Below are 41,732 nucleotides of genomic sequence, written 5' to 3' on the forward strand. Positions count from 1 at the left end.
CGTCGGCGAGACCAGCGACAACCTGCCCGGTGTTCCCGGTGTCGGCGACAAGACCGCCGCCAAGTGGATCAAGGAGTACGGCGGGCTCGACGGCATCGTGGCGAACGTCGACAAGATCAAGGGGAAGGTCGGCGACAGCCTGCGCGCCCACCTCGCCGACGTGCTGCGCAACTACGAGATCAACGCCCTGGTCTGCGACCTGGAGCTGCCGCTGGCGCCTGCCGACGTGCGCTGGGAGGGCTGGGACCGTGAGGCGGTGCACCAGGTCTTCGACGCCCTCGAGTTCCGGGTGCTGCGCGAGCGGCTGTATTCGTACCTGGAGGCCGTCGAGCCGGAGGCCGAGGCCGGGTTCGACCTCGACGCCACCGTGCTGCGGTCCGGCGGCGTCGCCGCATGGCTGCGCGAGCACGCCGGCACCGCCCCGGTGGGCGTCTCCGTCACCGGCACGTTCGGCCGCGGCGCCGGCCGGCTCACCGGCGTCGCCGTCGCCACCGCGGGCGGTCCCGCCGCCTGGTTCGACCCGGAGAGCCTCGACGAGGACGACGACCGTGCCGTCGCCGCCTGGCTCGCCGAGCCGTCCCGGCCCAAGGTGATCCACGACGCGAAACCGGCCCTGCTCGCCTTCCACGCCCACGGCTGGCAGCTCGCCGGCGTCACCACCGACACCGCCCTCGCCGCCTACCTGGCCAAACCCGACCAGCGGGCCTACGACCTCAACGACCTCGCCCTGCGCTACCTCAAACGCGAGCTGCGTGTCGAGGAGCCACAGGACGGGCAGCTCGCCCTCTCCTTCGAGACTGCCGACGACCACAGCGCCGAGCAGGCCGTGATGCTGCGCGCCCGCGCCACCCTCGACCTGGCCGAGGTCCTCACCGCCGAGCTGTCCCGCGACGGCGGCGAGTCGGTCCGGCTGCTCGCCGACGTCGAGCAGCCGCTGTCGGTCGTCCTCGCCGAGATGGAGCGGCGCGGCATCGCCGCCGACACCGACTACCTGTCCGAGCTGGAGTCGCACTTCGCCGCCGAGGTGAAGGCCGCCCAGCAGGCCGCCCACGAGGTCGTCGGCCGCGAGTTCAACCTCGGCTCGCCCAAACAGCTGCAGGAGATCCTCTTCGTCGAGCGCAACCTGCCGAAGACCAAGAAGATCAAATCGGGGTACACGACCGACGCCGACGCGCTCACCAACCTGTTCGAGCAGACCGGCGACCCGCTGCTGGCCCACCTGCTGCGCCACCGCGACGTCGCCAAGCTCAAGTCGACCGTCGACGGCCTGCTCAAATCGGTCTCCGACGACGGCCGCATCCACACCACGTTCAACCAGACCGTCGCCGCCACCGGCCGGCTCTCCTCGACCGACCCCAACCTCCAGAACATCCCCATCCGTACGGAGGAGGGCCGGCGCATCCGCCGCGCCTTCGTCGTCGGGCCCGGCTTCGACCAGCTGATGACCGCCGACTACAGCCAGATCGAGATGCGGATCATGGCGCACCTGTCCGGCGACGACGCGCTCATCGCCGCGTTCAACTCCGGAGCCGACTTCCACGCCGCCACCGCCTCGTCGGTCTTCCACGTCGGCCTCGGCGAGGTCACCCCCGACCAGCGGCGCAAGATCAAAGCCATGAACTACGGCCTGGCGTACGGGCTGAGCGCCTTCGGTCTCTCCAATCAGCTGAGCATCTCCACCGAGGAGGCGCGCACCCTGATGACGGAGTACTTCGAACGCTTCGGTGGCGTCCGCGACTACCTGCAGGCCGTCGTCCAGCGAGCCGGAAAGGACGGCTACACCGCCACCATCCTCGGCCGCCGCCGCTACCTGCCCGACCTGAGCAGCGACAACCGCCAGCGCCGCGAGATGGCCGAACGGATGGCCCTCAACGCGCCCATCCAGGGATCCGCCGCCGACATCATCAAGATCGCGATGCTGCGGGTGGACGAGGCACTCAAGGACAGCGGCCTCGGTTCCCGCATGCTCCTACAGGTCCACGACGAGCTGGTCTTCGAGATCGCCCCCGGCGAACGCGAACCCCTCGAAGAGCTGGTCCGCCGCGAGATGGGCGGCGCCTACCCGCTGTCGGTTCCCCTCGAGGTCTCCATCGGCGCCGGCCGCGACTGGAACGGCGCCGACCACTGATCACCCGGTCAGGCCCGGCGCGGCCCGGCGCCAGACCCGCCCGGCCCGGCGCGGCCCGGCGCCAGACCCGCCTGTCCGGGTGCGTCCCGGCCGCCTGTCCGGGTGCGTCCCGGCCGCCCGCCGGGCGCGTGCTTGACACGTGCCGGCTGCCTGGCCTGCTGTGTGCTTCGGGTGTGTGGCGGCTGTTCGCGGCCGGGTGGGCTGCCTGCCCGGCCTGCTGTGTGCTTCGGGTGTGTGGCGGCTGGCCGCGGCCGGGTGGGCTGCTTGCCTGGCCTGCTGTGTGCTCCGGGTGGTGGCACAGCCGGCCGCGGTCGGCTGTGCCGGCTGCCGGCGGTGCGTGGCGGCCGCCTGCCGCCCGGCGGGCGCTGGTCGTCCGCCGGGCACCGGATCCGTAGGTGGCTTTCGTGGCCGGGTGCAATGATCGTCCGGTGGGCGCGTGGGCTGCACGCCGGTTGCCCGGCCGGGTGACCCGAGTACCCGACCGGGTGGCATCGGAGCCGCGACTTGTCCCGTTCTGACACCCTGGTCCGATGCCGATCCGATCGATGACGATGGAGGCCGGCGCTGACTCCGCCGCCGACTCAGCGACACCCGGGCCGGTGCTCGGGCACGGCCCCCTGGACGAGGATCAGGCCGGGCACCTCGCCGGCACGTTCAAGGCGCTCGGCGACCCGGTCCGGCTGCGCCTCATCTCGATGATCGCCTCAGCGGCCGGCGGCGAGATCTGTGTCTGCGACCTCAGCGCCGCGTTCCCGCTGACCGGCCCCACCATCTCGCACCATCTGCGGATCCTCCGCGAAGCCGGTTTGGTCGACTGTGCCCGCCGCGGCACCTGGGTCTACTACCGCCCGGTCCCGGCCGCCCTCACCCGCCTGGCCGCGGTCCTGGACGCCCGCCACGCGGCCATCCCCTGACGTCAGGCAGTCGGCGGTCGCCGGGAGATCCTTGCGGTCGGCCGGGTCCTTCTCGCCGATCTCGATCAGAACCGAACGCCCGGGGACGATCGCCGGCCGGCGGACCGGGACCCGCCGGTGCCGAGCTACTTCATTCAGCCCGGTGGCGGTCGAGTTCAGGTGTCGCGGAACTCGGCGTACCGGTCGGTGTCAGCCATGACGCAGCGCTTCCGGCTTGTGCACCGCCTCGCGCCCGGTCTTGTCGCTGCGCACCTGGTACTGCGGCTCGCCCGGAGACGCGGCCACGGTTCGCCCGGCGGCCTCGGTCCGTTTGGTGATCTTCCGCTGGACGGTGCCGTGGACCTTCTCGCCATGGCTGCGCCAGGTCACCTTCTCGCCCTTTTCCAGGCTTTTCTTCGCATTGGCCATGTGCGCTGGTTACCCGGCGGCCGCCACCGGAAACGGCTCAGGACCTGGGCAGGTCGCAGACGAAGACGGCGGTCCCGGGGAACAGTCGCCCCCGGAGCGGGCTCCACTGGCCCCACACCTGCTCGTGACCCGCCGGCCACTCCGGCTCCACCAGATCGCGCAGCACGAACCCGGCCGCCACCAGCTCGCGCACCCGGTCGCCCAGGGTGCGGTGCTGCTCCAGGTAGGTGACCGTCCCGTCCTCGTCCCGTTCGACATACGGCGTGCGGTCGAAATACGAGTTCCGTGCGACCAGTCCGTCCTCGCCCGGCTCGTCCCAGAAGATCCACCGCATCGGGTGGGTGACCGAGAACACCCAGCTTCCACCCGGTCGCAGCACCCGTGCCACCTCGCGCATCGCCGCGCCCGAGTCGGCGACGAACGGGATCGCCCCGAACGCCGTGCACACGATGTCGAACGAGTCCGCGGCGAACGGCAGCGCCATCGCGTCGGCCTGGACGAGCGGCACGCGTACCCCACTGCGCCCGGCTGCCTCCCGCGCGTGCCGCAGCATGCCCGCCGAGAGATCCATGGCGACCGGACGGGCGCCTTCGCGGCGCAGCCACCGGCTCGCTGCCGCGGCGCCGGCCCCGAGTTCCAGAATCCTCTTCCCGGGTACGTCGCCGAGCAGCCGTGCGTCGGCCTCGCGCAGTCGTTCGGGGCACCAGACGAAGTCCACGTCGCCGAGGAAGGCGCCGTGCTCGTCCTGGTAGTCGTCGGCGTCGGAGTCCCACCAGGCCCGGTTGCCGCGGCGGGCCTCGGCCTCGGTGACCGGGGTCTCGTTCGAGGGGGACGATGTCACCCGGCAACGGTACGGCAGGCGTGTCGGCCGCCCGGATTCGGCCTATAAAGGGCATGCTGACGGGTTCCGGCCCGACAATGTGCCGCGCTCCTCAGGAGGGCTTGCAACCTGTGGTAATGCGCACGGTAAGCTAGTCGATGCGCTCGCGGATCGTGTGCCTCGGCAGGGAGCAGGTTCCGTGGTCGCCGGTCTCGGCATGATCGACTGTAGTGATCAGACTGCTTCAACGGTTGGGTCGTCTCGCTCGTTCGTGTCGCTTCCGGTGGCAGTTCCGTCGAGCGCGGGAGACACCACGAATCCATTCCGTTCGGAGCAACTGTCCACATGACGAGCAGCATCGAGGCCACCTCGAGCGCCAACAAGGTCACCGTCGACGATCTCGGCTCGGAGGAAGCATTCCTCGCGGCCATCGACGAGACCATCAAGTACTTCAACGACGGCGACATTGTCGAAGGCACCGTCGTCAAGGTCGATCGGGACGAGGTCCTGCTCGACATCGGCTACAAGACCGAGGGCGTCATCCCCTCGCGCGAGTTGTCGATCAAGCATGACGTGGACCCCGCGGAAGTGGTGTCGGTCGGTGACCACATCGAAGCCCTCGTCCTCACCAAGGAGGACAAGGAGGGTCGTCTGATCCTCTCGAAGAAGCGCGCTCAGTACGAGCGGGCCTGGGGCACCATCGAGAAGATCAAGGAAGACGACGGCGTCGTCCGTGGTTCCGTCATCGAGGTCGTCAAGGGTGGTCTCATCCTCGACATCGGCCTCCGTGGCTTCCTGCCCGCCTCGCTCGTCGAGATGCGCCGGGTCCGCGACCTGCAGCCCTACGTCGGCCGTGAGCTCGAGGCGAAGATCATCGAGCTGGACAAGAACCGCAACAACGTGGTTCTGTCCCGCCGCGCCTGGCTCGAGCAGACGCAGTCCGAGGTTCGCACCGAGTTCCTCAACAAGCTGCAGAAGGGCCAGGTCCGCAAGGGCGTCGTGTCCTCCATCGTCAACTTCGGCGCCTTCGTCGACCTGGGCGGTGTGGACGGCCTGGTGCACGTCTCCGAGCTCTCCTGGAAGCACATCGACCACCCGTCCGAGGTCGTCGAGGTCGGCCAGGAGGTCGAGGTCGAGGTGCTCGACGTCGACCTGGACCGCGAGCGCGTCTCCCTGTCGCTGAAGGCGACCCAGGAGGACCCGTGGCGTCAGTTCGCCCGGACTCACGCGATCAACCAGATCGTGCCGGGTAAGGTCACCAAGCTCGTCCCGTTCGGCGCCTTCGTCCGCGTGGACGACGGCATCGAGGGCCTGGTGCACATCTCCGAGCTGGCCGAGCGTCACGTCGAGCTGCCCGAGCAGGTCGTCCAGGTGGGTTCGGACGTCCTGGTCAAGGTCATCGACATCGACCTGGAGCGCCGCCGGATCTCGCTGTCGCTCAAGCAGGCCAACGAGGGCTTCGTCGAGGGCGAGGAGCACTTCGACCCGACCCTCTACGGCATGGCCGCGACGTACGACGCCGAGGGCAACTACATCTACCCGGAGGGCTTCGACCCGGAGACGGGCGAGTGGCTCGAGGGCTACGAGAAGCAGCGCGAGACGTGGGAGAAGCAGTACGCCGACGCCCGCGAGCGCTGGGAGGCCCACACCAAGCAGGTGCAGGCGTCCCGCGACGCCGACGCCGAGGCCGCGCTCAACCCGGCTCCGGCCGGCGGCGTGACCACGTCGTCGTCCTCGACGAGCTCGTCGGCCCCGGCGCGCTCCGCCGAGGAGCCCGCCGGCACCCTGGCCACCGACGAGGCTCTCGCGGCTCTGCGCGAGAAGCTGGCCGGCGGCAAGAGCTGAGACTGACGCGAGTCAGCCAGTAGTACCCAGGAAGGCCGTCCCGACTCCGGTCGGGGCGGCCTTCCGTCGTCAGGTGCACACGTCCCGGCCTCCCGGCGCGCGGGCCGGTGGCCATCGCCGATACTTGATCCCATGTTGATGGTCGGGCTCACGGGTGGTATCGGTGCGGGCAAGAGCGCGGTCGCCCGCCGTCTCGCCGAGCGTGGCGCGGTGATCATCGACGCCGATCTGCTGTCCCGGGAGGTGGTGCGGCCGGGCACCGACGGACTCGCCGAGATCGTCGCCGCGTTCGGGGCGGGCGTGCTCACCCCGGAAGGTGACCTGGACCGTCCCGCGCTGGGCGCCAAGGTGTTCGGCGACGAGGGGGCCCGCCGCCGGCTGGAGCAGATCATCCACCCCCGGGTGCGGCAGCGGACCGCCGAGATGACCCGTGCGGCGGCGGCCGACGCTGTGGTGGTCAACGACGTTCCGCTCCTGGTCGAGGCGGGGCTGGCTTCCTCGTACCATCTGGTTGTCGTGGTGATCGCCGACCGTGAGTTGCGTCTCGGGCGTCTCACCCACCTGCGTGGCATGACGGAGGCGGAGGCCGCCGCCCGCATCGACGCGCAGACCGACGACGAGCACCGCCGGGCGGCCGCCGACGTCGTCCTGGACAACGACGCCGGCCTGGACCGGCTGCACGCCCGGGTGGACACGGTGTGGCGGCAACGGCTGATCGAGTTCGAGCGCAACCTGCGCTTGCGGCGCTCCGCGCCGAAGGGGCCCGGGCTGCGCATCCTGCCCCCGGATCCGGAGTGGCCGCGGGCCGCGGCCCGGCTCGTCGCGCGGATCCGGCACGGGCTCGGCGACGGCGTGGGCGTCTTCCACATCGGTTCGACCGCGGTGCCCGGCCTGCCCGCCAAGGACATCATCGATCTGATGATCGGCGTGCGTACCCTCGCGGAGGCCGACGCGCTCGCCGGGAAGCTCGCCGACCTGGGCTTTCCGGCGCGGCCCGGCGAATGGTCCGATCACGCGCACGGCATTCCCGGCGGCACCTGGCCGAAGCGGCTGCACGGCTGCGCCGATCCCGGCTACCGGGTCAACCTGCACGTCCGGGTCACCGGGTCACCGGGATGGCGGTTCGCGCTGTTGATGCGTGACCACCTGCGTGCCGTGCCGGCGGCCCGCGACGCCTACGCGGTCGCGAAACAGGAGCTGGCGTCGCACCACGACGACCGAGCCGGTTACGCCCTGGCGAAGGAGCCGTGGTTCGAGCAGGAGGCCCGGGCCGCCGACGACTGGGCCGAGGCGACCGGCTGGCAGCCCGGCGACGACTGAGGGCCACACCCGAAAGGGGCCCTCGCGGCGGCCGGGCCGTTGACACAGCCCACTGCGGGTGCGCACGCCAGGGCGTCCGGGGCGCATCGACCACGGTGCGGCGTGACGGGCCGTGTGGGGACCCGCGCACTGCCGGCGGCCGCCGCGAGCGGCCTGCCGGCCCAGCCTAGGCAGCGGCGTAAGCCCTGGACAATGCCGCGCGGCGGAGCCGAATGTGCACCCTCAGCACGCCGCTTCGAGAAGATGTCATACCCCCGACGTACGGTGGTGGGCATGGCGCTCGACATCCCACGACTCGACGGCCGGTTCGAGGTCATCAGCGACTATCAGCCCGCCGGTGACCAGCCGGCCGCGATCGACGACCTGGAGCGACGGGTCCGGCGCGGCGACCGGCACACCGTGCTGCTCGGCGCCACCGGCACGGGCAAGAGCGCCACCACGGCCTGGCTCATCGAGCGGCTCCAGCGGCCGGCCCTGGTGCTGGCGCCGAACAAGACGCTCTGCGCTCAGCTGGCCAAGGAGTTCCGCGAGCTGCTGCCGAACAACGCGGTGGAGTATTTCGTCAGTTACTACGACTACTACCAGCCAGAGGCGTATATCGCCCAGACCGACACCTACATCGAGAAGGACTCCTCGATCAACGAGGAGGTGGAGCGGCTGCGCCACTCGGCCACCCGGTCGTTGCTGACCCGGCGCGACACCGTGGTGGTCGCGACCGTCAGCGCCATCTACGGCCTCGGCACCCCCCAGGAGTACATCGAGCGCGCCGTTCAGGTGAAGGTCGGTGGGGAGCTGGAGCGCGACAAACTGCTGCGCCGCCTCGTCGACATCCAGTACACGCGCAACGACATGGCCTTCCAGCGCGGCACCTTCCGGGTCCGCGGCGACACGCTGGAGATCATCCCCGCCTATGAGGAGCTGGCCGTCCGCGTCGAGCTGTTCGGTGACGAGGTGGAGCGGCTCTACTATCTGCATCCGCTCACCGGCGAGGTGATCCGCGAGGTCGACGAGCTGATGATCTTCCCGGCCACGCACTACGTGGCCGGCCCCGAGCGGATGGAGCGGGCGATCCGCGACATCGAGGCGGAGCTGGCCGACCGGCTCGCCGAGTTCGAGCGCCAGGGCAAGCTGCTGGAGGCGCAGCGGCTGCGCATGCGGACCACCTATGACGTCGAGATGATGCGCCAGGTCGGCTTCTGCAACGGCATCGAGAACTATTCGATGCACATGGACGGGCGGTCCCCCGGGGAGCCTGCGTATACGTTGCTGGACTACTTCCCCGACGACTTCGTCACCGTCATCGACGAGTCGCACGTGACGATCCCGCAGATCGGCGGGATGTATGAGGGCGACGCGTCGAGGAAACGGATCCTCATCGAGCACGGGTTCCGGCTGCCCAGCGCCGCCGACAACCGGCCGCTGCGGTTCGACGAGTTCCTCGAGCGTGTCGGCCAGATGGTGTTCCTCTCCGCCACCCCCGGCAACTGGGAGATGGAGCAGGCCCAGGGCGAGTTCGTCGAGCAGGTGATCCGCCCCACCGGCCTGGTCGACCCGCACGTCGTCGTCAAACCCACCAAGGGCCAGATCGACGACCTGATGCACGAGATCCAACTGCGGACCGAGAAGGACGAGCGGGTCCTGGTCACCACGCTGACCAAGAAGATGGCCGAGGACCTCACCGACTACCTCCTGGAGAACGGGATCCGCGTCCGCTACCTGCACTCCGAGGTGGACACGCTGCGCCGCGTCGAGCTGCTCAAGGAGCTGCGCAAGGGCGACTACGACGTGCTCGTCGGCATCAACCTGCTGCGGGAGGGCCTCGACCTGCCCGAGGTGTCGCTCGTCGCGATCCTCGACGCCGACAAGGAAGGCTTCCTGCGCAGCGGCCGGTCGCTGATCCAGACCATCGGCCGGGCCGCACGCAACGTCTCCGGCGAGGTCCACATGTATGCCGACAAGATGACCCCGTCGATGCGCGACGCCATCGAGGAGACCGAACGGCGGCGGGCCAAGCAGATCGCCCACAACGAGGCCAACGGGATCAAGCCGCAGGCGCTGCGGAAGAAGATCCACGACATCCTCGACGACATCTACCGCGAGGCCGAGGACACCGACGAGGCGGTCGGCGGCCCGATGGTCGGCGGTGCGGGCCGGCAGATGTCCCGGGGCAAGGCGCCCGTCCCGGAGAGCCGGTCGAAGGGCAGAGCGGCGGCCGTCCCGGCGCGCGCCGGCATGGCCAGGGCCGAGTTGGCCCAGCTCATCCAGGACCTCAACGAGCAGATGCTCGGGGCGGCACGGGAGCTCCAGTTCGAGCTGGCCGCCCGGATCCGTGACGAGATCCACGACCTGAAGAAGGAGTTGCGCGGCATGGACGCGGCGGGGGTCAAATAGCCTTCGGCCGGCGGAGCTCGTCCGGCGGACCACGCCGCAACCCTGGGTGATCCACCGGACAGGCCCTAGGCTGTCGACCATGACGGCTGTTCCCGAGGCGCCCGGAGCGCCTCTCCAGTTCGCCGCGACGGCGGGCGCGCTACCCGAGTCCGAGGTCGCCGGGCTGGCCCGGCGCTGCCGGGCCGCAGACGGCGGATTGCCGCTGGTGGCCGAGCCGTGGTTCGTGCAGGGGCGCTGGGGCGTTCCGGGGGTGGTGAGCTTCTCGGTCCGCGACGGCGACGGCACGCTGGTCGGTGCGGCCGCGGTCCGGCCCACCGCGGACGGCCCGGTGGTCACCGGCCTGGTGGACCCGGCCTGCCGCGGCCGTGACATCGGCGGCCACCTTCTGGACGCCGCCCTGGCGATCGCGGAGACCGGCGGCCGTGGCGTCACCGTCGAGTGCGAAGGGCTGACCGCCGGGGCGGAGCGGCTGTTCGAGGAGCGTGGACTGCGGCGGTTCTTCGCCGAGGACGTGATGCGGACCGGGCTCGATCCGTGGGAACCCGCCCCGGTCCGCCTGCCGGACGGCGTCACCCTGGTCGAGTGGGCGCCGGAGACGGCCGAGCGGTTCCACGCCGTGTACGCGGCGGCGTTCCGGGAGCGGCCCGGATTCCCGGACCCGCCCGCCGCCGAGTGGATCACCAAGAACACGGAGGACGCCGATTTCCGGCCCGGGTGGTCGCTGCTGGCCGTCCTGCCCGGAATCGGTGACGCCGGATTCGTGACCGCGGCCGACGGCTGGATCGTGCAGGTCGGTGTCCTGCCGGCGGCCCGGGGCGCGGGACTCGGCGGCGCCCTCGTCCGCGAGTCGCTGCGGCGGATGGCCGCGACGGGCGCGGCCGAGGCCTGGCTCTGCGTCGACGTCGACAACCCCGCCGGCGGGCTGTACCGGCGGCTCGGCTTCCAGGAGCACGGGCGGCGGGCCCGCTACCATCTCGCCCCGGAGCCGGCCGGAGAGGACGAAGCGGCGGCCGGCTGACCCGTCGCGTGCGGGTCTTTCGTCATGCCACGGCCCGGTGATTCGGCGCGTCCCGGTCTCCCGCCATGTCGCGGGCGGATGATGAGGGCGGTCCGGTGCGCCGTCACGGGCCGGTGCTGGGGAAACCGAGGAAAGGGATGGTTCGGTGATTCGGTGGGTGTCGGCGTTTCTCGACCGGCCGGCCCGGAAGCTCGACCTGGCCGTGGAGTTCTGGACCGTGGCGACCGGCTCACCGGCCCGGCCACGACCCGAACCCGGGTTCGTCGGGCTGCACAGCGAAACGGGTGACGACTACCTGGAGTTGCAGGGCGTCCTCGACGGGCCGGGTGGCGTGCACCTGGACTTCGCGGTCGACGACGTGGCGGAGTTCGCGGACCGGGCCGCGGCCGGTGGCGCCACGGTCGTCACCGATCACGGGTCCTGGCGGATTCTGGCGTCGCCTGCGGGACTGCCGTTCTGCGTCGCGCCGTGGAGGGGTGAGCTGCGGCGGGGCGGGCCCCACCGCGGGCCGGGTGGGACGCTCAGCCGGCCGCACCAGGTCTGCCTCGACATCGGGCCGGGCCGGTTCGACGCCGAGGTGGCTTTCTGGTCCGGGCTGACCGGGTGGCGGCTGGACACCAGCGGACTGCCGGTCTTCTCCCGGCTCCAGCCGGAGCCGCCGGTGCCGATCCGGATCCTGATGCAGCGGCTCGGTGAGGACCGGGACGCCTCCGCCCACCTCGACGTCTCGTCCTCCGACATTCCCGCCGTGCGGGCCTGGCACGAGAGCCTCGGCGCGACCTTCATCGGTGAGTGGGCCCACTGGATCACGATGCGTGACCCGGCCGGCGGCGTCTACTGCCTCACTCGCGGCAACCCGGAGACCGACTGACCGGCGGTTCGCGGCGGGATGACCGCTCCGGGCGTACCCGATCAGGGTTGTGGCGTGGCATCGACGTTGCGGCGCGGCAGGGAGGGTGGGGGCTGTGAAAACCCGCGGCCGTGGATCACGGCGTGGGTGTTGCGGCCGGCAGGCGGGCGTGGCGCCGGGGCCGTGGGGTTGCGGCGTGCGGACGGCAGGATGGGCCCCGGCGTCATCCGGTGAAGAAGTCGTGGTCCGGGTCCCGGCGGGCGCCGGAGGTGATGTCGGTGAAGAACTCGGCCAGCGGCGGCTGGGCCAGCGTGGCGGCGATCAGGGCGCGCCACTGGGCGAAACGGTCGGTACGCCGGAAGTGGTTCTCCTGGGCGTCGAAGCTGTCCCACTCGACCAGCAGCAGGAACCGGGCCGGGGACTCTGCGCCGCGCTGTAGCCGCACCGAGCGGCAACCGGGTGTGCCGGCGATCAGCGGGCGGCCCCGTTGATAGGCGTCGACGAAGTCGTCCTCGCGGCCGCGGAGAACGTCGATCAGCGTCACTTCGAGAACCATGCCCGCAAGCGTCCCATACGTACCGGATCGCCAGCTTACTAGGATGCCGCACCGCCTGAGCGGCCCGGTGGGAGCCGGTGAATCCGGAGGATTCGTGCAGGTCCGGGCGTACGCTGAGGGGGCGGCGTACGGAAACGGCGCCTCGGGTCAGCGAAGGAGTTCACGGAAGCCATAACCGCCTGGATGGGCGGTTTGGCCGCGAGCCGTGCCACTCCGCGCCCTCCCGGTGTGCCGATCGTGCCTCGGATGCGCAACAATGGCTGCTGTGGGAGGGGAGTATTCCCCCGCTCCGGTCTCGTCAACACGGAACGCCTCTCGGGGCGAACCCGGGGCCGGTGGTCACGGACCGATCTGAGGTCCGTGGCGGAAGAGACCTCCGACAGTCGCACGTCGCTGTTCTCGCCCGAGCATCGGGTGGGCACAGCGACGACCCGTGTCTGCCGGAGGTCCTCGTTGAACGTTTCCGCCTGGGTCTGGGTCGCCACCCTGGTTGCCCTCATCGCAGTGCTAGCCGTCGATCTGCTCATCATCGGCCGCCGGCCACACGAACCCAGCATGAAGGAAGCGGGCGGCTGGGTCGCGTTCTACGTCGGCCTCGCCTTGATCTTCGGCATCGGGGTGTGGCTGGCCGCGGGCGGCCAGGCGGCCGGTGAGTTCTACACCGGCTGGCTCACCGAGTACTCGCTGAGCGTCGACAACCTCTTCGTCTTCGTGATCATCATGGCCCGCTTCGCCGTGCCCCGGCACCTGCAACAGAAGGTGCTGCTCATCGGCATCGTGCTGGCGCTCGTCATGCGAGGCGCGTTCATCGCCGCCGGCGCCGCCCTGATCTCGCAGTTCTCCTGGGTCTTCTACATCTTCGGCGCCTTTCTCGTCTACACGGCGATCACGCTGGTCAAGAGCGGGGAGAACGACGAGGACGACTTCAAGGAGAACGTCCTCATCCGCTGGGCGAAGCGGGCGCTGCCGCTGTCCTCGTCGTTCGGCGACGGCCGGTTCAGCGTCGTCACCGAAGCCGGCAAGCGGCTGTTCACCCCCATGCTCATCGTGATGATCGCGATCGGCACCACCGACCTGATCTTCGCGCTCGACTCGATCCCGGCGATCTTCGGCATCACGAAGGAGCCGTACCTGGTCTTCACCGCGAACGTGTTCGCGCTGATGGGCCTGCGCCAGCTGTTCTTCCTGCTCGGCGGCCTTCTTGAGCGGCTCGTCTACCTCAACATCGGCCTCGCCGCGGTGCTCGCCTTCATCGGCGTCAAGCTGGTGCTCGAGGCCCTGCACACCAACAGCCTGCCGTTCCTGCACGGCGGCCAGCCCTTCCACTGGGCCCCGGAGATCCCGATCTGGCTCTCCCTCATGGTCATCCTCGGCACACTGGCCGTCGCCACGGTCGCCAGCCTGATCAAATCGTCCCGCGACCGGAAACGCGAGCTGATCTCCGCCGACAACTGACCGGCCACCCGGATCCACGGCGAGGCCCGAGCGACCCGTTCGCCCGGGCCTCGCCTTCTGCCGCCCGCCGGTCAACAGCCCTCCCGGAGTACGCCGGCCAGGCGTACCGGGACGGGATCTGAAAAGGAGCGCGAGCGCAGGAGCCCGCCCCCGGTGACGGGGACGGGCTCCGAGAAGACCGGAACTACTGGTGCTTGCGGCGGGCGGCGGCCCGGCCGCGGACCGTCTGGTCGAGGACGACCTTACGGATGCGGACGGCGGCCGGGGTGACCTCGACGCACTCGTCCTCACGGCAGAACTCGAGGGCCTGCTCCAGGCTGAGCTTGCGCGGCGGGATCAGCTTCTCGGTCTCGTCCGCCGTGGACGAGCGCATGTTGGTGAGCTTCTTCTCCTTGGTGATGTTGACGTCCATGTCGTCCTGGCGGGAGTTCTCGCCGACGATCATGCCCTCGTACACCTCGGTGGTCGGCTCGACGAAGAGCTGGCCACGTTCCTGCAGGTTGGTCATGGCGAAGGCCGTGACCACGCCGGCGCGGTCGGCGACCAGGGAGCCGTTCTGGCGGGTGCGCAGCTCGCCGAACCACGGCTCGTACGCCTCGAAGAGGTGGTGCATGATGCCGGTGCCGCGGGTCTCGGTGAGGAACTCGGTGCGGAAACCGATCAGGCCACGCGCCGGGACGAGCCACTCCATGCGGAGCCAGCCGGTGCCGTGGTTGATCAGCTCCTCCATGCGGCCCTTGCGGGTGGAGAGCAGCTGGGTGATGGCGCCCATGTACTCGTCGGGGGCGTCGATCGTGAGGCGCTCGACCGGCTCGTGGATCTTGCCGTCGATGGTCCTGGTGACGACCTGCGGCTTGCCGACGGTCAACTCGTACTGTTCCCGGCGCATCTGCTCGACCAGGATGGCCAGCGCCAGCTCGCCACGGCCCTGGACCTCCCAGGCGTCGGGCCGGTCGGTCGGCAGCACCCGGAGCGAGACGTTGCCGACCAGCTCCTTGTCGAGGCGGTCCTTGACCATGCGGGCGGTGACCTTCGCACCCTTGACCCGGCCGACCATCGGCGACGTGTTGGTGCCGATGACCATGGAGATGGCCGGCTCGTCGACCTGGATCAGCGGCAGCGGCCGCGGGTCCTCGGCGTCGGCCAGCGTCTCACCGATCATGATGTCGGCGATGCCGGCGACCGCCATGATGTCGCCGGGGCCCGCGCTCTCGGCGGGCTTGCGCTCCAGGCCCTCGGTGATCAGCAGCTCGGAGATGCGGACGTTGGCGATGCTGCCGTCGGTCTTGCACCACGCGACCGTCTGGCCCTTACGGATGGTGCCCTGGTGCACGCGGCACAGCGCGAGACGGCCGAGGAACGGCGAGGCGTCGAGGTTGACGACGTGCGCCTGGAGCGGCGCCGCCTCGTCGTACTTCGGAGCCGGGATGGTCTCCAGGATGGTGCTGAACAACACCTCCAGGTCGGTGCTGTCCTCCGGGACGGTGCCGTCCTTCGGCTGGGTCAGCGAGGCGATGCCGTCGCGGGCACAGGCGTAGACGATCGGGAAGTCGATCTGGCTCTCGTTGGCGTCGAGGTCGAGGAACAGCTCGTACGTCTCGTCGACGACCTCCTTGATCCGGGCGTCCGGACGGTCCACCTTGTTGATGATCAGGATGATCGGCAGCTTGGCGGCCAGCGCCTTGCGGAGCACGAAGCGGGTCTGCGGGAGCGGGCCCTCGGAGGCGTCGACGAGCAGGGCGACGCCGTCGACCATGGTGAGGCCGCGCTCGACCTCGCCGCCGAAGTCGGCGTGGCCGGGGGTGTCGATGATGTTGATGGTCACCGGCTCGCCCTCGGCGGGCTGGTAGCTGATCGCCGTGTTCTTGGCGAGGATGGTGATGCCCTTTTCCCGCTCCAGGTCCATGGAGTCCATGACGCGGTCGGCCATCTCGCCACGCGCGTGGGACTGGCTGCCCTGGCGCAGCATGGCGTCGACCAGGGTGGTTTTGCCATGGTCGACGTGAGCGATGATGGCGACGTTGCGTAGGTCGGTGCGGGTCTGCATGAAACCATTGTCCCCGGCTCAGGTTGCCTCTCGTGACACGGGGTCAAGGCCCGACTCTTGTGGCCTTCTGTCCCTTTTTTCGGTCTCCCGAGATCATCTGATCACTGTTAACGTCCTTCATCGATGTATCACGGGGGAAGGTTGACATCGATGAGACGGCGCATGAACTTCGCTGTGGCGATCACGGTCCTGATCGTGACGGCGGGCTGCGGACTTGCCGGGGCGAGTGAGAACGAGGCGGTGAGCGCGCCGCCGGTCTCGGTCGCGCCCACCACGGCCGAGCCGGTGGCCGAGGAGACGACGGCGGCGGCGCCGGCCGAGACCACGACCAAACCGAAGACCACGAAGAAGCCGAAGACCACGAAGAAGCCGACCGCGAGCCCCAGCGCGGCCCAGGAGGACTGGAGCCAGGAGGCGGGCTGTTACGACTACGTCGGCAAGAACATCTCCAAGACCAAGGCCAAGGTGGCGCTGAAGAAGGCGTCGGGCCGGATCTACTGGCGCACCGAAGCGCCTCACCTCAAGCTCAACTTCACTCTGGTACGGGCGGTGTCCTGGCAGGAGAGCGGCTGGCAGAGTGCGATCAAGAACTGTGACGGTGGCTTCGGTCTCATGCAGGTGATGCCGGCGACGCTGGATCACGTGAACCAGCGGTTCGGCCTGGACTACGACGCGACCGGCGACTACCAGGACAACGCGTACGCCGGGGCGAACTACCTCGCCTGGCTGACCCGGTACTTCGGGCACAACTACTTCAAGGACAACTACGACCTGAGCCCGTCGAAGTGCAAGAGCCACTCGAGCTGGTGCCTGCTCAACCTGGTCATCTCCGGCTACAACGCGGGCTACGGCGAGGTGGACGCGGTGGCGAAGAGCAAGAGCCTGCCCAACCCGGACTACGTCGACTCGGTCCGTTCGCTGATGGCCGACTGCCCCTGCGATAAGTACTGAGGCCAGCCGGGATACACTGGAGGAGTTCCCCGAGACCTTCAATTTGGTGCCCACCACGGCGGTCAAGTACTGTCTCGGGGTTGTCGTGTGTCGTTGATGCTGGCGAGCTGCGTTTGTTTCGGCCCGTGCAGCTCACCCTAAGGAGCCCTACTCAATGCCGCCCAAGAAGAAGACTCATGAGGTAACCCTCGCGCTTGAGGCGGGTAACGCCGCGATGGTCGACCTCGGTAAGATGCTCGGCCCGACCGGTGCCAACATGCGTGCCGTCAAGGTCGAGTACGACGAGGCCACCGCGAAGAACCGGGGCGAGATCATCCCGGTCATCGTCACGGTGTACGAGGACCGCAGCCACACGCTGGCCTACAAGACGCCGCCGACCAGCTTCCTCATCCGGAAGTCCCTGGGCATCCAGTCCGGCGCCGCCAACCCGCTCACCACGACCGTCGGCACGCTCAGCGCCGACCAGGTCAAGGAGATCGCGGAGCGTAAGCTGCCCGACCTCAACGCGAACGACCTCGACGCCGCGATCAAGATCGTGTCCGGCACCGCCCGTTCCATGGGTGTGAAGGTCGCTTCCTGAAGTAGCTGCTGATAGAAGAACGGGCCCCGGTGTCTCACCGGGGCCCGTTCTTCTTCGGGGCCACCACCTCGTCGATCAGCCCGTAGTCGACGGCCTCGGTGGCGCTCAGCGCCCGGCCGGCGGACAGGTCGTCCTCGATCTGGTTACGCGGCTTGCCGGTGATGCCGGCGAGCCGGACCACCACCTCTTCCAGCTCCCGCAGATGCTGTCCCGCCGCGGCGGCGACCTCGTCGGCGGTCCCGGTGACACCGGCCGCCCGCGGCTCCGACAGCTTGAACCGGGCATGCCGGTACGCCGCCCGCTGATCCGCCGCCGCCAGCACCGCCAGCACCGCGCCACCGGCCTCCGAGGTGATCAGGGCGTGCACCGGCGCCGCCAGCGCGTCCATCACGTCGACCACCGAGAGCGCCGCGCTGAGATCACCGCCCGGGCTCGACACGTGCAGGTGGATCGCCTCCGGGCCGGCCGAGTCCAGCGTCAGCAGGGCGGCCGCGATCCCGGACGCGGTATCACCGGTGAGCTGACCGCGGACCATCACGATCCGCTGGTCGAAGAGCCGTTCCTCCAGCCAGCCCGGCAGGCCGGCGCCCGGCGGCGGTGGGAGCTGCCACTCGGACGGGCGATCGGGGTGGGGGAACAGGGGCATCGCAACCTCCGGTGTTCGCGGCCTGCCGTCAGCGTAACGAGGTCGCGGTGATGATCGTGCGCGCCTTCCGGGTGCCTCCGAGGATGTGAAACGTTCAAAACCTGGGCGAGGGGATCGGCGGCGGCCCCACCGCGGCGGCTCATCGCTACATAGCGTTGCGATGGTGGGCAGGGTGATCGCTCACGGTCAAGGAACAACTGGTGGCCAACGACACTGGACGGCAAATGAAACGTTCCATTACGGTGACCCCATCCGGCCCGGGAAGAGCCTGGCCGACCGCGCGCTGCCGCATGCCGGCTCGGACCGAGACCGACAAGACGAAAGGAACAGTCGTGATCTTCGATCAAGCGATCCTCGCGGCGCTGACCCGCCAGGCGATCGAACTGCCGTCGTGGGCCTTCGGCAACGCCGGCACGCGGTTCAAGGTGTTCGCCACCCCGGGCACCGCCCGGACCGTCGAGGAGAAACTCGCCGACGCCGCCCAGGTGCACCGGCTCACCGGACTGGCACCCTCGGTCGCCCTGCACATCCCGTGGGACCGGGTCGACGACTTCGGCAAACTCGCGGCCTACGCCGACGACCTCGGCGTACGGCTCGGCACGATCAACTCGAACACCTTCCAGGACGACGACTACAAGCTCGGGTCGCTGACCCACACCGATCCGCGGATCCGGCAGAAGGCGATCGACCATCACTACGCGTGCATCGACGTCATGCACGCCACCGGGTCCGGCGACCTGAAGATCTGGCTGCCGGACGGCACCAACTACCCGGGCCAGGCCGACATCCGCGGCCGGCAGGACCGGCTCGCCGAGAGCCTGCGGGCCATCTACGACCGGCTCGGCGCGAACCAGCGGCTCGTCCTCGAGTACAAGATCTTCGAACCGTACTTCTACACCATGGACGTCCCGGACTGGGGCACCGCGCTGGCACACGTCACCGCGCTCGGCGACCGGGCCGTGGTCTGCCTCGACACCGGCCACCACGCCCCGTCCACCAACGTCGAGTTCATCGTCGCCCAGCTGCTGCGCCTGGGCCGGCTCGGAGCGTTCGACTTCAACTCCCGCTTCTACGCCGACGACGACCTCATCGTCGGCGCCGCCGACCCCTTCCAGCTCTTCCGGATCCTCGCCGAGGTGGCCCGCGGCGGCGGCTTCGACCAGCACTCACCGGTGAACTTCATGCTCGACCAGTGCCACAACATCGAGGACAAGGTCACCGGGCAGATCCGCTCCGTGCTGAACGTGCAGGAGATGACCGCCCGGGCGCTGCTCGTCGACCGTGCCGCGCTGACCGCCGCCCAGGAGGCCGGCGACGTGCTCGAAGCCAACCGGATCTTCATGGACGCGTTCTACACCGACGTGCGCGGGCCTCTCGCCGACTGGCGCGAGGAGCGGGGACTTCCCCGCGACCCGGTCGCCGCCCACCGGGCCTCCGGGTACGGCGAGCAAGCCGCACGCGAGCGTCTCGGCGGCACCCAGGCCGGCTGGGGCGCCTGAACCATGACCAGTCGCCACGGCGTCCTCGCCGCCGTCGACCTCGGCGCCTCCAGCGGCCGGGTGGTCGCCGGGCGCCTGAACCAGGGACGTCTCGAGACCACCGAGGTCGCGCGATTCCCGAACGGGCCGGTCGCCGTGCCGGCCGGCGGCACCGAGCACCTGCACACCGACGTGCTGGGCCTGTGGTCCGGCATCCGGGACGGACTGCGGGCCGCGGCTCACGCCCACGGTCCGCTGACCAGCGTCGGCATCGACACCTGGGGCGTGGACTACGGACTGCTCGACGCGGACGGCACGCTGCTCGGCACGCCGTTCCACTACCGGGACGCCCGGACCGCGGGCCTGCCGGAGAGGTTCGCCCGGGTGCTCGCGCCCGCCGACCACTACCGGCACACCGGCACGCAGACCCAGCCGTTCAACACGGTCTTCCAGCTCGCCGCCGCGGCCGGCACCGCACAGGCCCGGTACGCCGAACGGCTCCTGCTGCTACCGGACCTGCTCGGGCACTGGCTGACCGGCGCGTCCTTCACCGAACGGACCAATGCCTCGACGACCGGGCTGCTCGACATCACCACCGGGGACTGGAGCCCCCGGGTGCTCGACGCGCTCACCCGGCTCACCGGGCAGGACGTGAAACGCCTCCTCGCCGAGGTCGTCGCCCCCGCCTCGGTGGTGGGCGAGGCACGCCCGGGACTCGGACTCGACGGCGCCCGCCTGGTCGCGGTCGGCTCGCACGACACGGCGTCGGCCGTCGCGGCCACCCCGATGGAAGGCGACGCCGCCTACATCTCGTCCGGCACCTGGTCGCTGGTCGGCGTGGAACTCGCCGCCCCGGTGCTGACCGAGGCCGCCCGCGCCGCCGACTTCACCAACGAACTGGGCGTCGACGGCACCGTGCGGTTCCTGCGCAACGTCGCCGGCCTCTGGCTGCTGCAGCAGAGCCGGCGGACCTGGCAGGAAGCCGGGCTGACCGCCGGGCTGCCCGAGCTGTTGGCGGCCGCCGGCAGGGCACCGGGGCTGCGTACGGTCGTGGACGTCGACGACCCGGTCTTCGCCCCACCAGGGGACATGCCGGCCCGCATCGCCGAGGCCGCACGGCGTACCGGGCAGCCCGTGCCGGAGGACCCGGGAGCGGTCACCCGATGCATCCTCGACTCCCTCGCCCTGGCCTACCGGCAGGCTGTGCACGCGGCCGCCGAACTGTCCGGACGGGATGTCGGCACCATCCACGTGGTCGGCGGCGGAGCCCGTAACCACCTGCTCTGCCGGCTCACCGCCGACGCCACCGGGCTCCCGGTCGTCGCCGGGCCGGCCGAAGGCACCGCCATCGGCAATCTGCTCACCCAGGCCCTCGCCGTCGGCGAACTCCACGGCGGGCTGACCGCCGTCCGCGACGTCGTACGGGCCTCGACCCCGCTCACCCGGTGGGAACCCGCCGGATCCGACCTGGCCTGGCAACAGGCCGCCACCCGCGTGCAGCCGTGACGGCACACGCGACCAGGAGAAAGACGACCACCATGTCCCAGAACGGCCAGTACCCCACCCTCGACGAGCTCCTCGCCTCCATGGGCGTGGCGGGCCACCGGATCTGTGAGATCGACGCGTCCGAGGCGGGAGCCGGCAACATCTCCCTCTTCCTGGGCTGGGAGATCGACCTGGACGCACGCTTCCCGGTCACCGAGGAGATCGTCCTTCCGGTTCCGGCACCCGCGCTGGCGGGGCACACCGTCCTGTCCACCGGCTCCGGCCGGCGCCTGCGCCAGATCAAGGACGACCCGGAGGCGGCGGTCGGCGCCGTCCAGGTGCACGCCGGCGGCGAGAAGGCCACCCTGCGCACCTCGCCGCGCCGCCAGTTCGAGCGCCTCACCTCCGAGTTCAACTCGCACCTCGCCGTACACCAGGACCAGGTGGACCGGCGGGGCATCGACTTCCAGGCGCTCGTGCACGCGCAGCCGCCGCACCTGACCTACCTGTCGCACATCCCGGCGTACCGGACCACCGCCGCCATGAACGAGCGGATCCTGCGCTGGGAGCCGGAGTCGATCGTGTCGCTGCCACAGGGCGTCGGGGTGCTCGAGTTCATGATCCCCGGCTCGGACGAGCTGCAGGCGGCCAACGTCGCCGGGCTGCGCGAGCACGAGATCGTGCTCTGGTCCAAGCACGGCACCATGTCCCGCTCGGACCTGTCCGTGACCCGCGCCGTCGACCGCGTCGAGTATGCCGAGACCGGCGCCAAGTACGAGTACATGGACCTCGTCGCCGGCGGCCGGGCACAGGGCCTGACCCGCGAGGAGATCACCGCCGTCGCCCGCGAGTTCGACGTCGACTCACCCTGGGCCTGACGATCATCGAGTACGCTGCGCAGCCGGCCGGGCCCGAAGACGGGAATCCGGCCGGCTGTTCGTGCAACCCCCGGGGAGGTGGGAGCCGTCAGGGAGGCGTGAGAGTGAAGGAGGGGCTCGTGTGAAGAACGAGCGTGATGAGCAATTCCATCAGTTCGTGGTCAGCAGGAGGGCCGCGCTGGTCCGGACCGCGACTCTGCTCACGGCGGGCGACGCCCACCTGGCCGAGGACCTCGTCCAGTCCACGCTGACGAAGCTGTATGTGGCCTGGCCGGCGTTCCAGCGTGCCGACAACCCGGACGGTTACGTCCGGCGGGCGCTGGTCAACGCGCTGACCGATGAGCGGCGACGATGGTGGCGGCGGAGCGAGCGGTCGATGGCCGAGGTCCCGGACCGGGTGGCCGCCGAGCACACCGGGGGAGACGTCTCGGACGGGCTGCGCGCGGCCCTGCGGGAGCTGCCACCGAGGATGCGGGCGGCGCTGGTGTTCCGCTACTTCTACGACCTCGACGTCGCCGACACCGCCGACGCCCTCGGGTGCTCCGAGGGGACGGTGAAGAGCCAGACCGCCCGGGCACTCGACCGGCTCCGGACTGTGCTCGGCCCCAATCCCTCCCTGGCAACGCTCTGATCAGGAGAAACGAACATGATGAACCTTCACGACGGGCTGGCGCGGATCGCCGGCCCGGACGCTGAGCCGACCTCGGAGCAGGTCGCCGCCGACCTGGCCCGCGGACGGTCCGCGCTGCGCCGCCGCCGGACCGCGCAAGCCGCCGGTGGCTCGGTCTTCATGGCCGCCGCGCTGGCCGCCGTGATCGTCGCCGGCACCGGACTCTCCGGCGGGACGACGGCGCCCGAGGCGGCCGGCGACCGGCCGTCCGCCGGCGCCACCGTCGCCGGGCCCACCCAGCTGGTCGCCTACCAGGGCGAACAGCCGAAGGGCTTCACCCTCGACAAGGTCCCGCAGGGCTGGGTGCTCCAGGGCGCCGACGAGTACGGCATCACCATCGCGCCCGCGGGCATCCCCGACGTGGTGCCGTCCAACGCGCCGCCCGGCGTCCCGGACAACGACCCGCACAGTTTCGAAGGCAAGATCATGGCCCAGCTCCAGGAGTTCGGGCCCGGCGACGACCTCGTCGGCACCGGCAAGAAGGTGACCGTCGCCGGCAAGGAGGCGGTGTTCACCAAGATGCTCGACCAGAGCACCGGTCACGCGCTCTTCGTGAAGCTCGGCGCGGACCGCTGGATGTACGTCCAGGTCTGGGACGGACTCGGCTGGGGCGAGAAGCAGGTCGTGGAGTTCGCCGGCGGCATCCACGTCGACGACAGCGCCAAGGTCACCCACGGATAACCGTGTGCAAGCGTGGATCCCGGGCGCGCCAATCGCCCGGGATCCACACGTGTGTCACCAGCCGCGGGCCCGCCACTCGCCGAGTTGCGGGCGCTCCGCACCCAGTGTCGAGTCCTTGCCGTGGCCCGGGTAGAACCAGGCGCCGTCGCCGAACCGGCCGAACACCTTGGCCTCCAGATCGTCCATGATCTGGCGGTGGTCCTCGGGACGTGCCGTCTTCCCGTGGCCGCCCGGGAACAGGCTGTCGCCGGTGAAGAGATGCTCGCCCCGGTAGGACAGCACGATCGAGCCGGGCGTGTGGCCCACCACGTGGATCACCTCCAGGCCGTGCCCGCCGACCTCGACGATGTCGCCGTCACGCAGCATCCGGGTCACCACCGGGATCCCGGAGGCGTCGTCGGCGTGCGCCAGCGACTCGGCCCCGGTGGCCTTCACCACCTCCGCCAGCGCCTGCCAGTGGTCGCCGTGCCGGTGCGTGGTCACCACGGCGCGCAGCCCGGCCCCGCCGATCAGGTCCAGCAGCGTCCCGGCGTCGTTGGCCGCGTCGATCAGCAGCTGCTCGCCGTTCTCCGCGCGCAGCAGGTACGCGTTGTTGTCCATCGGCCCGACCGACACCTTGGTCAGGGTCAGGCCGTCACCCAGGTCACGGACCGCCGGCGTGCCGCCGGTCACCACATCGCCGGTGTAACCGCTCATCTCCACCTCGCCGGCTGGGGCAGCTCGCCGTCCGGCGAGACCGTCAGATCGGCGCCGTCGGCCCGGCCGATCAGCCAGCCGGCGAGCGTCTTGGTCGGGCCGCCGACGACCGGGCCGCCACCCGAGCCGATCGTCAGCGGATGCTCCACGCCGAACGGGCGCAGCACCATCTCCGGCGAGTCGGCCGGTGGGTCGGTGACGATCGCCCGCAGCAGGCGCAACGCGAACGCGTCCGGCCAGTCGGCCGGGGTGTAGCCGCGGCCCAGGTCGACCCGGTGGATCTCCACCTCGCACAACCGCAGCCAGGGCACCGCCGCGGCGCTCCGCGCCAGCGGCAACGGCGTCGTCCAGGAGGCGGCCGGCATCGCGGCCGCCGCGTCCGCGAACCGCTCGTGCGCGGCCCGCAGATCGGCCAGCTGCTCGGCCACCGGACGGGCGGCGCCGGTCTCGATGCCCGCCGTCCGGGCCTCCGGCGACGCGTACGCCGGTGTCTCCACCCCGGTCCGGGCCCAGGTCAACAGGTTGGTCAGGGCGTCCGCGTTACGCGCCAGGTGACTCAGCACGTGCCCGACCGTCCAGCCGGGTAACAGCGACGGAGCGCCGATCTCGCCGTCACTCAGAGACTCCGAGGCGCGCAGCAGTTCCTCGGTGGCGCTCTCCACATCCGTCATCAACACCAGCGGATCCATGGTCACGTTCCGACCCTAGCGGGTGCCGCAACCGTCGCTGCGGAATTCGCTTTCGCCACGGTGAGCACCCCCGTACCGTCGGGGCAGACGCGCTGATCGATCAAACCCGGCGGGGAGGTGAGGACCGTGCGTTTCACCGTTGCCGCGTCCCTTCACCCGGGGGCGTTCGCCTGATCCCCAGGCGCCGTTCCCCAAGACCGTAAAGGGTTGCCATGTCGTACCCCCTGTCCCAGCTCGGCTGGGACGACCACTTCGCATCCTCGTTCCACCGGTTCGACCGGCCCGACTCCGAGCCCGGGCGAGTCCTGCGGGCCGACCGCGGCGTCTGCACCGTGCTGACCGCCGGCGGTGTGACCCGCGCCACCCTCGGCGGGGGCGTCCTGCTCGAAGCCGCCCGTGACCCGGCCACCATGCCCTGCTCCGGCGACTGGGCGGTGCTCCGCCGATGGCCCGACCGCCGGACCACACTGGAGCTGGTGCTGCCACGCCGCACCACGCTGATCCGCCGCACCGCCGACAAGGACTCGTCGGGCCAGGTGCTCGCCGCCAACATGGACACCATCGCCGTCGTCGAGCCGATCCATCCGGAGCCCGACGACGCCCGGGTCGAACGGTTGCTCGCTCTGGCCTGGGAGTCCGGGGCCGACCCGCTGCTCGTGCTCACCAAGAGCGACACCAGCGGCGACCCCGGCGCCATCGCCCGCCAGCTCGCCGCCCTCGCGCCCGGGGTGCCGGTGCTGCCGGTCAGCGTGCAGCGCGGCGAAGGCCTCGACCGGCTGCGCGAGCACGTCGGCCCCGGCCGCACGCTGGCCCTGCTCGGCAGATCCGGCGCCGGCAAGTCGACCCTGGCCAACGCGCTGGCCGGCGCCACCGTCATGCCGGTGCAGGCGATCCGGGACGCGGACGGCAAAGGCCGGCACACCACCGCCTACCGCAGCCTGGTCACCGTGCCCGGCGGCGGCGCCGTCATCGACACCCCCGGCATCCGGGGCGTCGGCCTCCTCGACACCGGCGGCGGCCTCGACCGTGCCTTCGCCGACGTCACCGACCTGGCCGGGCACTGCCGCTTCGACGACTGCCGGCACGAACTGGAGCCGGGCTGCGCCGTCCAGGCCGCCCTCGCCGACGGCTCGCTGCCACCACGCCGCCTGGCCAGCTGGCGCAAACTGCGCCGCGAGGTCGAGGTGGAGAGCAGCCGCCGTTCAGTCCGCCTCGCCCGCCAGCGCCGCGCTCCCACACCCCCGAGTTCCCGTCGCCTTTGAGAATCATTTTTTGTACGTGTCGGAGGAGGCACCGCCGTACCGCGTGATCTCGCCGCATGGTTGCGGCCGTCGCCCGCCGCCGGGCTGTGCTGGTCGGCTCGGCTTCGCTCCGCGGCAGAGCGTCCGGTTCCACCGGTGGGGAACTGTCTGCCCGTTCCGGCCGGCTGTGAGTGCTCACCCAAGGTGCGTGAGTCAGCACTCACGGCCAGCCGGAGAAGGTCGCCGGGCGCTACGCGGGGCGTTCGGTTCTGCGGGGGATCGGCGAGAAAGCCCTGGTCGGCCGTAATGCCTCTGTGGCGACGGCCCCTGACGGTGCCCATGATCGCCAGTTACGGCACCGGCCGGCCGAGACGCGGGACCACCGCGACGATCATGAGCTCGCAGCTCGCAGCTCGCAGCTCGCTCAGAAGCGGTGACACGGGTCGCGGGTATGTGTGTTTCGGAAGCATGACACCCGAAATGGGTGTCGTCACACCCACAACGGGTGTCGCGTTCTCCGTGCACACATCGTGTTCGGTCTTCATCCGGGCATCTCTGCGGATATCGAGAATATCGACGACGTTCGGGGCCCTGCCCCGACGCCGGGGGCGCTGCGTGCGCCGCCGAAGGGGTCGGACCGGCATTCCGTGGGTCTGTGGGGTGAGTGGGCAGCTCAGCCCGGCGGGCGCGGCACGGGCCGGGCCGGGCAGTGGCTCGCGGGGGTTGGTGGAACTGGAACGATTCTGTGATGACGTCCCACCGCGTACGAAAACGTGCTTTTGATCTTGATTTTTGAGAGTAAGCGCACGTCATGGCTGGAGCGGCGGCGTTGGGAGGCGCGGCGGCGGCTCTGGCAGAATTCGGCCGGTGCGTGCGGCGGATGAGATGACCGGGGAGCAGACCGCGGAGCCGGTGGTGAGCCCGCCCGTGCGGCCGGGCGCGCGCCGGTGGCTCACCGACCTGTGGATCGCGCTGGGGTTCCTGGCGCTGGCCGTGCTCGTGGTGATCCAGTTGTGGATCGATCCGAACGGGCGGGTTCTCGCCGGCAACGACGACGATCACGGCATCTTCCTGTTCATGCTGGCCCACGCCGAGCGGGTGGTCTTCGACGGGGCGCCGCTGTTCTACGAGGCCCGGTTCAACGTGCCGGTCGGCGTGAACATGATGGCGAACACGTCGATCCTGGCGCTCGCGTTGCCGCTGGCGCCGGTCACGCATTTCCTCGGCGGCGGCGTGACCGTGGCGCTGCTGATCACTCTCGGCCTCGGAGGGACGGCCTTCGCCTGGTATTGGGTGCTTTCCCGGCACCTGGTCCGCAGCCGTCCCGCGGCCTGGGTCGGTGGCGTCTGGTGCGGTTTCGCCCCGGCCATGGTCTCGCACGCGAACGGGCACGTGAACTTCGTCAGCAACTACGTGCTGCCGTTCATCGTCTGGCAGGTGCTGCGGCTGCGGGAGCCCGGCCGGGTGTGGCGCGGTGGGATCATTCTCGGTCTGCTGATCGTGTTGCAGATCTTCATCAACGAGGAGGCGCTGCTCTTCACGGCGCTCACCCTCGGTTTCTTCGCGGTGTCCTGGGCGCTGATGGCACGCGACGAGGCGAAGCTGGTGTGGCGGCGTTTCACGGCCGGGCTCGGTGTGGCCGCTCTCACCTCCGGGCTGCTGACCGGCTACCCGTTGTGGTACCAGTTCTTCGCCCGTGGCAACTATCACGGTCAGCCGTTCGAGCCGACCGCGTACGTCACCGATCTGGCCTCGCTGGGCGCCTTCGCGCGGCAGTCGCTCGCCGGGCTCGGGGTGGTGACCCGGCGGCTGAGCGTCAGCGCGACCGAGGACAACACGTTCTTCGGCCCGTTCGGCCTCGTGATGATCATCGTGGCGATGGTGATGCTGTGGCGGTCGGTGGCGTTGCGGGCCACCGCCATCGCCGGCCTCGCCCTGCTGGTCATGTCGCTCGGGCCGCAGCTGCGGGTTGCGGGCTTCGACACCGGGATCCCGCTGCCGTTCGCGCTGGTCAGTCAGGTTCCGGTGATCGACCTGGTGAGCGTGACCCGGTTCGCGATGGTGCCGGCCACGGTCGCCGGCATCCTGCTGGCCTTCGCGGCGGACCGGATCGGGTCGTACCCTCCGGCGCGCCGCAGGCGGTTCTGGGTGGGCATGGCGCTGGCGCTCGTGCCGCTCTTCCCGAAGCCGCTGCCGGTGGTGACCGGCGACCCGATGCCGCCGTTCCTCACCGAGGGCCTCTGGCGTGAGTACGTGCCGGAGGGCAGGACACTGGTCACCGTCCCGCTGCCGGACGTGACGACCGGGCGGACCGGGCAGCGCTGGGCCGCCCTCAACAATCTGGACTACGCGACGCCACGCGGCTACTTCATGGGCCCGGCGAACCCGCCGTGGGACGACACCGGTTCCTGGTCGGCCCCGCACCGGTACACCTCGCAGCTGCTGTGGAGCGTCCGGGAGCACGGCTACCTGCCGGTGCTGACCGACGTCGACCGGCAGCGGATCCGTGGTGACCTGCGTTACTGGCGCGCCGCCGTGGTGGTGCTGGTGCCGGACAGCCGGAACGGTGATCTGCTGCGATCGGTTTTGGTTGACGCGCTCGGCGCGCCACAGTTGGTGGGCGGCGTCGAGATCTGGCGGGTTCCCCCGGAGGAGTGAGGGGCGCGTGCCGGAAATTGTCGTACCCCGTAGCTAGAGTGTCTGCGCGACTCATACACCTGTACGGACTCGTCTTAAAGGCAGAGAGGCTGGCCGTGGCCGACCGACTGACAATCCGTGGCGCCCGCGAACACAACCTGCGTGACGTCAACCTCGACCTGCCCCGTGACGCCATGATCGTGTTCACCGGCCTCTCCGGCTCGGGCAAGTCCAGCCTCGCGTTCGACACGATCTTCGCCGAGGGCCAGCGGCGGTACGTGGAGTCGCTGTCGTCGTACGCGCGGCAGTTCCTCGGCCAGATGGACAAGCCGGACGTCGACTTCATCGAGGGCCTGTCCCCGGCGGTGTCGATCGACCAGAAGTCGACGAACCGCAACCCCCGCTCCACGGTCGGCACGATCACCGAGGTCTACGACTACCTGCGCCTGCTCTTCGCGCGGACCGGCATCCCGCACTGCCCGGTCTGCAAGGAGCGGATCAGCCGGCAGACCCCGCAGCAGATCGTCGACCGGGTGCTGGCGATGCCCGAGGGCACCCGGTTCATGGTGCTGGCCCCGGTGGTCCGCGGCCGCAAGGGGGAGTACGTCGACCTGTTCTCCGAGCTGCAGTCCAAGGGCTACGCGCGGGCCCGGGTCAACGGCGTGGTGCACCCGCTCACCGAGCCGCCGAAGCTGAAGAAGCAGGAGAAGCACACCATCGAGGTGGTGATCGACCGGCTCAGCGTGAAGGCGTCCAGCAAGCAGCGTCTCACCGACTCGGTCGAGGCCGCCCTCGGGCTGGCCTCCGGCATCGTGGTGTTCGACTTCGTCGACCTGCCGGAGGACGACCCGGAGCGGGAGCGCCGCTTCTCCGAGCATCTGGCCTGCCCCAACGACCATCCGCTCGCCATCGAGGATCTGGAGCCGCGGGTCTTCTCCTTCAACGCGCCGTACGGCGCCTGTCCCGAGTGCACCGGCCTCGGGACCAAGAAGGAGGTCGACCCCGAGCTGATCATCCCGGACGGGGAGAAGAGCCTCCGCGAGGGCGCCGTCCAGCCGTGGGCCGGCGGCACCACCCAGGAGTACTTCCTCCGGCTCCTGGAGGCCCTGGCCGGCGCCGAGAGCTTCAGCCTCGACTCGCCCTGGCGGGCGCTGCCCAGCCGGGTGCAGAAGATCGTGCTGTACGGCGCGGACGACCAGGTCCACGTGCGATACCGGAACAAGTACGGCCGTGAGCGCTCCTACTACACCGGCTTCGAGGGCGTGGTGCAGTGGATCGAGCGGCGGCACAACGACACCGAGAGCGACTGGTCGCGCGAGAAGTACGAGGGGTACATGCGCGACGTGCCCTGCTCGGTCTGCGGCGGCGCCCGGCTCAAGCCCGAGGTGCTGGCCGTGACCGTGGCGGGCAAGAGCATCGCCGAGGTGTGCAACCTGTCGGTGGGCGAGTGCGCCGGGCTGCTGGCCGGGCTGGAGCTCGAGGACCGGCAGAAGATGATCGCCGAGCGGGTGCTCAAGGAGATCAACGCGCGGCTGCGGTTCCTGGTCGACGTCGGCCTGGACTATCTGTCGCTGGACCGTGGGGCGGGCACCCTCTCCGGCGGTGAGGCGCAGCGCATCCGGCTCGCCACCCAGATCGGCTCCGGCCTGGTCGGGGTGCTGTATGTGCTGGACGAGCCGTCCATCGGCCTGCACCAGCGGGACAACCACCGGCTCATCGAGACCCTGGTGCGGCTGCGTAACCTGGGCAACACGCTGATCGTGGTGGAGCACGACGAGGACACCATCCGGACCGCGGACTGGATCGTCGACATCGGCCCGGGCGCCGGCGAGCACGGCGGCGAGATCGTGCACAGCGGCACCGTGGAGGGCCTGCTGGCGAACGAGAAGTCGCCGACCGGGGCGTACCTGTCCGGCCGTAAGTCGATCCCGGTGCCGGCCACCCGGCGCCCGCAGACCGCCGGGCGCGAGGTGGTGGTGCACGGCGCCCGCGAACACAACCTGCGCAACCTGACGGTGCCGTTCCCGCTGGGCCAGTTCATCGCCGTCACGGGGGTGAGTGGTTCGGGCAAGTCGACGCTGGTCAACGACATTCTGCACACCGTGATGGCGAACCAGATCAACGGCGCCCGGCAGGTGCCCGGCCGGCACACCCGGGTCACCGGCCTGGAGCACGTGGACAAGGTCGTCGGGGTGGACCAGTCGCCGATCGGCCGGACGCCGCGGTCGAACCCGGCCACCTACACCGGTGTTTTCGATCACATCCGGAAGCTGTTCGCCGAGACCACCGAGGCCAAGGTGCGGGGGTACGGTCCGGGCCGGTTCTCCTTCAACGTGAAGGGCGGCCGCTGCGAGAACTGTTCCGGTGACGGCACCATCAAGATCGAGATGAACTTCCTGCCGGACGTGTACGTCCCCTGCGAGGTGTGCAAGGGCGCTCGGTACAACCGGGAGACCCTGGAGGTGCACTACAAGGGCAAGACCATCTCCGAGGTGCTGAACATGCCGATCGAGGAGGGCGCGGAGTTCTTCTCGGCGCTCCCGGCGATCCACCGCCACCTGCGGACCCTGGTCGACGTCGGCCTGGGCTACGTGCGCCTGGGCCAGCCCGCCACCACCCTGTCCGGCGGCGAGGCCCAGCGTGTCAAGCTCGCCTCCGAGCTGCAGAAACGCTCCACCGGGCGGACGGTCTACGTGCTCGACGAGCCGACCACCGGCCTGCACTTCGAGGACATCCGCAAGCTCCTGATCGTGCTCAACGGCCTGGTCGACAAGGGCAACACGGTGATCACCATCGAGCACAACCTGGACGTCATCAAGACCGCGGACTGGCTGATCGACATGGGCCCGGAGGGCGGCAGCAAGGGCGGCCTGGTGCTGGCCACCGGCACCCCGGAGGAACTGGCCGAGGTGCCGGGGAGCCACACCGGGCAGTTCCTGCGGCATGTCCTCGGGCGCGACGGAGAGGCGGCCGGCGCCCCGGCGGCGACCGGCCGGGCCGCGAAGGCGAACGGGTCCACCGCCGCCCCCAAGGCCCGCGCCACCCGGTCGCGGGCCAAGGCGACCACCTGATTCAGGAAGTTCTTAGACGACTCTCAGCAACCGCACCCGGTTGGTCTCCTAGGGTCTTCCGGGTGCGGCGCTGTTCGTCCGCACCAGGAAAACAGTAGGGCGAACATGGAGAAAGCGGGGAAAATCTCGCTGCGGCCCGTTGAACTGATCACGGCATCTGATCCGTACCCCGGGGCGACTCCGCGTGACATCGGCGGGTAGAGAACAGGTAGTGGAGGGCGACAAATGACTGACGTGCAGCCGAGGACCGACGCCGAGATCCAGCAGGACCGACCGGGAACCGCCTCGACACGACGCGTCGTCCTGAAGGGCGCCGGCGCTGTCGGCGCGACCGCGGTCCTCGCGGCCTGCGGCACCGACTCCAGCGGGACCAACCCGAACGGCACCGACTTCGCCGAGGATCCGATCCCGGCCGGCAGCACCGAGGCGGGTGGCGGTGACGCCAACGGCGGCGGTGACGCCAACGGTGGCGGTGGCACCGGCAACGTCCTGGTCGCGACGTCGAAGGTGGCGGTCGGCGGTGGTGTGATCCTGGACGAGGTGGTCGTCACCCAGCCCACCGAGGGCAGCTACAAGGCGTTCAGCAACGTGTGCACGCACCAGGGCTGCAAGGTGTCCGAGATCAAGGACGGCTCGATCATCTGCCGTTGCCACAACAGCCTCTTCTCCATCAAGGACGGCGCTCCGACCGAGGGCCCGGCCGGTCAGCCGCTGGCCGCGGTGCCGATCGACGTGGACGGCGACAACGTGGTGACCGCGGCCTGATCGGGGCCGGGTCCGGCGGCCGGAGGCCCGGCGCCGTGGCGGCGGCACCGGACCTCCGGTCGGGCAATTCTGTCAGCCCCTGGCACTAGTGTTGGAGTTGTGCCAGACCCGTCCACCTACCGCCCGGCACCGGGTACCATCCCGGACTCCCCCGGTGTCTACCGCTTCCGCGACCCGGCCGGCCGGGTGATCTACGTCGGCAAGGCGAAGAGCCTGCGTAACCGGCTGAATTCGTATTTCGCCGACGTGTGGTCGCTGCACCCGCGGACCCAGCAGATGGTCACCACCGCGGCCGCCGTGGACTGGGTCACCGTCGGCACCGAGGTCGAGGCGCTCCAGTTGGAGTTCTCCTGGATCAAGGAGTTCGACCCGCGGTTCAACGTGAAGTACCGGGACGACAAGTCGTACCCGTTTCTCGCCGTCACCCTCGACGAGGAGTATCCGCGGCTCCAGGTGATGCGCGGCGCCAAGCGCAAGGGCGTCCGCTACTTCGGTCCGTATTCGCACGCCTGGGCCATCCGCGAGACGCTCGACCTGCTGCTGCGCGTCTTCCCCGCGCGGACCTGCTCGGCCGGCGTGTTCAAACGGGCCCACCAGATCGGCCGGCCCTGCCTGCTCGGCGACATCGGCAAGTGCTCGGCCCCTTGCGTCGACCGGGTCAGCGCCGCGGAGCACCGGGCGATCGTCGACGAGTTCTGCGACTTCATGGCGGGGCGCACCGACCAGTTCCTGAAACGGGTGGAGCGGGAGATGCTCCAGGCCTCCGAGGAGCTGGAGTTCGAGCGCGCGGCCCGGCTGCGCGACGACCTGGTGGCGCTGCGCCGGGCCCTGGAGAAGCAGACCGTGGTGCTCGGCGACGGCACCGACGCCGACATCGTGGCCTTCGCCGACGACCCGCTGGAAGCGGCCGTGCAGGTCTTCCATGTGCGCGGGGGCCGGGTCCGGGGCCAGCGCGGCTGGGTGGTGGAGAAGGTCGAGGAGCTGTCCACCGGCGACCTGGTGCACCACTTCTGCACGCAGATGTACGGCGAGGAGCACGGCGAGAACGACGTGCCCCGCGAGCTTCTGGTGCCTGACCTGCCCGACGACGCCGAGGCGCTGGCCGACTGGCTGTCCGGGCACCGCGGCAGCCGGGTCAGCCTGCGGGTGCCCCAGCGCGGCGACAAGAAGGCGCTCATGGAGACCGTCGGCCGCAACGCCGCCGAGGTGCTGCAACGGCACAAGCTGCGCCGGGCTGGCGACCTCACCACCCGCAGCCGGGCGCTCGAGGAGATCGCCGGGGCTCTCGGGATGGAGGGGGTGCCGCTGCGCATCGAGTGTTTCGACGTGTCGCAGATCCAGGGCACCGACGTGGTGGCCTCGATGGTGGTCTTCGAGGACGGGCTGGAGCGCAAGAGCGAGTACCGCCGCTTCATCGTGCGCGGCAACCCGGACGGCAGCGGCACCGACGATCTGTCGGCGATGAGCGAGGTGATGCGGCGGCGGTTTGCCCGGTTCAAGGCTCTCGAACTGCCCGGCGACTCCGATCTTCCCGGCGTCGATCCGCTGACCGGCAAGCCGCGCAAGTTCGCGTACCCACCTCAGCTGATCGTGGTGGACGGCGGCCAGCCGCAGGTCAACGCGGTCGCCGCGGTCCTCGCCGAGATGGGCGTCACCGACGTGGCGCTGTGCGGGCTGGCCAAGCGGCTGGAGGAGGTGTGGCTGCCGGCCGACGACTTCCCGGTCATCCTCCCGCGGACGTCGGAGGCGCTGTATCTGTTGCAGCGGGTCCGGGACGAGGCGCACCGGTTCGCCATCACCTTCCACCGGCAGCGCCGCTCCAAGCGGATGACGGAGTCCGCGCTGGACGAGGTGGCCGGCCTGGGCGAGGTGCGGCGCAAAGCGCTGCTGCGGCACTTCGGGTCGATGAAGCGCATCTCCGAGGCGACCCCCGAGGAGATCGCCGAGGTGCCCGGCATCGGCCTGCGGACGGCGGAATCCGTGCTCGCTGCTCTGCGTTCACCCGACACGGGGAAGACTGGGGAGCGCTGACTCTTCCCGTCCTACCATGTTGTGTCCGCGATTTCGACGCAGGAGGCGTGCGTGACCGAAGCGATGCCGGACCTCGGATCCGACGAGGTGCTGGAGACCGAAGAGGCGGGGACCGACCTGGTGGTGGTGACCGGCCTCTCCGGCGGTGGGCGCAGCACGGTGGCGCGCGCCCTGGAGAACGTCGGCTTCTATGTGGTGGACAACCTGCCGCAGGCGCTGATGCTGGAGATGGCCGAGCTGGCCTTCGCGGCCGGGGGAGCGGCCCGGCGTACCGCCATGGTGCTGGACGTGCGGAGCCGGGCCTTCTCCACGGACCTGGCCGGCGCGGTCCGCGCGCTGAAGGAGCGCGGCTTCTCGCCCCGCGTGGTGTTCGTGGACGCCGACGACGAGGTGCTGATCCGGCGGTTCGAGTCGGTGCGCCGTTCGCACCCGTTGCAGGGTGACGGGCGGCTGGCCGACGGCATCGCCGCCGAGCGCAAACTGCTCGAGGAGGCCCGCGAGCACGCCGATGTGATCATCGACACCAGTCATCTGAACGTGAACCAGCTGCGCCGCCGTGTCGAGGAGCTGTTCAGCGGTGAGGACTCGCGCAAGCTGCGGATCACCGTGCTCTCCTTCGGCTTCAAGTACGGCCTGCCGCCGGACGCCGACTACGTGCTGGACGCCCGGTTCCTGCCCAACCCGTTCTGGGTGCCGGAGCTGCGCGAGCACACCGGCCTGGAGGAGGGGGTGAGCGGCTACGTCCTGGGACAGGAGGGCGCGACCGACTTCGTCGCGACGTACGCGGGGCTGATCGCCACCACCGCGCCGGGGTTCGAGCGCGAGGGCAAGCGCTATCTGACCGTCGCCATCGGGTGCACCGGGGGCAAGCATCGCAGCGTCGCCATCGCCGAGGAGCTCACCTGCCGGCTCAGCGCGATGCAGCTGTCCGCCCACACGTCGCACCGTGACCTGGGGCGCGAGTGACGGCGATCCGGGTGGTCGCCTTCGGCGGCGGGCATGGATTGAGCGCTTCGCTGCGCGCCCTGCGGCGCAGCGCCCGCGACCTGGAACTGGAGATCACCGCGATCGTGACGGTCGGCGACGACGGCGGCTCCAGCGGCCGCCTGCGCGTCGAGCGGGACGCGCTGCTGCCGCCGGGGGATCTGCGCCAGGCGCTCGCCGCGCTGGCCGCCGACCATCCCACTCACCGGCTCACCGCGACCCTGATGCAGCACCGTTTCGAGTCGATGACGGCCGCGGCGCGGGCGCGGGTGGCCGGCCGTGGCCCGCGGCTCGAGCGGCGCGCCGACCAGGGCGGCGACACCCTGGCCGGGCACCCGGTGGGCAACCTGCTGCTGCTCGGCCTGATCGAGATGCTGGGCGACCCGGTCGCCGCGCTGGACCACGCCGCCGAGATGGTCGGCGCGCGGGGCCGGGTACTCCCGATGGCGCTGCACGCCGTCGGCATAGAGGCCGACCTGGTGCACGCCGACGGCTCCCGGGAGACGGTGCGCGGCCAGCATTCGGTGGCGGTGGCCGAGGGCCGGGTGGAGGCGGTGCGGCTGGACCCGGCCGACCCGCCGGCCTGCCCGGAGGCGATCGCCGCGGTCCGCGACGCCGACTGGCTGATCTTCGGTCCCGGCAGCTGGTACACGAGCGTGCTCCCGCACCTGCTGGTCCCGCGCCTGGCCGAGGCGATCGTGGCGAGCCCGGCCCGCCGGCTGGTCACGCTGAATCTCACCCCGGACAAGGAGACGAGCGGCCTCTCCACCGCCGACCACCTGGCCGCCCTGCACTGGTACCTTCCCGGGCTCCGGGTGGACACCGTGCTGGCGGACTCGAAGTGGGCCGGGGAGCCGGAGCCGGTCCGGGCCGCCGCGCAGGATCTCGGCGCCGATCTGATTCTGACGCCGGTGGCCGTTGCGGACGGAAGCCCACGGCATGATCCTGAGGCACTGGGCGCCGCCCTGGTGCCAGTATTGGGCGCCACTCGTTGATTACTGACGTAGTGCGGCACACACTGAGGCTCGTTCACGACCCACCTCGAGCCTCGTGTTGCCGAAGGTTAAGGACGACGGTCTGCACCGTCGTGAATAAGGCTCAGTTGTTCAAGATCCGGCGCATGAGGTGACAACACGATGGCGATGACGGCAGCGGTCAAGGATGAGCTGAGCCGGGTCGACGTGCCCAAGCCCTGCTGCCGGCGGGCCGAGATGGCGGCGCTGCTGCGTTTCGCCGGCGGCCTGCACATCGTCTCCGGCCGTGTGGTGGTCGAGGCGGAGCTGGACACCGGCGCGGTGGCCCGGCGGTTGCGGCGGGAGATCGCCGAGGTGTACGGCTACCCCAGCGAGGTGCACGTGCTGGCGTCCGGCGGCCTGCGCAAGGGCAGCCACTACATCGTGCGGATCGTCAAGGACGGTGAGGTGCTGGCCCGCCAGACCGGGCTGCTCGACGTGCGCGGCCGTCCGGTCCGCGGCCTGCCGCAGCACGTGGTCAGCGGCAGCGTGTGCTGCTCGGTGGCGGCCTGGCGGGGCGCGTTCATGGCACACGGCTCGCTCACCGAGCCGGGCCGCTCCAGCGCGCTGGAGATCACCTGTCCGGGTCCGGAGGCGGCTCTCGCGCTGCGTGGCGCGGCCCGCCGCATCGGCATCACCGCGAAGGACCGCGAGGTGCGCGGCGTCGACCGCGTGGTGATCAAGGACGGCGACGCGATCGCCGCGCTGCTCACCCGGGTCGGGGCGCATTCCAGCGTGCTCGCGTGGGAGGAGCGCAGGGTGCGCCGTGAGGTGCGTGCCACCGCGAACCGTCTGGCCAACTTCGACGATGCGAACCTGCGGCGTTCGGCCCGCGCGGCGGTCGCGGCCGCGGCCCGGGTCACCCGGGCGCTGGAGATCCTCGCCGAGGACGCGCCGAACCACCTCACCTCGGCCGGCCGGCTGCGGCTGGAGCACCGTCAGGCCTCCCTGGAGGAGCTGGGGGCCCTGGCCGACCCGCCACTGACCAAGGACGCGATCGCCGGCCGGATCCGGCGGCTGTTGGCGCTGGCCGACAAGCGAGCCCGGGATCTTGGCATTCCGGACACCGAGGCAGCGGTCACCCCAGAGATGATGGCCTGCTGACAGGTGATGCCGATCACCACGATCGGGGGACCTTTGGTCCTTAACGGGTGTGACCGTATGGGCAAGGCTGATGGCGCCAATCGGTAACGCCGCTGTGATCTTTTTAGATAACGTTCAGGTCGCGCCCCGCCGCTCCGCGGACGCGTGGACTCGGATAGTGTCAGGGATGACGGCGACGGTGCCGGCAGTCCGGCCGAGCCCCCCGTCATCGAGATCCTGGGCGCAGCGGCCGGACGCCTTTGTGTCGGCCGTCCATCGGTCGGCATGCAGACCCCTCCGCCGGTCGCAGAATCCGGCGGACCGAAACGAGGAGACCACCTGTGACCATCCGGGTTGGCATCAACGGCTTCGGCCGTATCGGTCGTAACTTCTTCCGGGCGGTTCTCGCTTCCGGCGCCGACATCGAGATCGTCGGCGTGAACGACCTGACCGACAACAACACGCTCGCGCACCTGCTGAAGTACGACAGCATCCTGGGCCGTCTCGGCGAGGAGGTCAAGGCCACCGCTGACGAGATCACCGTCGGTGGCAAGACCTTCAAGGCGTTCGCCGAGCGTGACCCGAACAACCTTCCCTGGGGCGACCTGGGCGCCGACGTCGTGATCGAGTCGACCGGCTTCTTCACCGACGCCACCAAGGCCAAGGCTCACCTGGACAAGGGCGCCAAGAAGGTCATCATCTCGGCTCCGGCCAAGAACGAGGACATCACGGTCGTGATGGGCGTCAACGACAGCCTGTACGACGGCGCGAAGCACAACATCATCTCCAACGCGTCCTGCACCACCAACTGCCTCGCCCCGATGGCGAAGGTCCTGAACGACACGATCGGGATCGAAAAGGGTCTGATGACCACGATCCACGCGTACACCCAGGACCAGAACCTGCAGGACGGCCCGCACAAGGACCTGCGCCGCGCCCGCGCCGCCGCTCTGAACATCGTGCCGACCTCGACCGGTGCCGCGAAGGCCGTCAGCCTGGTGCTGCCGGAGCTCAAGGGCAAGCTGGACGGCTTCGCGCTCCGCGTGCCGATCCCCACCGGCTCGGCCACCGACCTGAGCTTCACCTCGGCCCGTGACACCACGGTCGAAGAGGTCAACGCCGCGATCAAGGCCGCGGCCGAGGGCCCGCTCAAGGGCGTCCTGGTCTACACCGAGGACCCGATCGTGTCGGCCGACATCGTGACCGACCCGGCCTCCTGCATCTTCGACGCCGGCCTCACCAAGGTCATCGGTGGCAACCAGGTCAAGGTCGTCGGCTGGTACGACAACGAGTGGGGCTACTCGAACCGCCTTGTCGACCTGGTCAAGCTCGTCGGGGCCTGATTCTGATCATGAAGACTCTCGACGACCTGCTCGGCGAGGGTGTCTCGGGTCGGCGCGTCCTGGTGCGCGCCGACCTGAACGTCCCGTTCGACAAGGCAAACCCGGGCGTCATCAGCGACGACGGCCGCGCCCGCGCGGTGCTGCCGACGCTGATCGCCCTGCGTGACGCGGGCGCGAAGGTTATCGTCTGCTCGCACCTGGGCCGCCCGAAGGGCGAGCCGGACCCGAAGTACACGCTCCGTCCGGTCGCGACGCGGCTGGGCGAGCTGCTCGGCTCGTCGGTGGTGTTCGCTGAGGACACCGTCGGCCCGGAGGCCACCCAGTCGGTGGAGTCCCTCCAGGACGGCCAGGTCCTGCTGCTGGAGAACCTGCGCTTCAACGCCGGCGAGACCTCGAAGGACGACGCCGCGCGCGGCGCCTTCGCGGACCAGCTCGCCGCGTTCGCCGACTTCTACGTCGACGACGCGTTCGGCGCGGTGCACCGCAAGCACGCCTCGGTCTTCGACGTCCCGGCCCGGCTTCCGCACTACGCCGGTGGTCTCGTCCTCAAGGAGGTCGAGGTCCTGCGCAAGGTGTCGGAGAGCCCGGAGCAGCCGTACGTGGTGGTGCTCGGCGGCTCGAAGGTCTCCGACAAGCTGGCGGTCATCCAGGCGCTGCTGCCCAAGGTGGACAAGCTCCTGGTCGGTGGCGGCATGTGCTTCACCTTCCTCAAGGCTCAGGGCCACGAGGTCGGCAAGTCGCTGCTCGAGGCCGAGATGATCGACACCTGCAAGGAGCTGCTCGAGAAGGCCGCCGGCCGGATCGTGCTCCCGGTCGACGTGGTCGCCGCGACCGAGTTCTCCGCGGACGCCGACTCCGTGACGGTCGCCGCTTCGGAGATCCCGGCCGACCGGCTGGGCCTCGACATCGGACCCGAGTCCGTCACGATCTTCGCCGAGGCGATCAGCAGCGCGAAGACCGTGTTCTGGAACGGCCCGATGGGTGTCTTCGAGCTGGCCCCGTTCGCCGCGGGCACCCGTGGCGTGGCGGAGGCGATCACCAAGATCGACGGCTTCTCGGTCGTCGGCGGCGGTGACTCGGCGGCCGCGGTCCGCACCCTGGGCCTGGACGAGACCGCGTTCGGTCACATCTCCACCGGCGGGGGCGCGTCCCTGGAGTACCTCGAAGGCAAGACGCTGCCGGGCGTCGCCGCACTGGAGAATTGATGACGACCCGTAAGCCGATCATCGCCGGCAACTGGAAGATGAACCTCAACCACTTCGAGGCGAATCTCCTGGTGCAGAAGCTGGCCGCGAGCCTGAACGCCGAGCAGCTGGAGGCCGTCGAGACGGTCGTCCTGCCGCCGTTCACCGACCTGCGCACCGTCGAGTCGGTGATCGCGGACGGCAAGCTGAAGATCAAGTATGGTGCTCAGGACGTGTCGCCGCACGCCGGCGGCGCGTACACCGGCGAGATCGCCGGGGCTTTCCTGGCGAAGCTGGGCTGCTCCTACGTGGTGATCGGGCACTCCGAGCGCCGTGAGTACCACAACGAGAGCGACGAGCTGATCAACGCGAAGAACAAGGCGGCCTTCGCGGCCGGTCTCGTTCCGATCTTCTGCGTCGGCGAGGGTCTCGACATCCGCGAGGCCGGCAACCAGGTCGAGCACGTGCTCGCCCAGGTCGACGCCGGTCTGGAGGGTCTCAAGACCGAGCAGCTCCAGCAGATCGTGATCGCGTACGAGCCGGTGTGGGCGATCGGCACCGGCAAGACCGCGACCCCGGACGACGCGCAGGAGGTCTGCGGCGCGATCCGGGCGCGGCTGGTGGAGAAGTTCGGCGCCGAGGTGGCCGACGTCGTCCGTATCCAGTACGGCGGCTCGGTCAAGTCGGGCAACATCGCCCAGATCATGGCGCAGCCCGACGTGGACGGCGCCCTGGTCGGTGGCGCGAGCCTGGACGCCGAGGAGTTCGCCGCCATCGTGCGTTTCCCGGAACACGTCGCACGCTGATGAACTCTTTTCAACGTGGCGAGGCCGGACCATCCGTGAGCGATCGACGATCGTGCGCGGTGCGGCTCGATGCCGGGTTGAAAAAGGCTCACTAGTAAATAGCGCGTGCCCGGCCGTATGAAGCGGCCGGGCACCCGCTATTGTGGGACCGCTGCTGTGCCCTTCGAGAGGAATGAACCCGACGATGCCGATCGCGTTCGCTTACACGTTGATCGTGTTGCTGATCATCACCAGCGTCCTGCTGACTCTGCTGATCCTTCTCCACCGGGGCAAGGGTGGCGGTATGTCCAGCATGTTCGGTGGTGGCGTCAGCTCCAGTCTGGCGGGCTCCTCGGTCGCCGAGAAGAACCTGGACCGGTACACCGTTCTGGTGGGAATCATCTGGTTCGCCTGCATCGTCGGGCTGGGCTTCTGGCTCAAACTGGAGCTGGCTGCCTGACGGCTGCTCGTAGTCGTACAATCTGCCGCGCGGCCGGTTTTTCCGGCCGCGCGGTTTTTTGTCATCATCGTCCGGTTCCCTCACCTCTCCGCTCGGAGCCGGGCGACCCATCGAGGCCCCTCGAGACAGGAGTGACGTCCGTGTCCAGTGGCAGCGCTATTCGCGGCAGCCGTGTCGGATCCAGTCCGATGCGACCCGACGAGCGCACCGAACCCGCTCCGCGCCGGCAGGTGACCTATTTCTGTTCGGCCGGACACGACAGCATCATCTGGTTCGCGGCCGAGGCCGCGATCCCCGAGACCTGGGACTGTCCGCGATGCGGCCAGCCGGCCGGGCTCGACAGTTCCAATCCGCCGGGCCGGTCGCGTACCGAGCCGTACAAGTCGCATCTGGCATATGTGAAGGAGCGGCGCTCCGAGGAGGATGCCGCGGCGATTCTCGCCGAGGCGCTCGCCAAGGTGCGCCAGCGCCGCGGCGAGTGATCCGGGAACGTACCGGCCGAGCGGGGCGGCCGGTGCGTCTCCTCAGCTTGTGATTAAACCTTTTGTTGGTTGTTGTGGCTGGTTGTCGCGTTCTGGTGTTCGGTCTTGCCGACCGGTGGGTGTGGCCTGACGTGCTTGTTGCGAGAG

General features: G+C 70.1%; 35 protein-coding genes (1 of these 35 only partly in view). 28 read left to right on the plus strand and 7 right to left on the minus strand.

All coding sequences use genetic code 11. The features are described 5' to 3' along the window. Both polA and AB0I88_RS21630 read left to right on the plus strand, forming a co-directional pair. On the plus strand, positions 1-2,128 hold the 3' portion of the coding sequence (polA, locus tag AB0I88_RS21625; protein WP_361027153.1) for a DNA polymerase I. The gene continues 566 nt to the left of window position 1, outside the view; 2,128 of the gene's 2,694 nt are visible here — the last part of the coding sequence; its start codon lies off the left edge, out of view; it ends in the stop codon at positions 2,126-2,128. Between the two features lie 530 nt (positions 2,129-2,658). Further along, the gene (locus AB0I88_RS21630; RefSeq protein ID WP_361027156.1) at positions 2,659-3,042 is read left to right on the plus strand and encodes a metalloregulator ArsR/SmtB family transcription factor; all 384 of its coding nucleotides are present in this window, start codon (positions 2,659-2,661) and stop codon (positions 3,040-3,042) included. 189 nt (positions 3,043-3,231) lie between these two features. Here AB0I88_RS21630 and AB0I88_RS21635 read toward each other — a convergent pair whose 3' ends face one another. After that, complete coding sequence (locus AB0I88_RS21635) at positions 3,232-3,450, minus strand: DUF2945 domain-containing protein (RefSeq protein WP_361027159.1); 219 nt, start codon at positions 3,448-3,450, stop codon at positions 3,232-3,234. A gap of 37 nt (positions 3,451-3,487) precedes the next feature. Then, positions 3,488-4,291, minus strand: a complete 804-nt coding sequence (locus AB0I88_RS21640; protein ID WP_361027162.1) for a class I SAM-dependent methyltransferase — start codon at positions 4,289-4,291, stop codon at positions 3,488-3,490. Between the two features lie 324 nt (positions 4,292-4,615). Here AB0I88_RS21640 and rpsA point away from each other — a divergent pair, with 324 nt between their 5' ends. From rpsA to AB0I88_RS21665, 5 genes are all read left to right on the plus strand, one after another. Beyond that, complete coding sequence (rpsA, locus tag AB0I88_RS21645; protein ID WP_208466352.1) at positions 4,616-6,115, plus strand: 30S ribosomal protein S1; 1,500 nt, start codon at positions 4,616-4,618, stop codon at positions 6,113-6,115. A gap of 132 nt (positions 6,116-6,247) precedes the next feature. Beyond that, entirely contained in the window at positions 6,248-7,435 is a 1,188-nt protein-coding gene (gene coaE / locus AB0I88_RS21650) for a dephospho-CoA kinase (RefSeq protein WP_361027166.1), read from the plus strand. A 273-nt stretch (positions 7,436-7,708) separates the two neighbouring features. Then, entirely contained in the window at positions 7,709-9,826 is a 2,118-nt protein-coding gene (gene uvrB, locus AB0I88_RS21655) for an excinuclease ABC subunit UvrB (protein WP_361027169.1), read from the plus strand. Positions 9,827-9,905: 79 nt separating this feature from the next. Then, complete coding sequence (locus AB0I88_RS21660) at positions 9,906-10,844, plus strand: GNAT family N-acetyltransferase (RefSeq protein ID WP_361027172.1); 939 nt, start codon at positions 9,906-9,908, stop codon at positions 10,842-10,844. 145 nt (positions 10,845-10,989) lie between these two features. Beyond that, the gene (locus AB0I88_RS21665; protein WP_361027175.1) at positions 10,990-11,715 is read left to right on the plus strand and encodes a VOC family protein; all 726 of its coding nucleotides are present in this window, start codon (positions 10,990-10,992) and stop codon (positions 11,713-11,715) included. 202 nt (positions 11,716-11,917) lie between these two features. On the opposite strand, the gene AB0I88_RS21670 is transcribed toward AB0I88_RS21665, so the two are convergent. After that, entirely contained in the window at positions 11,918-12,250 is a 333-nt protein-coding gene (locus AB0I88_RS21670) for an antibiotic biosynthesis monooxygenase family protein (RefSeq protein WP_361027178.1), read from the minus strand. Positions 12,251-12,703: 453 nt separating this feature from the next. Between AB0I88_RS21670 and AB0I88_RS21675 the strand changes: the two genes are divergently transcribed. After that, entirely contained in the window at positions 12,704-13,705 is a 1,002-nt protein-coding gene (locus tag AB0I88_RS21675) for a TerC family protein (RefSeq protein ID WP_361027181.1), read from the plus strand. A gap of 184 nt (positions 13,706-13,889) precedes the next feature. On the opposite strand, the gene typA is transcribed toward AB0I88_RS21675, so the two are convergent. Then, positions 13,890-15,752, minus strand: a complete 1,863-nt coding sequence (gene typA / locus AB0I88_RS21680) for a translational GTPase TypA (RefSeq protein ID WP_361027184.1) — start codon at positions 15,750-15,752, stop codon at positions 13,890-13,892. A 150-nt stretch (positions 15,753-15,902) separates the two neighbouring features. On the opposite strand from typA, the gene AB0I88_RS21685 reads away from it, so the two are divergent. Next, on the plus strand, positions 15,903-16,703 hold the full coding sequence (locus AB0I88_RS21685) for a lytic transglycosylase domain-containing protein (RefSeq protein ID WP_361027187.1): 801 nt from the start codon (positions 15,903-15,905) through the stop codon (positions 16,701-16,703). 154 nt (positions 16,704-16,857) lie between these two features. After that, on the plus strand, positions 16,858-17,283 hold the full coding sequence (locus tag AB0I88_RS21690) for a 50S ribosomal protein L11 (RefSeq protein WP_361027189.1): 426 nt from the start codon (positions 16,858-16,860) through the stop codon (positions 17,281-17,283). A gap of 34 nt (positions 17,284-17,317) precedes the next feature. On the opposite strand, the gene AB0I88_RS21695 is transcribed toward AB0I88_RS21690, so the two are convergent. Further along, complete coding sequence (locus AB0I88_RS21695) at positions 17,318-17,929, minus strand: ATP-dependent Clp protease proteolytic subunit (RefSeq protein WP_361027192.1); 612 nt, start codon at positions 17,927-17,929, stop codon at positions 17,318-17,320. A gap of 332 nt (positions 17,930-18,261) precedes the next feature. Here AB0I88_RS21695 and rhaI point away from each other — a divergent pair, with 332 nt between their 5' ends. The 5 genes from rhaI (at position 18,262) to AB0I88_RS21720 (ending at position 23,121) form a co-directional block, all read left to right on the plus strand. Continuing rightward, positions 18,262-19,428: an L-rhamnose isomerase gene (gene rhaI / locus AB0I88_RS21700; RefSeq protein ID WP_361027195.1), complete on the plus strand. Its 1,167-nt coding sequence runs from the start codon at positions 18,262-18,264 to the stop codon at positions 19,426-19,428. 3 nt (positions 19,429-19,431) lie between these two features. Beyond that, complete coding sequence (locus tag AB0I88_RS21705; RefSeq protein ID WP_361027198.1) at positions 19,432-20,913, plus strand: rhamnulokinase family protein; 1,482 nt, start codon at positions 19,432-19,434, stop codon at positions 20,911-20,913. Between the two features lie 32 nt (positions 20,914-20,945). Continuing rightward, positions 20,946-21,770 carry a class II aldolase/adducin family protein gene (locus tag AB0I88_RS21710; RefSeq protein ID WP_361027201.1) on the plus strand — a complete coding sequence of 275 codons (825 nt, stop codon included), beginning with the start codon at positions 20,946-20,948 and terminating at the stop codon, positions 21,768-21,770. 121 nt (positions 21,771-21,891) lie between these two features. Next, complete coding sequence (locus AB0I88_RS21715; RefSeq protein WP_361027204.1) at positions 21,892-22,401, plus strand: SigE family RNA polymerase sigma factor; 510 nt, start codon at positions 21,892-21,894, stop codon at positions 22,399-22,401. Positions 22,402-22,416: 15 nt separating this feature from the next. Beyond that, entirely contained in the window at positions 22,417-23,121 is a 705-nt protein-coding gene (locus AB0I88_RS21720) for a hypothetical protein (RefSeq protein ID WP_361027206.1), read from the plus strand. Between the two features lie 54 nt (positions 23,122-23,175). Here AB0I88_RS21720 and AB0I88_RS21725 read toward each other — a convergent pair whose 3' ends face one another. Next, a complete protein-coding gene (locus AB0I88_RS21725) occupies positions 23,176-23,817 on the minus strand; it encodes an MBL fold metallo-hydrolase (protein WP_361027209.1) in 642 nt (213 codons plus the stop codon). After that, positions 23,814-24,512: a maleylpyruvate isomerase family mycothiol-dependent enzyme gene (locus tag AB0I88_RS21730; RefSeq protein WP_361027211.1), complete on the minus strand. Its 699-nt coding sequence runs from the start codon at positions 24,510-24,512 to the stop codon at positions 23,814-23,816. Before AB0I88_RS21730 ends, AB0I88_RS21725 begins: the two co-directional genes overlap by 4 nt. 206 nt (positions 24,513-24,718) lie before the next feature. On the opposite strand from AB0I88_RS21730, the gene rsgA reads away from it, so the two are divergent. From rsgA to AB0I88_RS21795, 13 genes are all read left to right on the plus strand, one after another. Beyond that, positions 24,719-25,768 carry a ribosome small subunit-dependent GTPase A gene (rsgA, locus tag AB0I88_RS21735; RefSeq protein ID WP_361027214.1) on the plus strand — a complete coding sequence of 350 codons (1,050 nt, stop codon included), beginning with the start codon at positions 24,719-24,721 and terminating at the stop codon, positions 25,766-25,768. Between the two features lie 846 nt (positions 25,769-26,614). Then, on the plus strand, positions 26,615-28,405 hold the full coding sequence (locus tag AB0I88_RS21740; protein WP_361027217.1) for a hypothetical protein: 1,791 nt from the start codon (positions 26,615-26,617) through the stop codon (positions 28,403-28,405). Between the two features lie 95 nt (positions 28,406-28,500). After that, on the plus strand, positions 28,501-31,455 hold the full coding sequence (gene uvrA / locus AB0I88_RS21745; RefSeq protein ID WP_361027220.1) for an excinuclease ABC subunit UvrA: 2,955 nt from the start codon (positions 28,501-28,503) through the stop codon (positions 31,453-31,455). A 225-nt stretch (positions 31,456-31,680) separates the two neighbouring features. Further along, the gene (locus AB0I88_RS21750; protein ID WP_361027223.1) at positions 31,681-32,220 is read left to right on the plus strand and encodes a Rieske (2Fe-2S) protein; all 540 of its coding nucleotides are present in this window, start codon (positions 31,681-31,683) and stop codon (positions 32,218-32,220) included. 99 nt (positions 32,221-32,319) lie between these two features. After that, positions 32,320-34,251 (plus strand): excinuclease ABC subunit UvrC, encoded by a 1,932-nt coding sequence (uvrC, locus tag AB0I88_RS21755; protein ID WP_361027226.1) that lies wholly within the window; start codon positions 32,320-32,322, stop codon positions 34,249-34,251. A 63-nt stretch (positions 34,252-34,314) separates the two neighbouring features. After that, positions 34,315-35,217, plus strand: coding sequence for an RNase adapter RapZ (rapZ, locus tag AB0I88_RS21760; RefSeq protein ID WP_361027251.1), 903 nt, complete (start codon positions 34,315-34,317; stop codon positions 35,215-35,217). Further along, complete coding sequence (locus AB0I88_RS21765; protein WP_361027229.1) at positions 35,214-36,230, plus strand: 2-phospho-L-lactate transferase CofD family protein; 1,017 nt, start codon at positions 35,214-35,216, stop codon at positions 36,228-36,230. Before rapZ ends, AB0I88_RS21765 begins: the two co-directional genes overlap by 4 nt. Positions 36,231-36,371: 141 nt before the next feature. Beyond that, on the plus strand, positions 36,372-37,352 hold the full coding sequence (gene whiA, locus AB0I88_RS21770) for a DNA-binding protein WhiA (RefSeq protein WP_361027232.1): 981 nt from the start codon (positions 36,372-36,374) through the stop codon (positions 37,350-37,352). 320 nt (positions 37,353-37,672) lie between these two features. Beyond that, a complete protein-coding gene (gene gap / locus AB0I88_RS21775; RefSeq protein WP_361027235.1) occupies positions 37,673-38,674 on the plus strand; it encodes a type I glyceraldehyde-3-phosphate dehydrogenase in 1,002 nt (333 codons plus the stop codon). Between the two features lie 2 nt (positions 38,675-38,676). Next, on the plus strand, positions 38,677-39,879 hold the full coding sequence (locus tag AB0I88_RS21780; protein WP_361027253.1) for a phosphoglycerate kinase: 1,203 nt from the start codon (positions 38,677-38,679) through the stop codon (positions 39,877-39,879). Continuing rightward, entirely contained in the window at positions 39,879-40,664 is a 786-nt protein-coding gene (gene tpiA / locus AB0I88_RS21785) for a triose-phosphate isomerase (RefSeq protein ID WP_361027237.1), read from the plus strand. The genes AB0I88_RS21780 and tpiA overlap by 1 nt, the downstream gene beginning before the upstream one ends. 184 nt (positions 40,665-40,848) lie before the next feature. Next, complete coding sequence (gene secG, locus AB0I88_RS21790) at positions 40,849-41,103, plus strand: preprotein translocase subunit SecG (protein ID WP_183217566.1); 255 nt, start codon at positions 40,849-40,851, stop codon at positions 41,101-41,103. A gap of 140 nt (positions 41,104-41,243) precedes the next feature. Then, positions 41,244-41,585 carry an RNA polymerase-binding protein RbpA gene (locus tag AB0I88_RS21795; RefSeq protein ID WP_208466332.1) on the plus strand — a complete coding sequence of 114 codons (342 nt, stop codon included), beginning with the start codon at positions 41,244-41,246 and terminating at the stop codon, positions 41,583-41,585. Positions 41,586-41,732: the final 147 nt, after the last annotated feature.

It is taken from the genome of Actinoplanes sp. NPDC049802, from assembly GCF_040656595.1.
Lineage (GTDB): Bacteria > Actinomycetota > Actinomycetes > Mycobacteriales > Micromonosporaceae > Actinoplanes.

Coding starts and splice junctions, on each gene's coding strand:
- AB0I88_RS21630 (WP_361027156.1), top strand. CDS start 2,659: ATGCCGATCCGATCGATGACGATGGAGGCCGGCGCTGACTCCGCCGCC.
- AB0I88_RS21635 (WP_361027159.1), bottom strand. CDS start 3,450: ATGGCCAATGCGAAGAAAAGCCTGGAAAAGGGCGAGAAGGTGACCTGG.
- rpsA (WP_208466352.1), top strand. CDS start 4,616: ATGACGAGCAGCATCGAGGCCACCTCGAGCGCCAACAAGGTCACCGTC.
- coaE (WP_361027166.1), top strand. CDS start 6,248: ATGTTGATGGTCGGGCTCACGGGTGGTATCGGTGCGGGCAAGAGCGCG.
- uvrB (WP_361027169.1), top strand. CDS start 7,709: ATGGCGCTCGACATCCCACGACTCGACGGCCGGTTCGAGGTCATCAGC.
- AB0I88_RS21660 (WP_361027172.1), top strand. CDS start 9,906: ATGACGGCTGTTCCCGAGGCGCCCGGAGCGCCTCTCCAGTTCGCCGCG.
- AB0I88_RS21670 (WP_361027178.1), bottom strand. CDS start 12,250: ATGGTTCTCGAAGTGACGCTGATCGACGTTCTCCGCGGCCGCGAGGAC.
- typA (WP_361027184.1), bottom strand. CDS start 15,752: ATGCAGACCCGCACCGACCTACGCAACGTCGCCATCATCGCTCACGTC.
- AB0I88_RS21685 (WP_361027187.1), top strand. CDS start 15,903: ATGAGACGGCGCATGAACTTCGCTGTGGCGATCACGGTCCTGATCGTG.
- AB0I88_RS21690 (WP_361027189.1), top strand. CDS start 16,858: ATGCCGCCCAAGAAGAAGACTCATGAGGTAACCCTCGCGCTTGAGGCG.
- AB0I88_RS21695 (WP_361027192.1), bottom strand. CDS start 17,929: ATGCCCCTGTTCCCCCACCCCGATCGCCCGTCCGAGTGGCAGCTCCCA.
- AB0I88_RS21705 (WP_361027198.1), top strand. CDS start 19,432: ATGACCAGTCGCCACGGCGTCCTCGCCGCCGTCGACCTCGGCGCCTCC.
- AB0I88_RS21710 (WP_361027201.1), top strand. CDS start 20,946: ATGTCCCAGAACGGCCAGTACCCCACCCTCGACGAGCTCCTCGCCTCC.
- AB0I88_RS21720 (WP_361027206.1), top strand. CDS start 22,417: ATGATGAACCTTCACGACGGGCTGGCGCGGATCGCCGGCCCGGACGCT.
- AB0I88_RS21725 (WP_361027209.1), bottom strand. CDS start 23,817: ATGAGCGGTTACACCGGCGATGTGGTGACCGGCGGCACGCCGGCGGTC.
- rsgA (WP_361027214.1), top strand. CDS start 24,719: ATGTCGTACCCCCTGTCCCAGCTCGGCTGGGACGACCACTTCGCATCC.
- AB0I88_RS21750 (WP_361027223.1), top strand. CDS start 31,681: ATGACTGACGTGCAGCCGAGGACCGACGCCGAGATCCAGCAGGACCGA.
- rapZ (WP_361027251.1), top strand. CDS start 34,315: ATGCCGGACCTCGGATCCGACGAGGTGCTGGAGACCGAAGAGGCGGGG.
- whiA (WP_361027232.1), top strand. CDS start 36,372: ATGGCGATGACGGCAGCGGTCAAGGATGAGCTGAGCCGGGTCGACGTG.
- tpiA (WP_361027237.1), top strand. CDS start 39,879: ATGACGACCCGTAAGCCGATCATCGCCGGCAACTGGAAGATGAACCTC.
- secG (WP_183217566.1), top strand. CDS start 40,849: ATGCCGATCGCGTTCGCTTACACGTTGATCGTGTTGCTGATCATCACC.